Origin of the sequence: Bacillus sp. FJAT-29814, from assembly GCF_001510715.1 — a bacterium.
Taxonomy (GTDB): Bacteria; Bacillota; Bacilli; order Bacillales; family Cytobacillaceae; genus Neobacillus.
Window position 1 is genome coordinate 1 of the sequence record NZ_LMTJ01000018.1, and the last position, 46,699, is coordinate 46,699.

43 protein-coding genes and 8 pseudogenes are annotated in these 46,699 nt (G+C 37.6%); 17 read left to right on the top strand and 34 right to left on the bottom strand.

Features of this window, described 5'->3' with window-relative positions:
* Positions 1-197: 197 nt before the first annotated feature.
* The gene (locus tag AR334_RS28000; RefSeq protein ID WP_216638046.1) at positions 198-485 is read right to left on the bottom strand and encodes a hypothetical protein; all 288 of its coding nucleotides are present in this window, start codon (positions 483-485) and stop codon (positions 198-200) included.
* A gap of 55 nt (positions 486-540) precedes the next feature.
* A pseudogene (locus tag AR334_RS28005) lies at positions 541-1,101 on the bottom strand (hypothetical protein); the annotation flags it as partial.
* Between the two features lie 311 nt (positions 1,102-1,412).
* On the opposite strand from AR334_RS28005, the gene AR334_RS28010 reads away from it, so the two are divergent.
* On the top strand, positions 1,413-1,607 hold the full coding sequence (locus AR334_RS28010) for a hypothetical protein (RefSeq protein WP_066321941.1): 195 nt from the start codon (positions 1,413-1,415) through the stop codon (positions 1,605-1,607).
* Positions 1,608-1,825: 218 nt separating this feature from the next.
* Entirely contained in the window at positions 1,826-2,395 is a 570-nt protein-coding gene (locus AR334_RS28015) for a YitT family protein (protein ID WP_253701384.1), read from the top strand.
* 108 nt (positions 2,396-2,503) lie between these two features.
* Here the strand turns inward: AR334_RS28015 and AR334_RS29235 are convergent.
* The 8 genes and pseudogenes from AR334_RS29235 to AR334_RS28050 all read right to left on the bottom strand — a co-directional run.
* Positions 2,504-2,638 (bottom strand): annotated as a pseudogene (locus AR334_RS29235) (DUF1657 domain-containing protein); the annotation flags it as partial.
* A 932-nt stretch (positions 2,639-3,570) separates the two neighbouring features.
* Positions 3,571-4,431: a DUF421 domain-containing protein gene (locus tag AR334_RS28020; protein WP_066321943.1), complete on the bottom strand. Its 861-nt coding sequence runs from the start codon at positions 4,429-4,431 to the stop codon at positions 3,571-3,573.
* Positions 4,432-4,460: 29 nt separating this feature from the next.
* Entirely contained in the window at positions 4,461-4,667 is a 207-nt protein-coding gene (locus tag AR334_RS28025) for a DUF1657 domain-containing protein (protein WP_066321945.1), read from the bottom strand.
* A 12-nt stretch (positions 4,668-4,679) separates the two neighbouring features.
* On the bottom strand, positions 4,680-5,030 hold the full coding sequence (gene spoVAE, locus AR334_RS28030; RefSeq protein WP_066321951.1) for a stage V sporulation protein AE: 351 nt from the start codon (positions 5,028-5,030) through the stop codon (positions 4,680-4,682).
* A gap of 1 nt (position 5,031) precedes the next feature.
* Positions 5,032-6,045 (bottom strand): stage V sporulation protein AD, encoded by a 1,014-nt coding sequence (gene spoVAD, locus AR334_RS28035; protein ID WP_066322165.1) that lies wholly within the window; start codon positions 6,043-6,045, stop codon positions 5,032-5,034.
* Entirely contained in the window at positions 6,045-6,524 is a 480-nt protein-coding gene (spoVAC, locus tag AR334_RS28040) for a stage V sporulation protein AC (protein ID WP_066321952.1), read from the bottom strand. The genes spoVAD and spoVAC overlap by 1 nt, the downstream gene beginning before the upstream one ends.
* Positions 6,525-6,541: 17 nt before the next feature.
* The gene (locus tag AR334_RS28045; RefSeq protein WP_066321960.1) at positions 6,542-7,015 is read right to left on the bottom strand and encodes a YhcN/YlaJ family sporulation lipoprotein; all 474 of its coding nucleotides are present in this window, start codon (positions 7,013-7,015) and stop codon (positions 6,542-6,544) included.
* Between the two features lie 78 nt (positions 7,016-7,093).
* Positions 7,094-7,300: a DUF1657 domain-containing protein gene (locus tag AR334_RS28050; RefSeq protein ID WP_066321969.1), complete on the bottom strand. Its 207-nt coding sequence runs from the start codon at positions 7,298-7,300 to the stop codon at positions 7,094-7,096.
* A gap of 582 nt (positions 7,301-7,882) precedes the next feature.
* Between AR334_RS28050 and AR334_RS29240 the strand changes: the two genes are divergently transcribed.
* The 3 genes from AR334_RS29240 to AR334_RS28060 all read left to right on the top strand — a co-directional run bounded on the left by AR334_RS29240 (position 7,883) and on the right by AR334_RS28060 (position 11,531).
* Positions 7,883-8,203, top strand: a complete 321-nt coding sequence (locus AR334_RS29240) for a hypothetical protein (protein ID WP_253701385.1) — start codon at positions 7,883-7,885, stop codon at positions 8,201-8,203.
* 425 nt (positions 8,204-8,628) lie between these two features.
* Positions 8,629-9,051, top strand: a complete 423-nt coding sequence (locus tag AR334_RS28055; RefSeq protein ID WP_066321982.1) for a hypothetical protein — start codon at positions 8,629-8,631, stop codon at positions 9,049-9,051.
* 47 nt (positions 9,052-9,098) lie between these two features.
* The gene (locus AR334_RS28060; protein WP_066321990.1) at positions 9,099-11,531 is read left to right on the top strand and encodes a molybdopterin-dependent oxidoreductase; all 2,433 of its coding nucleotides are present in this window, start codon (positions 9,099-9,101) and stop codon (positions 11,529-11,531) included.
* Between the two features lie 93 nt (positions 11,532-11,624).
* Here the strand turns inward: AR334_RS28060 and AR334_RS28065 are convergent, their stop codons facing one another.
* Positions 11,625-13,130 (bottom strand): phospholipase D-like domain-containing protein, encoded by a 1,506-nt coding sequence (locus AR334_RS28065; RefSeq protein WP_066321996.1) that lies wholly within the window; start codon positions 13,128-13,130, stop codon positions 11,625-11,627.
* A 303-nt stretch (positions 13,131-13,433) separates the two neighbouring features.
* Here AR334_RS28065 and AR334_RS28070 point away from each other — a divergent pair, with 303 nt between their 5' ends.
* Positions 13,434-13,892 carry a CBO0543 family protein gene (locus AR334_RS28070; RefSeq protein WP_253701386.1) on the top strand — a complete coding sequence of 153 codons (459 nt, stop codon included), beginning with the start codon at positions 13,434-13,436 and terminating at the stop codon, positions 13,890-13,892.
* A 131-nt stretch (positions 13,893-14,023) separates the two neighbouring features.
* Here AR334_RS28070 and AR334_RS28075 read toward each other — a convergent pair whose 3' ends face one another.
* The 6 genes and pseudogenes from AR334_RS28075 to AR334_RS28090 form a co-directional block, all read right to left on the bottom strand.
* Positions 14,024-14,464 carry a cell wall hydrolase gene (locus AR334_RS28075; protein WP_066322001.1) on the bottom strand — a complete coding sequence of 147 codons (441 nt, stop codon included), beginning with the start codon at positions 14,462-14,464 and terminating at the stop codon, positions 14,024-14,026.
* A gap of 254 nt (positions 14,465-14,718) precedes the next feature.
* Positions 14,719-14,913, bottom strand: a pseudogene (locus tag AR334_RS30495) (DinB family protein); the annotation flags it as partial.
* Positions 14,914-15,582: 669 nt separating this feature from the next.
* Positions 15,583-15,996, bottom strand: a complete 414-nt coding sequence (locus AR334_RS30500) for an alpha/beta fold hydrolase (RefSeq protein WP_066322008.1) — start codon at positions 15,994-15,996, stop codon at positions 15,583-15,585.
* A 124-nt stretch (positions 15,997-16,120) separates the two neighbouring features.
* Positions 16,121-16,258: an alpha/beta fold hydrolase gene (locus tag AR334_RS30505; protein WP_253701387.1), complete on the bottom strand. Its 138-nt coding sequence runs from the start codon at positions 16,256-16,258 to the stop codon at positions 16,121-16,123.
* A gap of 500 nt (positions 16,259-16,758) precedes the next feature.
* Positions 16,759-17,682, bottom strand: coding sequence for an alpha/beta fold hydrolase (locus AR334_RS28085; RefSeq protein WP_367576381.1), 924 nt, complete (start codon positions 17,680-17,682; stop codon positions 16,759-16,761).
* Positions 17,683-17,979: 297 nt separating this feature from the next.
* Positions 17,980-18,948: a carbon-nitrogen hydrolase family protein gene (locus AR334_RS28090; protein ID WP_216638047.1), complete on the bottom strand. Its 969-nt coding sequence runs from the start codon at positions 18,946-18,948 to the stop codon at positions 17,980-17,982.
* A 254-nt stretch (positions 18,949-19,202) separates the two neighbouring features.
* Between AR334_RS28090 and AR334_RS28095 the strand changes: the two are divergent.
* Positions 19,203-19,937, top strand: a pseudogene (locus tag AR334_RS28095) (acetamidase/formamidase family protein); the annotation flags it as partial.
* A 236-nt stretch (positions 19,938-20,173) separates the two neighbouring features.
* Here AR334_RS28095 and AR334_RS30510 read toward each other — a convergent pair.
* From AR334_RS30510 to AR334_RS28110, 4 genes and pseudogenes are all read right to left on the bottom strand, one after another.
* Positions 20,174-20,638, bottom strand: coding sequence for a dipeptidase (locus tag AR334_RS30510; protein WP_253701388.1), 465 nt, complete (start codon positions 20,636-20,638; stop codon positions 20,174-20,176).
* Positions 20,625-21,209 carry a dipeptidase gene (locus AR334_RS30515; RefSeq protein WP_253701389.1) on the bottom strand — a complete coding sequence of 195 codons (585 nt, stop codon included), beginning with the start codon at positions 21,207-21,209 and terminating at the stop codon, positions 20,625-20,627. Before AR334_RS30515 ends, AR334_RS30510 begins: the two co-directional genes overlap by 14 nt.
* 155 nt (positions 21,210-21,364) lie before the next feature.
* Complete coding sequence (locus tag AR334_RS28105; RefSeq protein ID WP_066322036.1) at positions 21,365-22,945, bottom strand: hydantoinase/oxoprolinase family protein; 1,581 nt, start codon at positions 22,943-22,945, stop codon at positions 21,365-21,367.
* A pseudogene (locus AR334_RS28110) lies at positions 22,942-23,757 on the bottom strand (DUF917 domain-containing protein); the annotation flags it as partial. The gene AR334_RS28105 and the pseudogene AR334_RS28110, both read right to left, overlap by 4 nt.
* 418 nt (positions 23,758-24,175) lie before the next feature.
* Here AR334_RS28110 and AR334_RS28115 point away from each other — a divergent pair.
* From AR334_RS28115 to AR334_RS28125, 3 genes are read left to right on the top strand one after another with little or no spacing between them, the layout of a single operon-like run.
* On the top strand, positions 24,176-25,660 hold the full coding sequence (locus AR334_RS28115; protein WP_066322039.1) for a spore germination protein: 1,485 nt from the start codon (positions 24,176-24,178) through the stop codon (positions 25,658-25,660).
* Positions 25,661-25,668: 8 nt separating this feature from the next.
* Positions 25,669-26,754, top strand: a complete 1,086-nt coding sequence (locus AR334_RS28120; RefSeq protein ID WP_066322041.1) for a GerAB/ArcD/ProY family transporter — start codon at positions 25,669-25,671, stop codon at positions 26,752-26,754.
* 13 nt (positions 26,755-26,767) lie between these two features.
* The gene (locus AR334_RS28125; RefSeq protein ID WP_066322043.1) at positions 26,768-27,898 is read left to right on the top strand and encodes a Ger(x)C family spore germination protein; all 1,131 of its coding nucleotides are present in this window, start codon (positions 26,768-26,770) and stop codon (positions 27,896-27,898) included.
* A 531-nt stretch (positions 27,899-28,429) separates the two neighbouring features.
* On the opposite strand, the pseudogene AR334_RS28130 reads toward AR334_RS28125, so the two are convergent.
* From AR334_RS28130 to AR334_RS28145, 4 genes and pseudogenes are all read right to left on the bottom strand, one after another.
* A pseudogene (locus tag AR334_RS28130) lies at positions 28,430-28,903 on the bottom strand (IS3 family transposase); the annotation flags it as partial.
* A 379-nt stretch (positions 28,904-29,282) separates the two neighbouring features.
* Positions 29,283-29,642 (bottom strand): IS3 family transposase, encoded by a 360-nt coding sequence (locus tag AR334_RS28135; protein WP_082693145.1) that lies wholly within the window; start codon positions 29,640-29,642, stop codon positions 29,283-29,285.
* Positions 29,643-29,689: 47 nt separating this feature from the next.
* On the bottom strand, positions 29,690-29,977 hold the full coding sequence (locus AR334_RS28140; RefSeq protein ID WP_066322048.1) for a transposase: 288 nt from the start codon (positions 29,975-29,977) through the stop codon (positions 29,690-29,692).
* Positions 29,978-30,696: 719 nt separating this feature from the next.
* Positions 30,697-31,146: a GyrI-like domain-containing protein gene (locus AR334_RS28145; RefSeq protein ID WP_066322057.1), complete on the bottom strand. Its 450-nt coding sequence runs from the start codon at positions 31,144-31,146 to the stop codon at positions 30,697-30,699.
* Positions 31,147-31,471: 325 nt separating this feature from the next.
* On the opposite strand from AR334_RS28145, the gene AR334_RS28150 reads away from it, so the two are divergent.
* Both AR334_RS28150 and AR334_RS28155 read left to right on the top strand, forming a co-directional pair.
* Complete coding sequence (locus AR334_RS28150; RefSeq protein ID WP_066322062.1) at positions 31,472-32,098, top strand: recombinase family protein; 627 nt, start codon at positions 31,472-31,474, stop codon at positions 32,096-32,098.
* A gap of 2 nt (positions 32,099-32,100) precedes the next feature.
* A pseudogene (locus AR334_RS28155) lies at positions 32,101-35,148 on the top strand (Tn3 family transposase).
* 69 nt (positions 35,149-35,217) lie between these two features.
* Here the strand turns inward: AR334_RS28155 and AR334_RS28160 are convergent.
* From AR334_RS28160 to AR334_RS28195, 8 genes and pseudogenes are all read right to left on the bottom strand, one after another.
* A pseudogene (locus tag AR334_RS28160) lies at positions 35,218-35,514 on the bottom strand (DUF917 family protein); the annotation flags it as partial.
* Positions 35,515-35,558: 44 nt separating this feature from the next.
* On the bottom strand, positions 35,559-36,902 hold the full coding sequence (locus AR334_RS28165; protein ID WP_066322078.1) for a cytosine permease: 1,344 nt from the start codon (positions 36,900-36,902) through the stop codon (positions 35,559-35,561).
* 173 nt (positions 36,903-37,075) lie between these two features.
* The gene (locus tag AR334_RS28170) at positions 37,076-37,801 is read right to left on the bottom strand and encodes an aspartate/glutamate racemase family protein (protein ID WP_066322079.1); all 726 of its coding nucleotides are present in this window, start codon (positions 37,799-37,801) and stop codon (positions 37,076-37,078) included.
* Positions 37,802-38,130: 329 nt separating this feature from the next.
* Complete coding sequence (locus AR334_RS28175) at positions 38,131-38,526, bottom strand: hypothetical protein (RefSeq protein ID WP_172799317.1); 396 nt, start codon at positions 38,524-38,526, stop codon at positions 38,131-38,133.
* Between the two features lie 114 nt (positions 38,527-38,640).
* A complete protein-coding gene (locus AR334_RS28180; RefSeq protein ID WP_066322087.1) occupies positions 38,641-39,687 on the bottom strand; it encodes a hydantoinase/oxoprolinase N-terminal domain-containing protein in 1,047 nt (348 codons plus the stop codon).
* Positions 39,671-40,786 (bottom strand): DUF917 domain-containing protein, encoded by a 1,116-nt coding sequence (locus AR334_RS28185; protein ID WP_066322092.1) that lies wholly within the window; start codon positions 40,784-40,786, stop codon positions 39,671-39,673. Before AR334_RS28185 ends, AR334_RS28180 begins: the two co-directional genes overlap by 17 nt.
* Positions 40,787-40,852: 66 nt before the next feature.
* Entirely contained in the window at positions 40,853-41,071 is a 219-nt protein-coding gene (locus AR334_RS28190) for a helix-turn-helix domain-containing protein (RefSeq protein ID WP_066322098.1), read from the bottom strand.
* A gap of 25 nt (positions 41,072-41,096) precedes the next feature.
* Complete coding sequence (locus tag AR334_RS28195) at positions 41,097-42,530, bottom strand: sigma-54-dependent Fis family transcriptional regulator (RefSeq protein WP_066322105.1); 1,434 nt, start codon at positions 42,528-42,530, stop codon at positions 41,097-41,099.
* Between the two features lie 608 nt (positions 42,531-43,138).
* On the opposite strand from AR334_RS28195, the gene AR334_RS30520 reads away from it, so the two are divergent.
* A complete protein-coding gene (locus AR334_RS30520) occupies positions 43,139-43,369 on the top strand; it encodes a hypothetical protein (protein WP_253701390.1) in 231 nt (76 codons plus the stop codon).
* Positions 43,359-44,141: a DUF1828 domain-containing protein gene (locus AR334_RS28200; RefSeq protein ID WP_253701391.1), complete on the top strand. Its 783-nt coding sequence runs from the start codon at positions 43,359-43,361 to the stop codon at positions 44,139-44,141. Before AR334_RS30520 ends, AR334_RS28200 begins: the two co-directional genes overlap by 11 nt.
* Positions 44,142-44,424: 283 nt before the next feature.
* On the opposite strand, the gene AR334_RS28205 is transcribed toward AR334_RS28200, so the two are convergent.
* On the bottom strand, positions 44,425-44,877 hold the full coding sequence (locus AR334_RS28205) for a CBO0543 family protein (protein ID WP_066322114.1): 453 nt from the start codon (positions 44,875-44,877) through the stop codon (positions 44,425-44,427).
* A 326-nt stretch (positions 44,878-45,203) separates the two neighbouring features.
* Between AR334_RS28205 and AR334_RS28210 the strand changes: the two genes are divergently transcribed.
* The 3 genes from AR334_RS28210 to AR334_RS28220 all read left to right on the top strand — a co-directional run.
* Complete coding sequence (locus AR334_RS28210) at positions 45,204-45,449, top strand: spore gernimation protein GerQ (protein WP_066322116.1); 246 nt, start codon at positions 45,204-45,206, stop codon at positions 45,447-45,449.
* Positions 45,450-45,465: 16 nt separating this feature from the next.
* Complete coding sequence (locus tag AR334_RS28215; protein ID WP_066322136.1) at positions 45,466-45,834, top strand: spore coat protein; 369 nt, start codon at positions 45,466-45,468, stop codon at positions 45,832-45,834.
* A gap of 18 nt (positions 45,835-45,852) precedes the next feature.
* A partial coding sequence (locus AR334_RS28220; RefSeq protein WP_066322138.1) for an alcohol dehydrogenase catalytic domain-containing protein occupies positions 45,853-46,699 on the top strand: 847 nt, incomplete at its 3' end.

Below are 46,699 nucleotides of genomic sequence, written 5' to 3' on the forward strand. Positions count from 1 at the left end.
CTTTAGCCCTCCAAGACTCGCTACGAGCGAATGGCTAGTTCTTACTCGACGGGAATCCCACCCGCTATATGATACGACCTAGGCTCGGCCGCACACCTGCTTCGTTAGTTCAATAAAAAATGGCCACCGTAATGGCAGCCGGATCTTAAAGTAATACCGGTGATGAAAAAGGACTGCCGGAAACAACCCATTTGTTGTTAAATATTAATTAGGAGATCCCCCACTGAGGATTCCACGGCATCCGTTAAAGTGTACTTTGTAGTAAACCCTAACTTTTTTATTTTGTTATCATCCCAGATTCTATTTACTGTGAAATTTTTTACCATAATGGATCGTTCAGTTATCGGTAATTGGACAATTTTTGCGTCCTTACCAGATACTCGCTCGATTTCTTTCATTAAATCGTACCAAGTTGTATCAAACCCTTTAAGTAAATAAACCCCATTATCGTCTTTTGCTTTTTTATATGTTCCTAGCCATTCCATCGCCCTTCCAATATCCCTTGTATCAATTAAAGAAACCTTTGTGTCACCGTTTCCCATCACCGTGCCGATTGAGAATGCTGTCCTGAGGTGTAATATTATAAGCGTTTGATACCCCCCCAAGCGAGTCGGCAATCACATGTCCTTGATTTAAATCTGAACGTTCAGTCCCAGGAACCCTTGCTTCATCAGAATAGTATCTCCCAGAAGATGTAACAGGTTCCGTATTATCATTTTGGAGTGTGATATTTTTTGCCTCAACACGAATTAATTGTCCGTATTCATTTGTAAAAGCCCAATATTCCCTGTCGCCAAACCCGATATCCACTCTGACATTCGGCTTTCTAGAACCTGACATATCGCCGCCGTCTACTTCAATTAGCGCATATTTACTGTAGTCAAAGTCACCGTTAACACTTGCGACCGTCGGTGTACTAGTGGCAGGAACATCTTCGCTTTCACTAGTCGTTTTTTCGGCTTCAACGTTTTTGTTTACTTCTTGCGTTTTATTTTCTTTGATGTCTGTATTATTTTGTTGTGAACAACCAGTAAATACAATAAGTAGTGAAAGGAGTAATAAAATTATTCCCCACGATTTTTGATACCATTTTTGTTGCATAGTGCACCTCTTTTATATAAGTCAATTACTATAATTTTACTATATTAATCTGGGTTATAATAAAAATATTTATAGATTTTTCTTATATATAATATTACGTGTAATATAATTGTAAGACATTGCTTCGTTTTAATCATTGGAAATTTATTGTCATTTATGGAATTTACCGTTATACAGATATCAGTAGAAATAAAAACAGACCATCTTATTGATGGTCGCTCTCTTTGATAACTGTTTCTACCACCCCTAATGAATAAAAAACATTTAATAACCCATACTAAATGGAATAACTTCGAAAGGCTGTGGTTTTATTGAATCAAGAAACAAAAGTAGCTAATGAACTTCAAAAAAGGTTTACATGGAACCCAGTTCCTGTATCAGTTCAAGAAGATATAAATGAGATTTGCGACAGTTTAATGAATGGAACTGTAACACTTCATGATTTGGAAAATCGAGATCCCTTTATGGTAGAAATCATTCATAAAGCAATGAATCAAGCAGGATAAGAAGCCAAATGAAATTTCGGTAAATGAACCGGTGAGCCGTGAACCTCTCCAATAAATTGAAAGAGCTTCTCGTTTCATCGGCCATCCTCTCCACGAAGGCTGGTTCCTAAGCATTTTATAAATTAATTTAATATCATAAAATTTACCTGTGCCATTCTTACCTCATTCTTAACCTTAAATTCCCGACATATTATTAGATTAAAATGAGATGAGACAAGGTGATTGTTATTTTTCAGAAATTAATTGCTACTCTTATTGGAAGTCTGTTATTAGGAGTTGGTGTGAATGGGTTCCTAGTTCCTCATCATTTAATAGACGGTGGAATTGTTGGAATCGCACTATTACTCCATTATTTTTTTAAATTTCCAACTGGTATTATAATGGTGGGGTTGAGTATCCCTATTTGTATATTTTCCTCATTAAATAAAAAAGAGTATTTTTTTAGTAGTTTGCAAGGCTTATTGGTTTCGTCCTTATTTATTGATTTACTTGCTCCTATTCGTTTTCAATTTTTTATTCCCCAACTTGCAAGTGCACTAATTGGAGGTGCAATAATTGGAGTTGGAGTTGGTCTAATGCTGCGATATAAAACAAGCACTGGAGGAACTGACTTACTAGCTGAAATTATTTCCGAAACTTTTTCGTTAAATATTGCACTTGTAATTATACTGATAGATGGAATTATTGTGTTGGCAGGTCTGGCTTTATTAAAATTAGATGCCTTCCTTTATTCATGTATAGCTATTATCGCTGTGGGTTTCATAACATCCTTAATTAAAGGAAAATAATCTTTTATGGGACCAAAAGCTAACCTTTATTAAATTCCCTCCATGTTTTACCAGTAATGAAATGCTTAAAAAAGGTTGGTCTCTCAACCAACCTTTTCGCCATACTCATTATTGTTGTTTGTATTGAGGTTCTTCTTGTTCAATTTGTTGAACACGTGGTTCTACATTATTGCTAACGGATTGGGTTTGTTTAGCGGCATCTTGGTAGAGCTGTTTGGCTTGTTGATTGTTTGTACCAAGAGAAACAAAATCGTCCAGGACGAATGCCTAGTCGATTTTGTTTGTTCCTCTGTTATTTAAAGCAAGTCTTTTTCATGGCCATCGAAATTAGAAAAAACTCTGCGCTTTATATAGGTAAATGTCTAGACCTTGATCATTAAGGGAGCATAGTATAGCTTTGAATATTTAGAAAGTTAAAATCATAAAGGGAGTTGTTTTTTACTATGAATAGGGAAATTTGCACCTCTTGTGAAAACTATTTTTGGATAAATCAACTATCACTGTTACCTAATGATTGGCTTCGTACTGACCAGCGTAAATATTATTGCCCTAGATGCTATCCTGAAATCTTAGAAGAACAAACTAAACTTCTTTTTTATGAATTTTAGTTCGTTTAGTCCTAGGACTGTAACAAGTTATGCAAAGTTTTTAAGATGAACCATCGTCAAGGAAAGCGATCCCATTCGCTTAGTTCGGGATCATTGGCTTTGTTTTTGACCGCGTCTCGAGAAAGCGGTTTCTTTTTGAACGAAATTTTCAATTAAACATATAAAAAGGCAAAAATGATATAGAATAGTGTCTATTCCACTTTATTCTATATCATTTTTACTTTTAATCGTTTTTTGTTATTTTAGTTATCCTCAGTAAGTCTAGGATTAACAATCAAGGAAGTAATCATTCCAATAATACAAATTATCATGCAGGAAAAAAGGAATGCTTTTTATCCTACATATTAAACGCTGCTGTTACAATTAGATATCAATTAAGAAAATAAAAAATGTTCGTTTATGGAACCATGCAAATATAAATAAAGGAAGACTCAAAAGAAACAAACCTAATCCTGTTGGAAAGCGATAATCATAATGCAGGATAAGGGCAATACTTAATAAAGTTATTAACCCATATATGTTGTTCATTTTTTTGGAAATTTGAAAAATCAATGTATTTTTATAATTTCAAGCTTTTAAAATAGGGGTCACTTTATCAATAGCTTCTTGTAATTTTTGACTGTTTAACTTATACATTTGTTTGGCCTCCTTTGATTCAGTTCCAAGAGCAAACAACTCTAAGTCAGCTTGGCATTTTTTTAGAGTTGAAAGAATTAAAGGTCTTTCTTGGGGGGACGCAACTTGCAACTTATCATCGAAAAGGTCAACCATTAACTCTCCAAAAGAATTAATTTGTCCAAGAAATACATTTTCAACCGTAACCCCTAATTTATCTAACTCTGTATGTAACCATGCGCGACTTCTTCCAATTGTAGCTAGTGGTTCATCCATGATCACACCATCCATAATGACAGTTTGAGGCTCTTTGACGGAAGGGACTGATAAGTTTAAGGCTTTTGCTGTTAAAGGTTGGTTCTCCTTTTTTAACATAACGGATAAATCTCCTGTTGCCTCTAATACAGCGAATTCGACATCAGCTACCTGATAGACATCCTTCTTACGAAGTAATGCTAATAATTCATCTATCGTGTATCTTTCTTTTTTTAAATTATCTTCCATGATTTTTCCATCTTTGATAAATACAGTTGCTTTCCCTTCTATAAAATTACGAAAACCTTTGCTTTTTAAGGAAATTAAACCAGCGAAAAAGGGGATAGCAGCAAAGATGACAATTCCAATGACACCGTGAAAAATACTCCGTTCAAGTCCCATAGCTACTTCTGCACCAATACTTCCAATTGAAATACCGGTGACATATTCGAAGAAAGATAGTTCAGAAATTTGCTTTTTCCCTAACCACTTTGTAATGATAAATAAAACCACAACAAATAATGCTGACCGTAAAGCTATATCTAACCATTCAGGCACTGCTTGATACCCCCTGTAAATATAATTTGCTAAAAACCTTTGTACTGAAATTCCTCATGCTCAATTTCGCCTATTCGTTTTTTTAAATCCGTTACTACCTCATGTAAAATCATCATAGTTTCATGTAGTGTACGTTTCGATTCAAAATCCAGAGTTCGTAATGCTAAACTTGAAAGACTGGCTTCTACACCTTTAAGGCTGGCAAGTGACTGTTTTACATCTGATGCGATTGTCATTTAATATTCTCCTTATCCTTTTGGTTTAAATATCAAGGCACCTATAAAACCGAAGATAATAGAAGCAGAAATACCCGCACTCGTGACTTCAAAAATACCTGTAATAAGTCCAACTAGTCCATGTTGTTCAGCTTCTTGCATGGCCCCATGTACAAGTGAATTTCCAAAACTTGTAATAGGCACTGTAGCTCCCGCCCCGGCAAAATCAATTAAGGGCTCATATAATCCAATCCCATCTAAAAGGGCACCAATCACTACAAGGGTACTTAACGTGTGCCCTGGTGTAAGTTTAAACACATCAAACATAATTTGACCAATGACACAAATGATACCGCCTATGACAAAAGCCCAAAAATAGATCATCTTATTGTTCACCTCCATATTCAATTGAAACCGCATGAGCAATGCAGGGAATGGTTTCGTTTTGCTGAAAGGATAACGGTGAAAGCAAAGCACCTGTAGCCACGATTAACATTCGTTTAAATTCACCTTTTTTCATCCGGTTTAACAGATGGCCATATACCACTGTTGCTGAACAGCCTGCACCACTTGCCCCAGCTAAAACAGGTTGTCCCTCCCGATAAATCATAAGACCACAATCTTGGTATCGTTCTTCACTAATAGGAGTTCCGTGCTTTTTAAATAGGTCCATTGAAACTTCCTGTCCAATCTGGCCCAGGTCCCCGGTTACAATTAAATCGTAATAAGATGGCTCAACATTTCGTTCCTTTAAATGGGCTTCAATGGTATCAACCGCAGCTGGCGCCATAGCTCCTCCCATATTAAATGGATCTGTCAAACCCATATCAATCACACGGCCAATGGTGGCAGAGGTGACACACGGTCCTTCCCCAGAATCACTTAAAAGAGCCGCACCAGCCCCAGTGACGGTCCATTGTGCAGTAGGGGGTTTTTGACCGCCGTATTCAGTTGGATAACGAAATTGTTTTTCAACAGCTGCATCATGGCTGGATGCTCCTGTTAACAAATATTTCGCTCCTTTTGTATTTACAATATAAGCACCTAGAGCCAGTCCTTCCATCGAGGTAGAGCAAGCACCGAATAAACCAAAATACGGGGCTCCAATTGTTCGACTAGCGAAACTTGTTGGGGTGATCTGATTGATTAGGTCCCCAGCTAGGATAAATTGAACTTGATCCTTTTGGATGCCCCCTTTTTCCATGGCTTTTTTACAGGCCTCTTCAAAAAGGATTTTATGCGCCTTTTCATAGGAATCCTGTCCAAGCCATAAATCAGCATGAAGGAGATCGAAATCTTCTGCGATTGCTCCGTTTGCTTCAAATGGTCCACCAACTGTTCCAGTAGAAAGTATGACGGGTTTTTGTTCGAAGATCCATGTACGATGACCTGCGAGTATCATAAACCACCCCACCTAATTAGAATTGTCTTTACTAATGCAATAACAAACGCAGAAAAAACACCAAATAATATAACAGCCCCAGCTAATTTAAACATATTACCTCCGACTCCTAATACAAACCCTTCGGTTCGATGTTCAATAGCAGCTGAAATGACAGCATTGCCAAAACCGGTAACTGGAACTGCTGAACCAGCTCCTCCAAATTGAGCAATTCGGTCATAAACCCCAAAACCGGTAAGAAGCATAGCAATAAAAATTAATGTACCCACAGTTGGATTTCCAGCCGTTTGGTCTGTAAAATCAAAATAATAAATAAAGAAGTCTTGAATAACCTGGCCAATAAGACAAATCAGACCACCTGTTATAAAGGCCTTTATACAATTTTTAAAAACGGGTCTGTCGATTTCTCGATTTTTTTGCAATTTTTGATATTCTTGTTGCACCGGGGTTAGTTGTTTCTTTTGATTATTTGACATAGCTTGCCCCTTTCTCTTTAAGTTTTCTCTTTCATTAGATTTTTAATTTTATTTAAATCTTTTTTTAAGCTCTTCTTATCTGTGTTGCCTTTTTGAAGTTTCTGTTCTAATTGTTCCAATTCCCAAATCATTTTTTTATCTGTGGAAACAATTATTTCATGGTTTGGGTACATTTTTTCCAAGTCGGATTTTATTGACTTCTCAATTTTCTTTAATCGAAAGCGATCAAAATTATCAACTTTTATTGCTGCAAAAAGCTCTTTTTCTGTATTCACAGCCTTTACATCTGAAATTTCTTCTTTGGCAATAATTTTTTCTTTAGCCCTATTGGCAACTGATTGATCGATGGGTTTAGTCGTATGTACCAGTGAAACACCTAAATCATTGTTATCCTTCTCTAATTGATTTTGATTATTGTTACATCCTGTTCCAAACCCAATCACGGCTAAAATGGAAAGAAAAATTTTCATTTTGGTTTTTTTGTCTTTCATGAAACCATCTCCGTTTTTCCCATTATTTAAGGCGCGTAAAAAAGGTTGGCCTCCCAACCAACCTTTTTTTCTTACTCATTATTGTTGTTTGTATTGAGGTTCTTCTTGTTCGATTTGTTGAATTCGTGGTTCTAGGGTGTCAATAACAGATTGGGTTTGTTTAGCAGCATCTTGGTAAAGTTGCTTTGCCTGTTGATTATCTGTACCTAGAGCAAATGTTTCGAAACTTGCTTGTGCACTTTTTAATCCTGCTAATGTCTGTTTTACTTGAGTAATCACTGTCATGATGAAATCCTCCTTGAATTTTTTTACCTTTTTAGATTGTCAAATCAGAATTTTCTTCTTTGGCAAATTCTTTTTGGGAATATAGACCTAAAATTACTTTTGGCGAATAGCACGATTTTTTCTGTAGTAACCTCGTTTCCAGATCCCCATCAGTTCTTCTATTTGGTGACGATTATAGGATTGCGATGAATCATCTTTTTGGGTAATGTGTCTCATCTCAAATTTTTTTCACCGTTCCCTTTAGTGAACATCATTAAACATAGATGTTGCCTCTGCTTTGCTTTAATTTGGTTAGTAATCAATTTGATTTGCCATGCCATTCCTCCCGTTTATGATTTAGTACAAAAGTATTATTCTTCGAATAAAATGTTTTATTCTCAATTCTAAAAATTTTCCTATCCCCGGTATCAACCTCAGTATTTATTTATAATTCATTATAGGTATACAACGTTTTAATTTCCTTCTGCCTTCATAGTTCTTTTTTACCGTGTATCTCTTTCATTTTAAATTAGGGATATTAACCCAAGAATAAAAATAGGTAAATGCATATTCTGGATTAAAAATGAAATGAAGGTGCTTTTCATGAATCCAGAACCGCAATATGATTACAATTTATCTCAGGAAAATAATCAGGTTGAAAATTTAGACCAAAGGATTTGGGGTATAAGGCCATTTTTCTTTAGACCCTTTATTAGACCTTTCCCCTTTAGGCCCTTTTTTAGGCCATTCCCCTTTAGACCCTTCTTTTGGGGACCATATTGGGCTAACCCATTTCTAAGCGGATTATTAGGCGGTTTATTAGGTGGCATGTTAACGGGTTTGTTATTACGACCATATGGTTTTTGGTATGCTTATGCTTATCCTTATTTTTATTATCCGTATTATCCCTATATCTTTTTTTAGCATGATGTAAATGACCCAGATAATAATGATGAATAAAATTAAACACCGTTTGTTCCCCAAACGGTGTTTCTGTATCAAGGCTCGATGATGAATTTTTTAAAATTACATAAGTCTATTTTTGATGGGTATTTTAAAATTATTTGGTTATATTTCGGAGGAGTTTTATGAGGAAAAAAAAGTTCGCTAAACTAATAGTGTTGTTAAGCCCTTAGATTTAAATGATCTAAGGGTTTTTCGTATCCATTAAAAGGGATACATCAAATTTTTACGGCTACACCGACTAAAAAAAATTACCTAACTTCTCACATTTAATGGAGGAAAGTGGTTCCATCTAAAGTATATTCCTCAAATGATTGGGAAATTTAGTAAAGAATGTGAGCGCTGCCCGCGAGCATTGCAATTATTTATGAAAGAGAGGAAATTTATTGTTACAACTGAAGGAGTTATATTCAGATCTTCAAAACCAAACTGAAAAAGCAATAAAGGAAATTGAAAATTCTGATCACCCGATTGCGATTTTGCTTCAAACTATTTTGAGAGAGCAACTGGAAATGATTAAAAAATTAATGCAAGAGCTTTCAAATGATGGGGCCGAACTAAAGAACATGTCAGAATTTCTGTCTATTATTTATCATGATAATGAAATAGCCCACCCTACATTTCGAGCATGGAAAAGAGCAGTTGAATGGATGAATCTTCCGTACCTGGAATCAGCAAGAAATTTGGAGCCGTTATTCCAGGAGATAAAGACCAACCTTGAACACTCAGCTGCCGAATTGGAAAGGATTTATGGGGCTAAGCAAACAAAATATATCATTCCATCTTTTTACATATCTGCCCTTCGCTAACAGCATAATCTTTTTTCTCAAAACTACTATCCAAGGGAGGAAGTTCAATGTCCTGGGAAACGGAAAGAACCGATATAAATGTGTACAGCCAGGGAGATATTGATAAGTGGGTGTACAGTACCTGTAATATATGCTCAATCGGCTGCGGCTGCTATATAGCCGTGAAAGATGAGAAGATAGTCGGAATCAAGGGAAACAGTGCCCACCCCATTAACAGAGGCAGACTTGGCCCCAAAGGGGAAAATCAGTGGTATGCCAATAACAGCCCTGATCGCCTGTTAACTCCCATGATCCGTGATTCTTCCGGAAAGTTGGTTCCTGCAACATGGGATGAGGCGATGAATTTAATGGTAAAAAAAGCGACCGATTCTCTAAAACAGAGAGGGTCAAATAGCATAGCCATTTATTCAACCGGACAAGGTCTCTTAGAGGATTACTATACAATCGCAAAGATCGGCAGGGCCGGCTTGCAAACTCATTTACTAGATGCCAATACTCGGCTTTGTACAGCTACCACCGAATTCTGCTTACTACAATCGTTTGGTGCAGATGGCAGCCCAACTTCCCTTGATGATGTAGACGAAACTGAAACGCTCATGTTGTTTGGACACAATGTAGCTGAAACGGGTACCGTGATGTTTGAACGGATAATGAGCCGTAAGAAAAAAACAGGAAAACCGTTCATTATCACTGTTGACCCTAGAAGAACACTGACAGCAAAGGCCGCGGACATCCATCTTCAGCTTTATCCTGGAACAAATGTGGCACTTTTAAACGGAATCCTTCATCTGATTTTAAGAAATGGCTGGATTGATCAAAACTTTATTGATCATCATACAATTGGGTTTCAAGAAATGAAGGAATCCGTAACGAATTGGACCCCGGAGAAAACGTCTGAAGTAACGGGAGTACCTATCGACTTACTCCTGCTTGTGGCAGCACAGCTGGGGAAAACTCCATCACTAATCACCACCACTCTGCAAGGAATCTATCAAAGCGCTGATGCGACAACAGCTTGTGTCGCCATCAATAATTTGCATTTGATTAGAGGGTTAATTGGCAAGCCAGGCTGCGGACCACTCCATATGGCAGGACAGCCAAGCTCATCCTCCAACCGGACAGCAGGCGGAGTGGGAACTTTTCCAGCTCAGCGGAACTCGGCCAATCCGTCACATATACAAGAGATGGCAAGGCTATGGAATGTAGATGAAGCAAAACTTCCAGTGGGACCGGAAAAGGGTATTGAGGAACAAATTGATATGATGGAAATGGGCCAAATCGGCTTCTTTTGGAATATCGGGACCAATCCCATGGTTTCTCTTCCGAATAGACGGCGGGCTAAAGCTGCATTTGATAAAACATTCGTTGTAGTTCAGGATCCCTTTTTAACTGAGACAGCGACCGTCGCGGATGTTGTGCTGCCAACTGCTTTATGGGGGGAAAAAGAGGGAGTTATGGAGAATACAGATCGAACGGTAAATTTATTAAGAAAAGCCGTAAACCCTCCGGAAGGAGTAAGAACTGATTTTGAAATTTTGTTAGATTTTGCAAAACGGATGGGCTTAAAGGATCGTGATGGAAATCCGTTAATTGCTTACACAACACCAGAAGAATGCTTTGAAGAGTGGAAAAATGTCTCTCGTGGCCGTCCTTGTGAAATGACCGGGATCACTTACGATAAGTTAGAACAGCATAATGGCCTTCGCTGGCCGGTAAATGAAGAGCATCCTGAAGGTACAACCAGACTATATACTGATTTTAAATTTCCTACAGAAACAGAATATACCCAGAGTTTTACGAAACATCCATTTACCGGACGGCCTTTAACAAAAAAAGAATATCAAAGGAAAAATCCAAATGGCCGGGCAATCCTTTATCCAATCACCTATTTGCCACCTGCTGAACAGCCAACAAAAGAGTATCCAATGTGGCTGACAACAGGACGACTTGTTTGGCATTGGCATACTAGGACAAAGACGGCTCGATCACCTCTTTTGCATGTAGCTGCTCCCCGGGGATATGCGGAAATCAATGAGGCAGATGCAAAGTTACTTTCTCTTCTTCCCGGAGAACTTATACGTATCTCGTCCCCACGTGGATGGATTGAAGTTCCTGCTAGAATTGGCAATGTGGTACAAAAAGGACTAGTATTTGTTCCCTTTCATTTTGGCAGTTGGGAAAGACGGGAAGCCGCAAATGAGTTAACAGCGGATTTTACCGATCCACTATCCAAACAGCCAACATTTAAGCAATCAGCATGTAAAATCGAAAAGTTGCGTACCCAGCATACCGTAACTGAAAAAGATACTTTACAATCGCTGGCTAATCAATATGGCATATCCGTTGAACATCTACAGAAAGCCAACGCATTCATTTCACCCTACGATATTCAAATTGGAAAGATCCTTGAGATACCGGCATCAACCATTAATGTACCAATACCACCGTATTTACCAGAGTTAAAGAATGGCTCGTTTTAAACATAATTGTTCAAATAGGCCCTCAGTTTTAGATTACCTGAGGGCTTTTTTGAAAGTGTTTTATAGTAGAAAACCTTCTTCAGATGTTGATGGCTATAGCAACGGAAAAAGGAGACGGGCACCCCGCTGCATTAAACGCTGTGAAGGATAGCGCTGCTTTATATCCTCCATTTTCAAAGGGACAGAATCATTTAAATCCTGTTCAAATTGCTGTGTAAGTTCTTTTGCCACGTCTTTACTGTAAAAAAATTCACTCACTTCGTAATTTAAGCGAAAACTTCTCATATCGTAGTTTGCTGCTCCTACTTCCGCAATTTCCCCATCGATAACCATTGTCTTCGCGTGGAGCATTCCTTTGTTATATAAGTAGATATGAACCCCCGCTTCCAACAACTCCCCATAATAAGTAAAGCTTGCACGGTCTACGATTTTTTGATCGACTTCCCGGGGAACCAGCAATCTTACACGTACTTCACGTGCCACTGCCGTCTTTAGTCCCATAATGATATCTTGATCTGGCACAAAGTAGGGTGTAGTGATATCAATGGTTTTTGTGGCTTGTGTTATTCCAATAAAGTAGGCTTCCCTAATAAAAGGCGTAGGAATCCCAGGATTACCTTCAACTGTTTGTACATAGGCTTGGTTCATTTTCTCACTGCCCGGATCTTTATGCGCGTGTGCTTCTTGAATAGTTGCCAACTCGTTGCTCCATTCTGCCATCATGGTAAATGGTTTTGGTAAGCTGGTTGTAGCAGGGATTGGGGAACCATCTTTTCCTGGCTTTGTTTTGCTTCTGAATACTGACTTTATTTGTTCTGGCGAAGCGATATTCCAATGGTGTTCGAAGATATTTTTCAAATCAGATGATGCTTCACCAGCTATTCTTACATGAGTATCACGCCAGAACCCTGCATTTGGCTTTAATCCCGCATATTCATCCCCAATATTAATCCCGCCGGTAAAAGCTTCCCTACCGTCGATTAGGGCGATCTTGCAATGATCTCGATTATTCAGGGCTAAAAATATCCAAGGGGGACGTAAAGGAAAAATGGTCCTGAACTCGATCCCCGCATCCATCATCCGGGAAATCTCAGTTCTGGATAATTTCCGGCTCCCCCAACCGTCCCTAATAAAGCGGATGTGCACACCGTCCATTGATCGTTCGATCAGCAGGTCCGTCATACGCCTTCCAATTTGGTCGGCTTTATATATGTAATATTCCAGGTCAATCGTTTTTTTGGCGTTCTTTATAGATTCCATAAGTCTTTCATACGTTTTCATTCCATTTATTAGCACTTGTATTTGACCAGACCTTAATCCTCCCACGCTCATGTGGTTCAATGCTTGTGCGATTACTTTTGCTGAGTGGCTATACGAATCAGGCAATTTTTCTGATTTGTTAGAAGTAGAGGCCGGCTTTTGACCACCATTCATACGTATGGGATTAGATGTAATCAGATAGAGCCCAAAACCAATCACAGGGAATATTAAACTAATGGCTATCCAATTTAACGCGACTGCTGGTCGCCGAACCTCACGAATAGCCATAATGATCATAAAACCAGTATTTAATAAGTATAGTCCAAAAATCCATACCAATAGAAAAGCCCCTTCCTTTTTTCTCTTTTAAAATGTACAAATGCTAACCTGTTTATAAGTATCTTGAAAAAAAATTTAGCGGCATAAGAAAAAAGTTGTAATGGGTCGCCAGATCCGTGAGAAAATAGCAAAGTCCCACTTAAGGAATACATTATCCCCAAAAGGCTAAAAAATTTAGTAATATTAATATTCTCTATTGAGGTGATTATAGTAAGCACTCGCCATGAAAATGTTGAGAAAGTCCGATTGTTGGAAGACAAATTATTTGAGATGGATGCGACGGGGTGGTTGGAGTATGAATTTTTGACATGGGAATGGTGGCTGTTGTTGTCCTTCTTCATTTCACCTTGGATTTTGTGGTTATACACAAAGAAACGAGAATGGCTAGTAGAATCCATACTGTTTGGAGTTATTGTCATGGTGATCACAATTTTATTGGACACAATAGGGTTGCAATTTTCATTTTGGGAATATCCTATTGAATTTCTGCCCGTAATTCCAAGTGCATTTCCGTTTGATGTTTCGTTGGTACCTGTTGCCTATATGTTGCTTTTCCAATATAACCGAACATGGAAATCATTTATTTCAGCCCAAATTGTCATGGCTTTTGTATATGCTTTTATCGGGGAACCCTTATGCAATTGGATTAACCTTGTTTGTTATATTAAATGGAATTACATGTATTCCTTCTTATATTACATTCTTATTGGACTTGGAATTAGAGCACTTATTTTAAAATGGGTTTCTGTTTCTAAGTCGTGAAAAAAAAGGTGCCAGGCACCTTTTTTCGTCATAAAATATCAGCAACTAATTTTACAATCAAAAAAAACGGGCCGAAGCAACCGAGATTTTTCGGATTTGTCGACAGACTAAAGCTTACTCAAAGAGTAAGCTTAACCTCTATAAACATCATCACATGTTCCAGGTTTTGGTTCATAAAAACAATGTTCTTTAAATTGACCAGAATGAGGTTGACCATACCATGTTGGAGGGCATGGAGCATGAGGATTAAAATACCAAAGAGCATATTTTGCTGGGTGTTCTCTCCAATAATCCAAATTTTTTTGTGCCAATCTTCTTTCAGAAGTTCTTGCTCTTTGATAAAATACATTCCCTTTTTGAACTGCTTCAAAGGAAAAATTTCCTCCTTGCACTTGAAAAATAACTTGGTTAACGGTTCTTAAACCTTTAAAGTCTAAACATTCTGCTACAACTCGATTCACAATTACATTTCCAACATATAACATTCCCTGTTTTCCTTCTCCTTCGGCTTCTGCTCTCATCATCCTTGCCATTAAGGCAACATCTGAACTTCGGTAATTTACTCTTGGCATTTTTCTACCCCCAAATATAGTATGAAAAAAAGCCTACATTCATGTCATTGTTTATAGTATGAAAAAAAGCCTACATTCATGTCATTGTTCATATTATTAAGAATGCTTAGTTTTTACCTTAGTTTTCCTCACATTGAATAATTCCTTCCAAAGATGTTTAGGCAAACGGACCCGATTGCGGGTATTGAAAAATTCAAAAAACTCTAAAAACAGCTTCTTAGTTTCTTACTAACTAATCATTAATTGAACAGAGATTAATCCCATATTTTAGGACGGTCGATTCCCATTGTTCTCATGTAATCTAACAATTGCCCAGTGTGAACAGATTCGTGATAATCGATACGCAAAAACATATCCCCAAGTGTTCTTACATATCCTACGTCAGAAAGGTCGATTACTGCATTTTCTAAATCGTATATACTAATTGACCTTATGTATTTCATAAATTCTTCAGGGTTGATTTTCATGTAACGGATACAGGAGAGAAATTCTTTCATGATTTTGATATTGACCTTGCTGCTTTAAGAAATAAACGCCGATATTTTGCCCGAAAGTGTCTTGATTGGAGTGAAAGGCGCTACCACCTTGCAGGGTCTTTAGGAAATGCTGTGCTAATGCGGTTGTTAGATCTACGTTGGATTGAAAAGCTCCCCGAGAGGGCTATAAAGGTTACAAATACTGGTAGAGTTGGATTATATGAACCCTTAGGGATTACGACTGAGCAAGTGTAAAATAGGACAAATGAAGCGGCTGGGACAAAACCCCCTCTAGAACCAAAAGAGCCTGTGAAATTTTACGATGGGTAAATTTCACAGGCTTTTTTTTATCCGCGATCTCACGTTTTTCATTTATAGAAGCTAGTTATGTCCCAGCCCTAAAAAACCTCATTTACTTATGGTAAGGTTCCACTATTAATGCTAATCCATAACCCCTACACTCTATTTGTCGTAATTTTTTGATTTATTGATGCACTTGCATTCAAATGTTTGTATAATTCTTCTGTAACGAGGAGAGGATTATCGATCATACAGAAATGTCCGGCTTGAGGAATAATGGTGAATGTGGAATTTGGAACTGTTTCATTTAACCTGTAGCCTCAATAAGCCGGTAAGAAGGGATCATGCTGTCCCCATATTGAATGACGCTTTTACTTTTATGTTAGGCAGTTCGGGAACGATATCTTGTGTTTGGTGATGTTCTAGAGCAAACGAAGCTGTTTGTAACTCTTCCGCTCCACCAGAATGATTATACGGAGCAACCAAAGCCGAAATGAGTTCTGGGGTTATCAGTTCTTGATGGTAAGTACCTGTCCTTAAAAATCTTTCGATGTAAGTTGGAGAAGGTTCGAACTCAGGTGCTGTAGGGTAACGGAGAGCCATCACTTTTCCAAGTGGCCAATTGCTAAAAGTAACTCCATCCGTTACAACAAAGCTGGCCACCCGTTCTGGATATTTGACAGCTAAGATTTGAGCGATTCCTCCCCCAAGGTCATGGCCCACAAAATGGGCTTTTTGTATTCCAAAAATAATCAAGCAGTCCTATCATATATTCAGCTTGATGAGGCAAAGAGAGTTTTTCATATTCCGCACGTGGAACACGGTCTGAAAGTCCGTAGCCTAAAAGATCGGGAGCAATCACTCTACACTGAGTAGCTAACTATTGAATAATTGGCATCCAAATAAAGGAATTAGTTGGGATCCCATGCATTAACACTACTGTTTCGTTTCCGGCTCCAGCCACTCTACAGAATAATTGATACTCACCAATTTGGATGTTGCCTTGATTCATTTGCACAATTACCACTTCTTTCTTGTAAAATTTCAGCATTTAGTAATTTTAGCAATATGAACCTGGTTTATACACGAAGCTACCAGTTTTTCCGGTAAAGATATAGATATTCTATACATTTTTCTTCGAAAAGGGCTGGAGCCGCCGCCCCACATACATTCTCAAGAAGATGAGACCTTCTATGTACAGAAGAAGAAGTATCGTATTTTATTGAGGACCAGGTCATTCACGCCACACCTGGAACCTATGTCTATGCACCGCGCGGGATTCAACATACTTATGCATTAAAGACTGAAGAGGCCAAAGTATTAGTTTCCACTTATCCGGCTGGATTCGACAAGTTTGTAAGGGAATTGAGTGTTCCCGTTCCTGAACAACTACCGCCAATCCCTGATGGTCCTCCAAACGCTGAATAAGTAGAAAAATTGATTACGATTGCCGCGAAGCATGGAATAGAAATAATAATCTAGCTTTCTAATCAGTGGTTGTTTCTGAGTAATAAGGTGTTAATTTTTATGAGTCCTTAAGAATTGTGAAAGGACTTTTTTTTCAAAAATCAGCAATCCATTTTGGATTGCAACAGTACTTGGTATTTTATATCTCGAACCTGAAAACATAACAGGGATCACCCCGAACCGTCGGAAGTGATCCCTTTCTACTCGTGTTCCTGAATCCCCATCACAAATTGGTGAATAAGCTGATTTAATTCCTGGTGATTTGGTTGGAATTTGGTGCTTTTCTTCCAAAAATGTTAATTCATTTCGCGGCAGCTTTTCGTGGAGAAGCTGTGCATAATAATGGAAGGCTTTATCCTTCCTCCCATAAATCAGGTAAACCGGCAAGCTAATAGTATGTAATTGGTCCGTACAATTATATTGCAAACTATAATGATAATACTGGGAAATATTTCGTGCATCCCCCTTAACGGCATCCCGAAACATCTTAGTAATTGTTTTAAATGTATTTGAATTGCCCCATGAAATGGCCAATCCTAGCAGATGTTTCGCTTTAGCTTTAGATAGCAGCCTAGCGATAGCAATCCTTTTTTCATTATAAAAATCACGAACCTCGGACATTCCACTGATAATCACCCCGCCTAGAGCCCTATTTTTATGAGACAGCAAAAATTCCAACACTACCGAACCACCCGTCGAATATCCGCAGATTACCGCCTTTCCAATACTAAGATGGTCCATGAGCTTCGCGATATCGTTGGCAATCATCCGATAGGTAATCGGCTCTTTTGAAAAACCACTCCGTCCATGTCCTCTTAAATCAAAAGTAATTACCTTGTATTGTAATGACAAGCCTTCGAGTTGGTAAGTGAAATTGGCACTGGTTAGTAACGGGGGGTGAACAAAAATGAGGGGTGTCCCCTCACCTTTAATAGTATAGAATAGCCCGCTCCCGATTTCAGCCATTACCGGCATGATGAACACCTCAATGATGATTGATATTAATACCTAACAAAAGCATGCTTATCATTCCCCCATCTACGATTCTTATTCGATTTAAACAATGGTGATTATTCAGTTTGCTATACAATTCTAAAAATGGGGCCTTTCCACCGGTAAGCTTAATACGGATAAATTGTTTCTGCTTATTTATATATCTGTTTTCTAATGAGCAGGATCATTGCTCGCAGAGTATGTTGGCATCCAGACTATTTTGGAACCCACATTTGTCGATGACTTATTGACAAACTCCGGGTCGGTCAGGCACCTGTACTATTGGTTGCCCTCGGAAGCGGTCTTACCGGATGTGACCATGTGTTTCGAATACCAGCGCTTCCCGTGAATCCTTTGATAGCTCCAGGCAAACGCAGGTAATGGCCCTCTCTTGTGGAGCCAAAAAGAATCGGGTACTTCCTGTTTCGGTGTCACCTTACCGGGTACCACCTCACCTACAACTATGCCGGGTCCCTCCAGCCGGTCACGGATGGCCAACACTTCCCCTTCAGCATTTACGATCATGGCCCCCGCCTCAAAGTAGCCTCTGTATTTTAGAGGCATCCATGGCATGGCACACTCTATATTTCCACAATGTGAAGCATGGATGACCGGAGCGCCAACAAATGTTGAAAATGACCGGACAGATTCCATCGCTGTCTGTGAATTTGCTATCTCCCATTTATTGGTTAATGATTTCGGTGACCAGGAAGGGACACTCCACCAGCAGCTTCCCCCTGCGACCAAGTCTACTTTTTCGCGAATCCTGCGTACTGTTTGGGTCCTCATAAATTCCCAGCACAGTGCAGAACCAACTGCCATGTCGCCTGCTTTTATGATTCCATCATCTGCACCCTCGACATAAAAGCAATTTTCCCACATGGTAGGCAAATCTTTGTCATGCCTGCCCAAAATCCCCTCCGGGGAAACTAGAAAAAACGCGTTGTGGACAAGTCCATCCTTGTCACGGCAAAGGAAAGACCCTCCGACCACCGCGTTATGCCGTTTTGCCAAATTTGTCATCAGGTTCATAGCGGCACCATCAGGGGGAAGTACCGTATTGGCAATTCGTTCGTCAAATCCCATCCCGCTTGAGAAGAACTCAGGAAGTAAAATCCACTTTACCCCTTTTTCCGCTGCTTCATTTGCTAGTTTTTCACATGCTTCTAGATTCGCTGTTACATCCCCAATTACTGGTTGCAATTGTACGGCTGCCACTTTTATACTTTCAGTCCTTCTTCCATCCAAAGTTATCACCTTCCTATCATACATTTCTGAAAATTATGTTAACTTATTCGTCTTTTTAAATCAAGCGAGGTTATGAAATATGTGCCTGTCATACCCCGTCATTTTTTGATATTTTCCCAACAAAATTCGGGTAAACATGTTCATTTTTTAAAAAGAATAATAATTCAAAAAAATTTAGTGTTTTTCAAAAATTAAGCACTTACATGATTTATAATGAAAGAGGTTACATATTTTAATTCTTTGGAGGGATTATGATGGTGGCGAAACAAACAGTATTTGTCAACGAATTTACTAACGGAATTTTGGATCCTGCCCAGGATATGCTTGGTCCTGTTAAAGATGGGGGTTACATTATTGCCAATACGGCGCCAGGTTGTTGGGGACCGATGATAACACCTTGCCTTCGCGGCGGCCATGAAGTGACCAAACCAGTGTATGTCGAAGGGGCAGAAGTTGGTGATGCAATCGCAATCAAGATTAACAGTATTCAAGTCACGTCAATCGTTACTGCTTCCGGAAATGATGCACCTGTTGAAGGAAGATTCATAGGCGACCCGTTTGTTGCGGTCAAATGTCCCGAGTGTGGAGAAATGCACCCTGAAACCATCATTGAAGGAACGGGGCCGGAAGCAATCCGATGTAAACAGTGCGGTGCAGATGTCACTCCATTTGTTTTTACAAACGGCTATACAATCGCGTTCGATTCTGATCGAAAAGTAGGGGTTACATTAAATAAACAAGCTGCTGAAAAGGTCGCAGCAGATGGAAAGAAATACATGTCAACTCCCGAGAACTCTGTTCAAAACCCAATTGTGATGTTTGCACCACATGATTTGGTTGGAACCGTTGCAAGACTTAGGCCATTTCTGGGGCAGCTCGGAACCACTCCCTCCAGATCATTTCCTGACTCACATAACGCTGGCGATTTTGGGCAATTTTTAATCAATGCTCCACATGAATACGGACTTTCTAAGGAACAATTGGAAGAGCTTTGAAGTCCCCATTAAAAATCAGAAACTATCGTTATTACCTATTTCCTATTTCTATACTACATACAATAATTTTGACTGAAAATAAATAAAGTTGCGAAAAAACTAAACTATATTGTTAACTTTCTACATTAAAGTGGTATCTGATGGCCGAGGTTCTGACATCACCTTACGTGAAAAACCATGGATATTTTAATGTGTATTAATATAATAATAAATTCAGTTAAGAAACCTACCTATCTAAAAATCCTTAAAAAATTGGTGCCCAATATTTTCTCCATCTCATCTTCTTTGTATCCTCTACTAATCAAGCCCTCTATAAACTCTGGAAGATTTTGATGACCCTTAATGACATCAAAAGGTTTCCGTTGCATACTCGTAAAAACTTCTGGTGACACATATATAAAGAATTCCTCACACAAATCCAATCCAATTCCCACATGGTCAATTCCAACTACCTCTACCAAATGATCTATATGATTTAATAATTGCTCTAAATGGCTATTTTCGTCTTCAATGCCTACGAGTATGCTTAGCGCATTAACCCCAATAACTCCCCCCTTTGATGCGATCGCTTTCATTTGTTCAATCGTTAAATTCCGCATGGTGCCGGCAATTACCCTTGAGTTCGAGTGAGAGGCTATGATTGGCTTCTTTGAAATTTCCATCACATCCCAAAAACCTTCATTAACCTTCATCATTTAGGTGTGTGACATCAATTGTCATTCCAAGTCTTTCAGCCTCTTCAATTACCTCAATGCCAAATGGGGTAATCCCCCCCTTTTTCCCTTCACGAATGGGGCTAATATGACTTCCATCACCGACATCGTTTCTTCTGCTCCAGACCAAACCAATGTTGCGCACCCCCAATTCATAGAATACTCTTAACAGACTTAAATCCTTCCCAATGGGTTCCGCTCCCTCAAGGGATAATAAAAATCCAATCTTTCCCGATTGCTGCGCTTGAATCATATCATCACTATTTTTGCAAATCATCAATGTATCGGACGATTCTTCCACTTCTGCATACAAAGAGCTGACCTGTTCAAGTGCTTTTTGTAAGGCAAGATGTGGTATAAAACTGTTATCTACAAAAAGGGCCGCAATAATGATATTGACTCCACCTTCAATGAAGCGGGGCAAGTAATCTGTTTCAATAACCTTCTTTCTCCCTTTTTCCCTTTGAATTGCAACATCCATCAACAAATCAAAATGGGCGTCAATAATTAATGCACGCTTTTTAAATTGATTTATGTAAAATTTCCCTTCCATAAACCCACATCCAATATTTAATAATTTTGAAAAAGAAGCTGTCTCAAAAGTTCTATAATATGATCTGTTGAAACAACCTAGTCTTTTCATTGTTAAAAATGGTGCCCCAAAGAATGGGGCACCTACCTATAGACTTCAAGAATGCGTCAAATGATTTAAACCGGTTCATTTACTTCAACTTGAGCTAAATCCCCGGCAGCTTTAACACGAATTCGAGTTGCATTTCCTGGAAGATAGGCGAGCGGTACATCTTCAATGTCGACGATGATGAGACTATCCGAATCTGCACCCGCATTTATGGCCTCCGACATCGCTTTTTCTTTGGCCTGCTCCAAAGCCTTCTCTCTTCCAATATCTTCTAAGGCATATACCTTTTCAATTTGTCCACTGACTTGAGCAATAGCCGATCCAATAGCATTTGCCACACCGAAATTATGTGGTCGAATAACTTCTGACGCTCCTTTAAGTTGATCTGGAAGCAGGATACTCCCACCGCCGACTAAGATGACCGGTACAGGGTCTGCACTAGTTTTCATCTTATCAATAGCCACTTCCACTAGTTCAACCATTCCTCGATAAACCTTTTTTAATAAATCTTGATCCAAATGACTTACTTTTGAAGGGTCTCCTAAGTCGACCATACCTAATGCAACCACAATATCAGTTGCAGTTAAGATTGTTCCTCCAAAGACCAATCCTTTTTGGGGCAGACGATAACCGACACTGTCAGGACCGATCGTAAACTCACCATCTTCTTTAATTCGAACAATCGTTCCGCCACCCAACCCGATGGAGACTAAATCAGGCATCCTAAAGTTTGTGCGAGCACCGCCAATTTCAACTGCAAGGGATGACTCACGAGGAAATGAGTTAATTAAAACGCCAATGTCGGTTGTCGTACCCCCTACGTCCACAACTAGTGCATCAGAATTACCACTTAAAAAGGATGCTCCTCGTAAACTATTTGTTGGACCACAGGCAATGGTTAATATAGGGTATTTCATTGCATAATCAACAGCCATTAATGTCCCATCGTTCTGACCGAAGAATACTCTTGCCTCAATTCCCTCATTTTTTAATGCATTGATAAATCCTTCAGCCGTCGCTTTTGCTACGTTCACTACAGCAGCATTTAAGATGGTTGCATTCTCCCTTTCTAGTAAACCGACACTGCCGATTTCTGATGATAAAGAAATATGGACTTGATTTCCTAAAACTTCCTGGATGATTTCTTTTGCGCGGTGTTCATGACTTGTTGAAACAGGCGAGAAGACGGAGGTAATCGCAACCGAATCTACAAAACCCTTAATTTCATTGGCAATTTGGTAGAGATGTTTTTCATCTAAATCCGAAATTTCTCTGCCATCAAATTCATGCCCGCCACGAATAATATAATTGTACTTACCAAGTAGTTGTCTTAAGTCCGCCGGAACACCCATTAAAGGTTTAATTGCTAAAGTAGCAGGTGCACCGATTCTTATAATCGCAATCGTATTTAGCCTTTTTCTTTCCACTATGGCATTTGTACAATGAGTAGTCCCTAACATGGCATATTTAATATGCTCCCTTGGGACACCTGAAGAACTAATTACTTTTTTCATAGCTTCATAGATCCCTGTACTTACATCTTCTGTAGTAGGAGATTTAGTTTCAGAAACCACCTGATTGTATCTGTCCAAGATAACGGCATCTGTATGCGTTCCTCCTACATCAATACCTATACGATAGATACTCATTTTGCACCTACTCCTTTCATCACAAGCTCTTCAACCGGAACATAGTCAAATTCATATTCAAAATATTTTGGTCCGCAGGTTGCAATCCCTTTTTCCGTTCTCCATTTAGGATGACAAGGGAGTCCAACAACGACACAACGAGCTCCATATCGTAATGCTTCTGTTGTAATTGGAATGCCGGTTTCGGCATCTAGAACCGCGATGAGGTCTGGAGTAACACAAAGCAAACGGTCTTTCGTTAACGCGAGTAAGTGTTCGTTTTGAAACCTTAACTCTAGATTTTCACCTTTATAATTTTGGATTCCTTCTATTACTGCTGTTCCTCGAGCAAAACCTGTTTCCGTTTTGCGGTTAACATCGACTACTTTACCCTGGAATAGTTCATAACCACCAGTTAACTTCAAAATTTCATGGATTGGGTCTTGATTATTCTGTTTGGCTAACCGAATAGTTTTACCAATATTTTCTTCCAGTTGTAAAATATTGTGAATAGCACTATCCTTAACATTTCTGCCTGTCATTGGATAGAGGGCAATCATCGCCGCTCCGCCTTTTTGGATAACTGCCGTTCTTGCTAGTCTTTCAGCCCACACATTATTGATTGCATTAAATAGTGAGATATTTCCCTTTTCATCCGCAACGATCATCGGTGTTGCTGAGATACCATCCAAATAGAAAGTGACCATCTGCAATTCCGGGAAAGCTCTTCCCATCCCGTCTGCATCCACTACTGGCAATCCTAACCTTGCTGCAAGAGCAAATGGGAGAAGAGAGTTAACCCCGCCTGCTTCAAGCGGCATGGTGGCAAAAATGTTGGGTGTTTTTGCCCATCCCCCCGAAAAGGTGGATTAAGGGATCTACCAAAAAATAAATCCCAGTTAAATAGAGAATGGGCGCTTCCTTATGCAAGTATAGCGCCCGATTGTAGAATATTGAATTATTCAATATGGAAACAAATTTCCCCATTATCCTTTCCAATATTTTAACTCTTAAAAAAACCTCATTTACCTTAAGATACGGTTCTCCGTGTTGTATCTAAATGAGGATTTATCACCCTCTTTGATTACGCAGCAACTTATCCTGTATCCACACAGTTTATTACATCTTTTATCTTTTACAATTCAATTCAAAAAAAGTCCATAAACTACTTTGTGGACTTTTTTTTATAAGCCATGGATAAAATGGTTTTCTTTTACAAATAATAAGAAAAAATTATTAAGGATTTTTCAAATGACAAACACACCAAATAACAATAACTGCCCAAATTATAAAAAAATTAAATATATCCTCAACCAATCACCAGATTTACTTTGCAGGACAATTGAGGTCGCTGGAGATTGTCTGGAAATTGTCTTTATGAAAAATTTAATTAAGGCTGAAACAGTTAATGAATATGTTATTAAATTCATTCAACAGCTACCCAAAAAAGATATAACCTATTCTTATTTAATAAAGAATATCCCGATTGACGAGGTAAAGATTGACTTTAAGGAACAAGAAATTATATCTTCACTTTTAAATGGATTCGTTTATATTTACTTATTAAAAGAAAATAAAGCCCTTTTAGTAAATTGTGCTAATCCAATTGAAAGATCCATCGAGAAAGCAGAAACTGAATCTTTGGTATACGGCCCTAAAATTTCGTTTACAGAATCATTGTCTTCTAATATAAAAATTATCAGACAAAATCTAAATAATTCTAATTTGTGTACAGATGAATTGGAAATAGGAGAACTTGTTAAAAAGAAATTAAGAATTATTTACATTAAAGATTTAACGGATGAAGACATACTAAAAACACTTAAGCAGAAGCTTGAAAATATTACAATTGATGATATAAGTGACAGTTCAGTTTTGGCACAGTGTCTTGAAGATAATCATTATTCTTTTTTTCCTCAGTTTATCATGACAGAGCTGCCCGATCGATTTCTCTATTCTATTTTAAATGGTCGGGTTGGTATCCTTTTAGATCGAAGCCCAGTGGCTATTATTGGGCCTGCTAATTTTTTTTCGTTTTTTGAATCAACAGAAGATATTTATTTACGCTGGTCTTTGAGTACTTTCATAAGATTTATACGGTTCTTGGCTATGGCTGGATCACTGCTCTTTACAGCATTCTATGTTGCAATCCTTACCTATCACTTTGAGCTTATACCATCTAAATTGATAATTGTCATTGGGCAATCACGTTCACAAGTTCCTTTTCCCCCTTTACTAGAAGCAATATTAATGGAATTATTAATTGAATTACTTAGAGAGGCAGGGGCACGTCTTCCATCAAAAGTAGGTCAAACTATGGGGATTGTTGGAGGGATTGTTATTGGTCAAGCAACTGTTGAGGCTGGCTTAACTAGCAATATTTTAATTATTATCGTGGCATTTAGTGCATTAGGGGCCTTTTTAGCTCCAATTTATGAGATGGGGACTGCTATAAGAATTGCCAGATTTCCTTTCATTATTCTAGCAGGTGTTTGGGGTTTGAATGGGATTATGATTGGTGTCTGTGTACTGGTTGTCCACTTGTTAAAGTTGACATCCTTAAATAGACCTTATCTTGCACCTCTATACCCGTTTAGGGTAAAGGATTTAAAATACTTTCTCATACGGCTTCCACACCATTTTTATAGGAAACGTCCTGTTGTCAATCGTCCATTAAACGTATCCCGGATAGGATGGAAATTTAAAAAAACAGAAAACGATTTAGATGAATTTTGAGGTGGATAATGAAATCAAATATTAGTTTTGTAAACGCCTATATTGCTTTCTTTATCATTCACACTTCACAAATCGAAATGGGCATACTTGGCGTCCCTAGAATTGTTTTTCTTGAAGCTAAGAAAGATGCCTGGATCAGTGTTCTACTATCTGGACTATTCATTAGTGTTATCATTTGGATGATAATTAACATCCTTGGTAAATATGAAAACTATAATCTTTATGAAATACACGAGAATTTATTTGGCCGCTTTATAGGCAGTATCATCAATACCTTTATGGTTATTTACTTTATTGCAGCACATTACTCTATCATCATCGCTTATGTTGAATTGTCCCTGACATGGGGATATGAAGGAGTTGATGAATGGGTAGGTGTTTTAGTGCTATTATTAGTAACCATTTATGCCGTATCTGGCGGATTCAGAGTAATTGCAGGGATATGTTTCATATCCTTCTTAATGACTATATGGCTGTTATTTGTTTTTTATCAACCACTTGAATTGATAAACTTCACTAGAATTTTGCCCGTCATGTCTGCAACCCCAGCACAAATAATGAAAGGAGTATTTAAAACCAGTTTTACAATGTTAGGTTTTGAAACTTTATTTTTTATTTTTCCATTTATAAAGGAGAAAAAAAAGCTGCTTTTTTTCAGTCAATTAGCAATCTGGTTTACTACACTTATTGTATTTATAACAACTGTTATTTCGATATTATTTTTTAGTCCAAAGGAATTAGAAATACATATTTGGCCTGTGGTCAGTATGATAAGCGCGGTCCATTTTCCATTTCTTGAGCGATTTGAATTTATTGCCGTTCCATTATGGATATTGGTTATTTTTCCAAATTTATGTTTATACCTGTTCATTTCTTCAAAAGGAGTAAAACAAATATTTCATTTAAAACAAAAACATGGTATATGGCTAATTTCAATAATCATTTTTATCACGAGTTTTTTTGTCACTAAAAGAGTCGACAATAACCTTTTTTTTAATCAAGTTGGTCATGTCGGCTTTTACCTATGGTTTATCTATCCAATCTTGTTATATTTCATTTCAATCATTAAATCTAAAATTTTTTCACATTCTTAACGGAGTTGAAAAGATGAAAAAATGGCTTATTCTATTTTGTTGTCTTCTCTGTACTGCATGCTCGCCCCCTGGAAAAATATTAGAAAGGCAAGGGATTTTAACTATTATTGGTTATGATTTACTTGATAAAGATACATATAAAGGCTCTATTAGCTTGTTGCAATTCGACCGTAAAGAAGAAAAAACAAGTGAAACCATTTCTGCCATCGGTAGTACAAGCAAACAAATAAGACAAAGGTTAGAACAACAAACAAGCCACGACATTACATCTGGACAATTGAGGACAATACTATTTGATAAAGATATAAGTGAAAAGATAGGAATTTCATCTTTTTTAGATACAATGCAACGAGACAGCAGCATTGGATCATTAATATTTTTGGCCATTACAAACAATACTGAAGAAGTCATTAAAAATAATCACTATGAAGAATACCCTGAGATGGGGTCATATATTTATCAACTATTGGAAAAGCAAGAAAGGAATGAAATGTTAATAAACTCCAACCTGCATGATTTTTTCTCCACTCTATATGAAATTGGCATCGATCCTACCTTGCCTATTATATCGAATAAGAATGGTGCAGCACCCTATATTGAAAAGGTGGCATTATTAAAGGATGATAAAATGGTCGGTTCTATTTCTTTGACAAAAACCTTTTTCATAAAATTATTCACCAATCGCAGGGCTTCTTTGGGAGATATAACATTAAACATTCCTATAGAGGTTTTAGAAAAAAAGGGAATACCACTAGTCGAAAAGCCAAAAGGAGATAAATTTAACATTACAATTCGCCCAATAAAGCACCGAGGAAAAGTTAAATTATCTAACGAAGATGACTTTTATCTAAACGCAACGATTAAGGTTTCAACTATAGAAGTACAGCCTGCAATTACTCTTAACAATAAGAAATCTATAAAAAAACTGGAGCAACTGCTTGGGGAAGAACTAAGCAAAGAATTGGGGGATTTTCTTGAGGAGTTAAGAAAATTAAATACTGATCCAATTGGCATTGGAAGAAAAATAAAAAGCATCAGAAAATATTCCAATTTAAGTGATAAAGATTTGCGGGAAAAGTATTCAAGTTTAAAGTTAAAATCAACTATTAAAGTTGAAATAAAACGAACAGGTGCTGTTGATTAGTAAAGATAGTAGAGAAAAAAACTCTACTATCTTATTCTTTCAAGTATATTACGTTCAAGAATATTAACGAAGAAGAACCTCATTTACTTATGATACGGTTCACCACTATAAATGCTGAACTACATCCTCATACGAATAGGTAAGGGTTTGACGTTATCGCTCCCTTTTCCCCTCGTTCACACCGTACATGAAACTTTCATCTCATACGGCGTTCCAACTAATCCAATTCATTCAGTTCTATGTACATGATGAAGCTCGTTTATTTCCAATCAGATTGTGTAATTATTGCATTGTCTTCGTAGTTTATTGACTTTATCTATTTGTTTATTGTTTAATTTTAAAACATTAACTATGTTTTTGATTTTATCAATATTTTTTAGATGTATAAGTCGGTGTACAGATTCATGTAGTACTATCAGTGATACTATGTCAAGAGTGTAGACACAGATTTTTTCTACCGCGCTTACGCTTGGTGCCCTTGATAAAAAATTTTAAATAAAGAGCGATTTAAACTTTTTTATCAAGGTAAAATCAGGCTGCAGAATGCCCATACATTCGTTCGAATTCGTTTGGTGTAAAGTATCCCAATGTTGAATGGATCCGCTTGGAATTGTAGAAGAACTCGATGTACTCAAACAATGATTTCTTAGCTTCCTCGCGCGTCCTGTACTTCGTTTGATAAACTAGCTCACGCTTAAGAATACCGTGAAAGGACTCGATACAAGCATTGTCGTAACAGTTCCCCTTGCGGCTCATGCTGCCTATCATTTTGTACTGTTTTAATAGTTTCTGATATTCAAGTGAGGCATATTGAACACCACGGTCCGAATGATGAATAACGCCTTCCCCTGGACGTTGGCGCTTGTAAGCCATTTTTAATGCGGTGATCACCAATTCCTTTGTCATGGTTTTGTCCATTGCCCATCCTACTATTTTACGAGAATATAATTCCATTACGCTCGCCAAATACAACCAGCCCTCATTGGTCGGAATATATGTGATATCCGTTTTATCCCGATGTCGTAATAAAGCCGATTATTCCGATAACCACGTTATTCCGATATTTTAACTCAATCTTGGGCTTTTTGCTTTTTTGTAAGCAAAAAAATCGGAATAACTTTTAACAAGGATTGGTTGATATCCTATTCTGAATTTGTAGTTAAACTTCAAAATCAGAAAGGAGAATTCAATGTGCAATCAAGAATATTGTCGAGGGAATCGAAGCTGACATGAAATTCTGCAAAGATTTCCGTAGTTCAGAAACTATCAAAGAGTACTATAAGGCATGCGCCGGAATCCAAACTTTCTACAAAAGTTATTCCGATGTTTTGTTTGAATTGATTAGGCTTTCAAGCATACCATTTTCAAGGGTCGGAATAACTTTTTAATCGGAATAATCCGTTACCCAAAGTTTGTTTGGTTTACTTGCTTTAAATCGCCGGTCTAGAACGTTTTCGCTAACCGGATGTTGATGCTTGGAATTGGTTGTAGCCTTGTATTTTTTGACAGTACAAGACTTCCAGTGGTTCTTCGTCATAATACGAGAAACCGTACGCTCACTAACCTTTACGCCCCGTTTTTTAAGGGTTTTAGCGATTTTAATACTGCCGTATCGCTGTTTGAATTCCAGGTGCTTCTTTAAGATCTCCTGAGACAATTTCTCATGCTGTTTCTGCCTTTCACTTATCGGTCGCTTTAACCATTTGAAGTAACCGCTTTTGGAAACTCCCAGGACTTTGCACATCTTCTCCACTCGGTATTGGGAGCAGTGTTCTTGGATGAACTCATATTTTACCGAGGGCTTTTCGCGAAGTAGTGCATCGCCTTTTTTAAGATTTCATTCTCCTCCTTGAGATCACGAATTTCTTTCTGAAGGGCCCTTAATTCAGCTGCTTCTGAAGAAAATGTTTGGACAGACTTAATTTCAGGTTGTTGACCATACATCTTCACCCAGCCATGTAAAGTATTAGTGTTCACGCCAACTTCCCTAGCCACTTGAGCAACAGGCTTATTGTTTTCGCTAATGTACTTTACGGTTTCAATTTTAAACGCATCTTCAAATTGCCTTCCTTTTGCCATACAGACACACCCCGTTATAGTTGATATATTTATTATAACAATCTGTGTCTACTATTTAGTCTAGCATCAGTGCCACCACTTTCACTGATACAAAGTTGAGTTATACGGTAGCTATTTTCACTATTGCTTTCCTCAACACCGTTTCAAAAGAAGTAAGTCCTCCACGTTATCAGCTTACAACGTTGAATTATATCTATTATAGAATGAACTTAGGTGCTTCCTGTAAGCCTGTTAGCCGTTCATATGCCTATAACATATCATGGACTTTCATAATTGCGAATCTTACTCGCCCACTGCCAACCTCACATTTAAGTGATATACACATTTCTATGTATTGCCAGTTTAGACCCGTACCTTCAGAAGTTTGTCAGCGTAACCCTTACTTGTAGGTTGTTTTGCATACTCACCATATTCATTCAACTCAAGCATCATGATTTACACCACCCCCTCGGGTAGGCTTTCGTCAGCTAAACTTCACTGTTACGGTAAATTCTTACGCCTTTTCATCGAGCTTTTAACACTATCATTCTTACTAAATCAAGTGCTAATCGACTAAGAGAGAACCCTTCAGAGCGTTACCTCTTCATTTGATTCTTCGATATAATCCTTCAATTCCAAAGGGAATTGCCTAACCTTTACTGGAGTAATGTGACCATCCTCCTTTTGAGCTAGGAACATTTCGCTCCACAATCTGGCCCGTTTGCGGAACAACTGTTGATTCAACTTTTTACCGGTACACATATTTCGCAATACGGGTTGCTAATCATATCACCAGTGTATCTTTCTAATATTGGTTTGTTATCAATTTGATATCCATTACTTTGTAATGATGGGAAAATGTCAGCATATGCTTTTTGAATATCTTCAGCTGTATGTCTTACATCGTAAATAACGTATTTTCCACCGTGGAGTTCATCTTCATTAATAGAATCATCCAATGGATAATCCTTCGAAATCACAATACAAGCATCGAACCTACAGTTTTCAGGCGGTGTTGTCTCGGGATTATCTTGTGGAATTGCAAATAGGATTGCCGATTCAAGGAGATTCCTATTCCTAGCCCATTGTTTTAACCCTTCCATTATTTCAATATTGTCAGGACCATAGGGGCCAACCCGTCGCATATAAGCAATACGATAGTTTGGCAGTGTTTCAACCTTAAATTTCATAACTCTTCTCCCTCTCTTTTATTATCATTGTTGGTTACATTTCGAATGTAGCATGCTTTAAAATTATTTACATTTTATTTTTTAAAATTTTTCCAATTTCTTAAAATAGCAATTATTCTTTTATAACCACTATTTAACAGCTCGATTCTTTTGCTCTTCTTAGTTTATAAAGGTGTACTTTTAAAACCTGTCTAATAAAGGGTGGTTTTTGCATTTATAAATCTATGAAAATAATTTTGTAAACGTTTATTAAAATCACCATACCTTTAGAAACTAAATATAGTAAAATAGTAGAAAAAAATAAATCTCCTGGAGGAAGTTCATTGTGAAAATCGGTTATGTTCGCGTTTCATCTACAGATCAGAATGAAGAACGTCAAATCAAAAAAATGTTAGCTTTAGGCATCGAAGAGCGAATGATCTTTGTTGATAAACAAAGTGGAAAAGATTTTAATCGCCCCAGCTACCAGACGATGAAACGTATCCTGCGAAAAGGGGATCTCCTTTATCTGGATGCCCTAGATCGATTGGGGAGGGATTACGAAGGGATTATCCACGAATGGAAACACATCACAAGGAACATTCAAGCGGATATTGTCGTGTTAGAAAACGAAACGTTGTTTGATAGTCGTAAATATAGAGAGATGGGAGATATCGGAAAGTTAATGGAAGATCAGTTTCTAAGCCTTCTCTCTTATGTGGCCGAACAAGAACGAAAGAAAATCAAACAGCGCCAAGCCGAAGGCATAGCGCTCGCCAAATCCCAAGGTAAACATTTGGGACGACCAAAGCTTAATTTACGGAGCCTTTCCCATGAACAGCACCAATTATTAGATTCTCACTATCCGAAGTGGAAAAATAAAGAAATCACGGGCGTTGAGTTCATGCGTTTACTTGGGTTGAAAAAGAACTCATTTTATAAAGTAGTCAGGGAATTTGAGATTGGAATATGAATATGGAGAATAATACAACTAACCAAAAACGGTTGAAGATTCTTAGTGAAGATGAAATAAAGATCATTTATGACAGACCAAGCTTCTCATACGAAGATCGCTGTTCTTATTTTTCTCTTTCACAGCCAGAGAAAGAGCTGCTGCACACATTGCGTTCTGTCAAGTCTAAGGCTTATTTCGTTTTACAACTGGGTTATTTCAAATCCAAACAACTATTTTTTACATTTGACCTCTTTGAGGTAGAAGAGGATCTTCAATATATTCTGAAGGAGCATTTCAACAACAGTAAAATTGATGACTTGAGTTCAATTGATAAGTCCACTAGGTTAAAACAACAACAATTGATTCTTAAATTATTTAACTACCAAAGTTGCGGTGTTGAAGAACGGCGTAAGATGGAAGAAAAGGCTCAAAGGGCTGCAGCGTTTTGTGGTAAGCCTATTTATATCTTTCGAGAAATCATGAATTATTTGTCTGAAAACTGCATTGTTGTTCCCGGCTATAGTTTTATGCAAGATATGACAGGACAGGCAATAACCCACGAGCAAAACCGATTAATCACATTGATGCAGGATTATCTTAAACAGGCTGATATTGGATCCTTAGATCGATTACTTGAGGACTCTTCAGGGCTGTATGAAATAACACTACTAAAACACGAACCGAAAGACTTTAGCGCCACTGAAATAAAGCTTGAAATGAATCGTGGTAAACAAATACAGCATTTATATTACCTTGCTCAAGAACTGTTACCAAAGTTAGGTATTTCTAACGAAAGCATCAAGTACTATGCTTCATTAGTCAGTTACTACTCTGTCTATAAGCTCAAACGGCTGAATGTATGGATTGTTTATGTCTATTTGTTATGTTTTGTATCCCATCGTTATCAACGAATGCATGACAACCTGATCAACACCCTAATATATAGCGTAAGGGGTTATGCAGATGAAGCTAAATTAGCAGCAAAAGAACGAGTTTACGAGTGCTATACAGAGAGTAATCAAGACATGAAAAAAGCAGGGGAACTGCTTAAAATATTCACTGATGATCATATTCCTGCCAATACTCCCTTTAAGGATATTCAAGACCGTGCATTTACTATTCTGGAACGCCAGTAACTGGAATCCGTAGCGAAACAGATCACTACAAATATAAAATATGATGAAACTGCCTTCCAATGGGAACATATTGATCAGCAGGCACGACGATTTAAACGTTATTTAAGACCTATATTTTTGCAGGTTGATTTCGTAGCTCCTTCACCGAATGATCTATTAATTAAAGCAGTGAATTTTATAAAGACTGCTTTTAATAAGAATAAAGCGTTAGGACAATATCAATCAGATGATTTGCCAAATGGTTTTATATCCGATGGTGTGAAGCGTTATATCTATGAACAAAAAACAATTTTAGCAGATCGCTATGAATTTTTAGTCTATCGCCTCCTACGCAACCGTTTGGAAGCAGGAGATATTTTTTGTCGTGATAGTATCCGATTTCGCAGTTTTGAGGATGACCTGATCAATGATCGTCAATGGGAACAGAAAGAAATGTTGATCGCTGATACTGGCCTGACGATTTTCAACCAACCCATTCATAGTCATTTAGTGGAGCTTGAGAAGCGATTAGAAGATCGAATTACTAAAGTTAACCAGAGTATTTCATCTGGGGAAAATGAGCATCTTCAAATCAAAAAACGGGGTTCACATACCCGATGGACATTACCTTATACTCGGGACACAGAATCTATTAATCACTCATTCTACGATACATTAAAGCAAATAGACATTAGGAGTGTCTTGCATTTTGTTCAACAGCACTGTCAATTCCTTGACTCATTTGAGCACATCTTGGGACGTTATGCCAAACAGAATAAAGACAATCGAATTCTTGTCGCCTGTCTGATTGCTTGGGGAACCAACATGGGGTTAGGGAGAATGGGGGAAATTTCTGATATTAGCTATCCGTTACTGGCTGCCACATCTGATAACTTTATCCGTCTGGAGACTTTAAAAGAAGCTAATGATTGTATTAGTAATGCAATAGCCAAACTCCCAATCTTTAAACATTATGACATTGGGGAGACGATTCATTCTAGTAGTGATGGACAGAAAGCTGAGACTCGAATCAATACCATTAATTCCCGTCATTCACCTAAATACTTTGGTCTTGGTAAAGGGATTGTTTCCTACACAATGGTAGCCAACCATATCCCTGTTAACGCCCGAATCATTGGGGCCAATGAGCATGAAAGTCATTATGTATTTGATATTTTATTTAACAACACAACTGATATTCAGCCTGATGTGCATTCCACGGATACACATGGAACCAACGAAGTGAATTTTGCTATTCTTCACTTTTTTGGCTATCAGTTTGCGCCATGCTACAAGGATATTCACGATAAGGTCAACAAATCTCTTTACGGATTCAAACATCCAAGCCAATATGGAGATAAACTGATCAAGCCAGTCCGAAAGATAAATACGAATCTTATTATAGAAGAGTGGGAAAATATTCAACGAATTATGCTATCCCTTGCAGTTAAAACAACCACACAAAGCATTATTATTGGTAAGCTAAGTGCTTATGCACGGAAGAACAAAACCAAACGTGCTTTATGGGAGTACGATAACATCATAAGAAGTCTATATATTTTGAATTATATTGATTCTCCACCTTTACGACGGAATGTGCAAAAGGCATTAAATCGGGGGGAAAGTTATCATAAATTACGCAAAGCAGTATCCTTTGCTAATTTTGGAAAATTACGTTTCAAAAATGAAAATGACCAACATATCTGGGGCGAATGCAGTCGATTACTCTCCAATTGCATTATTTATTATAATGCCAGTATTTTATCTAATATGTTGGCTTACAGAGAAACAAAGGGACTGGATTCGGATGTTATGAAGCAAATATCCCCAGTTGCGTGGCAACATATTAACTTCTATGGAAGGTACGAGTTTAATATTCAACAAGAGCCTGTTGATATGGATGCAATCATTCAAGAATTAGCACAATTAAACGTAATATCAGAAACAGAGTAAGCAATGTTTAAGGAGAACTTCCCTAATCTTTAAGTGAAGTTCTCCTTATTCCACCTTTTCGGGGGGATGGGCAAAAACACCCATGTTCTTTTCTAAATAGGATTCAAGGCTACTAAAGGCTTTTATGGCCTCATCACCGCTTGGTGTTTTTTCTACCAAAACCGTAGGTGCTCCCATCATACCTGAAGGGACAATCATAGCATCATCCGGTACCTCATCAACCGAAATAAGCTTGATTGGACCATATTCTTCTATGGCTTGTAAGGCCATCAACTTTCCAATGTACGGATCCCCTCCGCCTCCAGTACCTAGTAATGCCGCTCCTACAGCGATATCTTCGATTTCTTGCTTTCCAATTAGTCTCAAATCCATTCTCCTTTCAAATAACAATCTTTTATTTTGATAATCCTTTATCCTACAATCCCTTCTTGGGCATCTTCTTCAATCATTTTTACCCCAAGAAGTGGCTTTTCTACTCCATAATATAAAATGATATATAATAGAATAGAACCTACTATACTCGTAATGGCGGCCATAGGTAAAAGTCCAAATTGCGTTAATAATCCAATCGAAACAGCTGAAATTAGTCCAGCAAGTCCTTTTGTTTCAACCTTCTTACCGCCTTTTTCAATCACATAATAATGGCCTATTAAAACACCGGCCATTGGTACTAACCATGCTCCCAATGCACCAACAAATCCAAGTATGGCACCAATTGCTCCTGACCCAACAAATGCTAGAACAACTCCAATAATTGCTGGAACTAGTGTTCCTTGTTTTCTGGTTAATCGAGGGATTCTTTTATTTTTTTCATGCAAGGTGGTAAAAATAGTCGATAAAGCTAAACCGCTTGAAAATGCATTCACATCGTTTGTAGTCCATTGGGCAAGGAATAGTCCGATGACAGCAAAAATACTAAATGCCACCCCAAATTGTGAAAATACAGTCCAATAGGATCCGCCTTCAGCCGCACCAACGACTACGCCCCAAATAGGGATGAAAGTTGAAGCTATATAGCCAATTACCATGGCCTTGATTAAACCACTTCTGCTACTAATAAATCTTGAAACATCAGGCATAAATGCTGAAAACCCTGCGTATAATGCAACTCCTAAAAACATAACAGATGTAAAGCTTACTTCATCGTTCTGAATCGTCATAATGGCAGGAAGTCCACCAGGATACTTATTAACCGAAAAGATAAAGGATAAGATCAATACAGCTGAAAAAATAGGAACGGATATCCAGCTAATTAGCTTCATTTGGCTAATTCCTCGATAGGATGTAAACATCATCAGTGAACACAGTGCCGCAGCCACTAAACCTCTTTTTAAATCGAATCCCTCATTAAAGGAAATGCCTAATATAGACATTCCAATTCTGGCAATCGCATCTGCTTGCACCCCAATAAATGCGCCTGCAATTAGAAACACAATAAATACGGGTACAATTTTTCCATATTTAGAAAAAGGTCGATCACATAACACCGGGGTCGCTAATCCCTCACGTCTCCCAATCTCCCCTACCAAATAGCCAAATATCATACAAATCACATACCCCAAGAAAAAGGCTAGTGACGCTTTCCATGGGGTTAGTTTTGTTCCAACATCTACCCCAACCCCTATTGCACCTAGTGAGGTCCACATGCCAAGAAATAACATAAGAAAACTAATCCAGTGCTGTTTTGCGCTCTCTGCTACTTTTTTGTAAACATCATCATCCATATAGGCTGTATCTTTTGCGTTTTCATTCATCCCCAATTTCCACCTTTCACACATAGTTTAAAAACAAATTTTCTAGCAAGGATTTTGCTTAGATCCAAAGATAAACTGGAAAAGCAAAATCCTTGTTGAAGATTAAAAATCTTCAGTAATTTTCCTACATGTTTTCCCTTGGTGGTTTTTTAATGCTGTTAAAAAAGAGCTTATTAAACACTTTTTACTCTTTGTTTTGATGGCGGAGTCATATATGTCAATCGGCTTTGTTTTACTCCCATCGCAATTAAACTTTCAAGCATTCGTGTCGCTGCAAACGCAGGATCGATCACCGGAACATCGTAGCCGTTTTCTTTTAGGCGCGTTTGAAGCTCCGCTGCTACACCCATAAAACCAGTACAACCTAATACTAGCGCATGAGCGTTATCTAGTTCGATAGCTTTGATCATTTCTTCATATAATGCTTTTTTCAACTTATCCTTTTCATGAATTTCTAAAACAGGAATGTTTACGTACCTGATAGAAGCTAGATTTCCATTTACCCCTAATGTTTTACTTATGTTTTCAATCATCGGTACAACGTTCGGTAATACTGTTACAACGGAAAAGGATTTTGCTAAGGAGCTGGCAAATAACATAGAGGATTCACATGCACCAACGACTGGAATATCCAAAACTTCTCGTGCAGGCTTCACTCCAGGATCTCCGAAGCAATCACTAATGATTCCCCCATATCCCTCTTCTTCTGCCTCGATTGCTTTTTCTAAAAAATTTGGAATACACAGCGCTTCATCATATTCGCATTCTACAGATGCAGGACCATAATCCAGGATGACAACGCCGACTTCTGTTGTATCGGAAGCATAATGTTTAATTTCTCGCTTAATTTCTTCATTAAAAACATCCGAAGTAATTGGCATAATAACTTTGATTTTCATTTACAAGCACTCCTTTTTATTAAATAGATTGGTAAAGAGATTGTTTGAAATAGTGAAATAGAAATCACAATTAATTCCTTTGACTCACCTCCAAAATGATTAGTAGAACTTTCTTTCGCATTAATACCTTGCAAGAACTGTGCCAAAATAGAAAAAAACCTCTCAATCTTGAGAGGTAAGGGAAAAGACTAAACAAACTATTAGGTATAATCAGAATTTTGCGATAATGATAATCTTGAAATTCTAAGAAAAATATACTATATTATATATTTTCTCTTATTTCCTCATTTTTTCTCATCTTTTCTCATTTTCTTTGTTGAGGAACCTTTTTATAAACTCAATTCACCAATTGCTTTGGTTCTAACCCTAAGAACTTCTCCCTGTATATAGTCGAACGGAAATTCTTCAACATAAGCTATTTGAACACTTTCAGGTTTTCCACCTTTTCTGATTACCGCATCTCTAACAGTATCAACAGCCCTGCTGACCACTTCTTCCTTCGTCAGCTCATTCAGCCAGTACACCTTGTCTATCTGTTCACTAATAGGGGCAAAGCAAGCGCCGATTGCATTACAAATATGAAATCCCGATGGTTTCCTGATCTTTTTATATTTACTAAATAGGCTGTCATGCAATAACGGACTCCCACCACCTACCAACACGATTGGCAATTCTTCGTCATTAACAATCAACCGTTCAATCGTGCTTTTTATCTCGTTCATCACATAACTGATAACTTGTCGACATGCCTTCTCCGTAAGGGAATCAAGAAGGTTGTTCTGCTTAGCATCATGCAAGAACGCGAACGGAAACACTTTTAAAAAACTATCAGTTACGGTCTACTTCTTTCCTCCCCATGCAATACCCTCTTTTCGAATATCACTAGCAACTGTGTTTCCAATCTCGACCATACCTTCTTTCAAAGAAATAATACTCCCTCCACCAAAAGGTAATGAAGTAACCGCAGGCATTGGGATGTGTATGCCTGTACCAAACAAGCTAGAAGAATTGACTACCTCTTTGAGATTACTTCCTTTGACCATGCCAACATCAATAGTACTTCCACCGACATCAACTGCTATAAATTCAGTATATCCACTTATGACTGCAGCTCCGCGCATACTGTTGGCCACACCCGATCCAATCGTTAAAATAGGATAATGAATGGCTTCCTCAATGGACATTAGCGCCCCATTGTTTTGAATGAGCCAATATGGACATTGAAATGAATGCTGATGAAATATGGTTGACAAGCCTTCGAGGGCAGTCCTGATGACTTTGGAGATGATTGCATTCAATAGGGCAGAATTTTCTCTCTCAATATACCCAATACTGCCCAGCTTGTGCGAAACTGTGACTGGGAGAGTTGGAAATTCTTCCTGAATTCGTCCTTTTAATAGCATTTCTTCTTGTTCATACAATGGAGAATACGCTCCTACTATACATACGGAGTCGATCTCACCAAGTTCAATGGCAGTAAAAAGCTCATCCAAATCAGTAGCCAAGCCCTCTGTTTCCTTTCTTCCCCTATATCCGTTTCTACTTTTTAGATAATAAATACTATGAATGTAGCTTTTAAGTGAGGCTGGCCAGTCTAATCCTGGTTCTAGAGTTATGTCTTGTTTTGTCAATCTTATTAAGGCTGTACGGGCCAATTCCTTTTTTTTGGAATAAATTGCATTAAGAACATGTGTTGTTCCAATAAAGACCCCTTTTACTTGGTCTGGTAAAATTCCCGATTCGTTAAGAACACTGCTAATTGCAACACTCATACCTGTGAGTATATCTTCAGTAGTAAGGTGCTTGGCGGCTGCGAGTAACTGTCCTTTTTCAGACACGAGTACGACATCAGTGTTAGTACCTCCTACATCAATCCCTAGCCTCAAAATCCTCTTCTCCTTCCACCCACTGCACCTGCCGATAGTCAGTATTTATACCAAACCTCCTAGGTCCAACAAGTTCAAGCATATCTTTCGTTCGAAGAATAGAAGGAGCAGTTATTGCAATAACAATCACAACATCCCCTTCTTGTAGTTCTGCTGCTAGCTTTGGCAAGAATGTATGGGAATCCAGCAGCAAAATCAGGTCCGGTGTGGTACAAACATATTCACCTTGATAAATGATAGATAAAAATTCATTTTGAAAGCTAATTTGAATTGATTTGCCATCGTGAGAGTACTTTCCGTTAATACCGCATGCTCCGACAAGCGTACCATGATTAAACCACCGCTTAATGAACGATACATATCCAATAGTGATAAGCTTAAGCTCACCGTATACTGAATTGGAAATAATTCGTTTCATATGTAGAAGCCTTTGGTCTGTTGAACCATATAATATCGTCTTGCCAAGCTCTAAAGCCAGCTTTAACGTTCCAGGTATTATGCCAGCTAATAATTGGCCGCCAGTCATACCGTAACAGGCAAGATGGACGTAGCCGCTGTTTCGCATGACGATTTCCTTAATCGTTGTGATCGTTTCAGACGGAGTTATCCATTCAACGAGTGACATACATTCCTCTCCTGTTTGTGCAGCAATTGGAAGCAATGGAATGTTATTAAGGAAATAGGTTGTCATGTCTATTTCTGGAAATGCTCTTCCCATTCCATCCCCATCAATAACCGGAAGATTGGTTTGTAACGCAATCATAAGTGGATACAACGCGTTCAATCCACCTATTTCAAGCGGGATAAGCGCAGCTGCTTTCATTCCAGACACCTGCTCATAAATGGAAAGAACCTTAACTCCTTTCCTTCCTTCTGGCAAATCCTCACTGAATAAGAGAGGCGAACCTGCCACCGCTATAGGGACAACCCACTCATTTGCGACTTCATTTATCGTCTTGACTGTGATGGTTTCGTCTTCTTTCATTATAGAGCGCAATAAATATTCCATTGTTTTCGGATCACCACCTCCACCACAGGAAAGCATTTTAGCTCCGATTGAAATGAATGGGACGTCTGCTTTTTGGATGGACCAAGACATTTTACATCTCCTTTCTTATTACGTCTTATTATCATATGTCGGCGTTTTCACACCAATTTTATCTCGTCACTTTATTCTTAATTGATTTAATTTTCTGTATAATGTTGGCAAACTTATCCCTAATTTATTGGCTACCTTCTTCTTTCCGTTCGTATCTCTCCCTAATTTATCTAGAAGTTCAAGTATATGATCTTTTTCTACTCGGTTATTTCGCTTTGAAATACTATTACTCTTCGAAAGTTCAGAGGGATGATCCACAAGAAAATTTTTGGGTAAACTTTTCATCGTAACAATTTCTCCTATTTCAAGCTCAAAAAAAATGCTGGACAACGTTTTGAATTTCGCGGATATTTCCAGGCCACTGATGGTTCAATAATGTTCTATAAACGTCAGCAGATAGTCTTTTTGGCGGGCGGTTTAGTTCCATCGAAAACTTTTTCATAAAATGTTCGATTAAAATGGGAATATCATCTTTTCTATCTCTAAGCGATGGTAGAAATAGCGGAATAACATTTAATCTGTAAAATAAATCTTCACGGAAATTGCCCTCACGTACCAGTTGTTCTAGATTTTGATGGGTTGCAGTGATGATTCGTACATCGACATTTTTGGAATTACTGTCCCCTACCCTTTCAATTTTTCGTTCCTGAACAACTCGCAGCAGCTTCGCCTGGAGATGAAGTGACATATCACCTATTTCATCAAGAAAAATAGTTCCGCCATTAGCTAGTTCAAATCTTCCTGGTTTATCGGTTACAGCCCCAGTAAATGAGCCCTTTACATGTCCAAACAATTCGCTTTCAAGTAAGTTTTCTGGTATTGCTGCACAATTAAGAGCCACAAACGGTTTATCCGAACGTGAACTTTCTTTATGGATCGATTGAGCAAAAATCTCCTTACCTGTTCCACTCTCTCCTCTTAACAATATGGTCACATCACTGGTTGATACTCTTTTAGCGATAGTAATAACTTCTTGAAGCTTCGCACTCGTCCCTTTAATATCTTCGAAACAACACATTATCTTTTTCTCCATTTTTTTAGGCGATGGCTTTACCAGTTCAAGTTTAATCAGATAAGATTGAACTTGTTCTTTGTTGAAGATTGGTTTTACATGGGCAATAAATTCTTGCTTGTTCAAAATGGACTTATGCATTTCTAACCGGTGGATAACCATATTTTTTGACTCTTTAATATCAAACCAGCTTTTCTCAGAAATGATACTAGTAACCTCTTCCCCGATAAGAATATGTTTTCTAGCATTCAGCTTTTCAGCTAATCTATGATTTATTTCTTCTATTCTACCATCATATGAAATCATCAAGAACAGATCGTCAGTCATTGAAAAAAGTTCCAGTACTTCTCTTTTTAAAAGATCATTTTCTTTTTCTAGTTTTTCTGCAATGGATTCACAGGACAATAGATGACATCCAACTTCCGCTAAATTTCCAAGCATTTCTCTATTTTGAACGAACCATTCTTTGTTGCCATCTTTAGGTTGTAGGATTCCAATCGCTTCTACTCTACCAGTTTCTTTTATCGGAACTAGCAGTATAGAGTCGCCCTTATAATATAAACATTCCTCCTGAAATACAGATATTCCAGTTTGAATGACTTGGTTAATAGATGGGACTTTATGAACTATATGTTCAAAATCATCACTGGTAAGAATGCTAAATTGAATTGAAAATCTCTTAAACAAATTTACTACCTTATCTGCGTGTTTATAGAAAGCAATGTCCTGCATGGTATCACACCCTATTTTTACTTCTATTTTTTTTACGAGTTACTAAATGGTTTAAATACTTGACAAATAGGTCAATGTCATCGTTCTGGACAAATACTTGTAGAAACTAACTTCATATAAAAACCCGATACAATGGATGAATGTAATCAACTTTATATTAACAAAAAATCCCTTGGCGGGTGGAATTTTTGTTAAAGTATTGATAATTCGGTACTTTTGTTTGTTTTGAGGCATTAATATATTTTCATACTCACTTAAGGTGGTTAGTTTGTCGTAACTTCATTTAAAAGTTAATGATTAGGTTTACTATAGAATAACTAGACATCATTCTACAATTAATTTGAACCCCTATTGCTATAATTTATACAAGGGTAAGGAGTGATTACATGTTAACTCAAGAAGAAGCAAATATCCTAATTTCATCGTTAAAAAATTATTATATGAGAAGGATGTTTTGAATTTTCCCGAGGCTGGTGGAAAACTGTTATTAAAGTGCAAAGATGGCAATAATAATAATAATTATATAATTGATGTTACACGAGGAAGAATCAAGCCATCAAAAGGTACCTATCAAACAAGACATAATAAGGCCACGGGATTAATTCGAGTTGACATTGACGGTCCTCCACATGATAACCCCCGATGGTGAGGAAGTACCATGTCCACATATCCACATATTCCGTGAAGGTTATGATGATAAGTGGGCTTATCCACTGGAACGTGAAATATCGACAGATCCAGGAGATTTGGTTCAGATTTTAATCGATTATTTTGAATATAATAATATTAGCAACAGGAATGAAATCAATATACAAGGTAATTTACGTGATGGCGGCTAAAGACGACCTTAAGAAAGCTTATATTGAGTGGTTAAATTCGAAACTAGCCTATAAAGACCTGGAAGCTGGTGCTATTGAGATTACCACTCCTTTTCTTGATAGGCATAATGATCGTTTGCAAATCTATGCAATTCCCAATAACGGTGAGATTAAATTAACCGATGATGGGTATATTTTATCAGACTTGCAGGCAAGCGGTTTTGAATTTTCCAATTCAAAAAGAAGGAAGCAAATCTTTAATACAATTGTAAAAGGTTATGGGGTATCCTTTAATTCTGATTATAATGAACTTTATATTACAACAGATTTTAAAGATTTTCCTAGAAAAAAACATTCATTAATTCAAGCAATGATAACTGTGAATGATATGTTTATGACAACTAAGACTACAGTATCGAGTTTATTCACAGAAGATGTTGGTAATTTTCTTGAATCTCATAACATCCGTTATTCAGAGAATATTTTTCTCAGTGGTAAGAGTGGTTATAACCATAATTTTAACTTTCTAATTCCTCATTTCAAAAATACACCTGAGAGAGTTGTTCATACTATGAATGTACCATCTAAAGGGACTTTATCGAATATAATTTTTGCATGGAGCGACACAAGGTTTAATAAGAATTTACAAAACTATAAATCCGACTTATATGTATTTATTAATGATCAAGAAAAAGAGATAGACCCTAACATAATTAATGCTCTTAAAAATGAGAATATTAATCCAATTCCATGGAGTAATCGTAACACAGTGGTCGATATATTGAGTGCTTAAAGATATTAGAGAAATTTATTCTCCAAAAACAGAGATAAACAAATTCTTTCAAGCATATTTTAAAACTGTCAGTGTTATAAAGAGAACCTGTCACTCTCCGAATAATGTCGACAAAAAATCAAGAAATTTGGGTAGTGACACTTGCCTCTAACCCCAAAAAAGAGAACCTATTGAATGACCATTATTGTAAAGGCTCGTAGTCGACTATGAGCCTTTTTGGTTGCATTTTTATTGCATGCTTCACGGGATTTCCTTTTTTTCCTTAGAAGAAAATGCGACTTTATTACTGAGTTTCTCTTCTATCCGCCGTGTAGTCTAATACGAAATAAAGGATGTACATTGAAATAAAATAAACCACCGCCGAATAGATTATATTCCATTTACCATAATGTAAAACTCTAATATAAACTGCATACAATTCAAGTAATACAAGAATGCAGGTCCATCCCAATATATATATAAATTTCTTAATGGCATTAGATTTCAGGGGAAAATAATTAAAAAAAATAACCAGTACAGCAACCTCACCTAGGGCAACAGCTAGGTACGACCACTCTATTTGTTCTTTATCAAAATACCAGTAAAGTTTGTACTTTAAATCAAGATACAAATCAGTTACAAAATTCATTAACAATGCAAACTGTATTGTAGCTAGTAACTCGTGCCTAGTCCTTTTTCTGGGCATTTTGAGGGCAACTAAAAGAACTAATATAACTGTCCCAATAAATAGCTTCACCAAGAGGAACACCTCGTTTTAAAAAAACAACAATATCAACCATATTATCATTATTTATTCGATGAATTATTCTTCTTTAACCTGCCCTTTCGTATTATAAGTTCAACCAGATATTTCTGGTTGAACATTTTTTAGCTACAAGAAAAACAAGACCGCCGCAGCGATCATCCTCAGCCATCACAAAATAATGAATTTCCCCCACTTTATGAATACTCCAACCATTTAAGATAATTTACCAAATATAAAAAAAACCCTAAAGAATGTATCCCTCCTATTTTTGGAACAATACATTTGATTGTATTAACGAATAAGGAGGTTAATTAGAAATGGATAATCAAAAATTAGCCGATCATGAATCATTGGATTTACATGAAGTTATAAATTTCAAAACCCTTTGCTTAGCGAAATCAAAACTAATGCAAGGCTTGGTATTTGATCATGATTTGAGAGCATTAATGCAAAAAGATGTTGAACAATCCATGCAAGCGCTTGGAGAATTACAGACAATTTATCAACGTGCACCTTTTCAAGCACCTGTTCCTCAAAACCGGCCAACACCAATAATAAATTGAAAGGAAGGCTATTTCATTGAACAATGACTATTTAGACCCTATAAACTCGCTACACGTACCAGAGCTAGCAGATACCACATTTGCGATGGATTTACTTCTTCGTGCCAAAGAAGGTGTGCGCAATATTGCTGTCGCTTTAACAGAGTCCGCGTCACCAGATGTTAGAACTGTCTTACGAAACCAGTTAATGCAAGGGATTGCCATGCACCAAGAAATTACAGAATTAATGATTAGTAAAAAATGGTTCCATCCATACGAATTAAGTGAACAATATCAATTAGACCAACTCTCTGCCAACAATACTTTGATGATTGGCAAAATGAATCTATTTCCTGTTGAGACCAATAGAAAAGGTATGTTTGACCGGACACCTGATGAACACTGACACTGGAGGCTGTAACCAATGAAGGCGGTAACGTATCAAGGTATTAAAAATGTTGTAGTCAAAGAAGTTCCAGATCCAAAGATTGAAAAACCAGATGACATGATTATTAAAGTAACGAGTACAGCTATATGTGGGTCTGATTTACATTTAATTCATGGCATGATTCCTAACCTGCAAGAAAACTATGTTATTGGCCATGAACCAATGGGAATCGTCGAAGAAGTTGGTCCAGGTGTGACTAAGCTAAAAAAGGGAGATCGAGTCATTATCCCCTTTAATATAGCATGCGGTGAATGCCATTACTGTAAAAACCATTTGGAAAGCCAATGTGATAATTCAAATGATAATGGTGATATGGGTGCCTATTTCGGATATTCTGGTACGACGGGTGGCTATCCAGGTGGGCAAGCTGAATATTTAAGAGTGCCGTTTGCGAACTTTACTCATTTCAAAATTCCAGAGACTTGTGAAGAACCAGATGAAAAATTAGCAGTTATTGCCGATGCGATGACTACTGGTTTTTGGAGTGTTGACAATGCAGGTGTAAAGGATGAAGATACCGTTATTGTTCTTGGCTGTGGTCCGGTTGGTCTTTTTGCTCAAAAATTCTGTTGGTTAAAAGGGGCAAAGCGAGTCATAGCCGTTGATTATGTCAATTATCGCCTGCATCACGCCAAGCGCACCAACAAAGTAGAAATTGTTAACTTTGAGGACCATGAGAATGTAGGTAGTTACCTGAAGGAAATCACCAAAGGCGGCGCTGATGTTGTCATTGATGCAGTTGGTATGGACGGTAAAATGACTGATATGGAGTTCCTTGCAAGCGGAATGAAGCTTCAAGGCGGAGCATTAAGTGCGTTTATCA

Excerpts from the sequence above, each read along its gene's own strand:
- AR334_RS28000 (WP_216638046.1), bottom strand. The coding sequence starts at position 485 with ATGGAATGGCTAGGAACATATAAAAAAGCAAAAGACGATAATGGGGTT.
- AR334_RS28025 (WP_066321945.1), bottom strand. The coding sequence starts at position 4,667 with ATGACAATCGCATCAGATGTAAAACAGTCACTTGCCAGCCTTAAAGGT.
- spoVAE (WP_066321951.1), bottom strand. The coding sequence starts at position 5,030 with ATGATCTATTTTTGGGCTTTTGTCATAGGCGGTATCATTTGTGTCATT.
- spoVAC (WP_066321952.1), bottom strand. The coding sequence starts at position 6,524 with ATGTCAAATAATCAAAAGAAACAACTAACCCCGGTGCAACAAGAATAT.
- AR334_RS28045 (WP_066321960.1), bottom strand. The coding sequence starts at position 7,015 with ATGAAAGACAAAAAAACCAAAATGAAAATTTTTCTTTCCATTTTAGCC.
- AR334_RS28050 (WP_066321969.1), bottom strand. The coding sequence starts at position 7,300 with ATGACAGTGATTACTCAAGTAAAACAGACATTAGCAGGATTAAAAAGT.
- AR334_RS29240 (WP_253701385.1), top strand. The coding sequence starts at position 7,883 with ATGAATCCAGAACCGCAATATGATTACAATTTATCTCAGGAAAATAAT.
- AR334_RS28060 (WP_066321990.1), top strand. The coding sequence starts at position 9,099 with ATGTCCTGGGAAACGGAAAGAACCGATATAAATGTGTACAGCCAGGGA.
- AR334_RS28075 (WP_066322001.1), bottom strand. The coding sequence starts at position 14,464 with ATGCCAAGAGTAAATTACCGAAGTTCAGATGTTGCCTTAATGGCAAGG.
- AR334_RS28085 (WP_367576381.1), bottom strand. The coding sequence starts at position 17,682 with ATGCCGGTAATGGCTGAAATCGGGAGCGGGCTATTCTATACTATTAAA.
- AR334_RS30510 (WP_253701388.1), bottom strand. The coding sequence starts at position 20,638 with ATGATGAAGGTTAATGAAGGTTTTTGGGATGTGATGGAAATTTCAAAG.
- AR334_RS30515 (WP_253701389.1), bottom strand. The coding sequence starts at position 21,209 with ATGGAAGGGAAATTTTACATAAATCAATTTAAAAAGCGTGCATTAATT.
- AR334_RS28105 (WP_066322036.1), bottom strand. The coding sequence starts at position 22,945 with ATGAGTATCTATCGTATAGGTATTGATGTAGGAGGAACGCATACAGAT.
- AR334_RS28115 (WP_066322039.1), top strand. The coding sequence starts at position 24,176 with ATGACAAACACACCAAATAACAATAACTGCCCAAATTATAAAAAAATT.
- AR334_RS28120 (WP_066322041.1), top strand. The coding sequence starts at position 25,669 with ATGAAATCAAATATTAGTTTTGTAAACGCCTATATTGCTTTCTTTATC.
- AR334_RS28125 (WP_066322043.1), top strand. The coding sequence starts at position 26,768 with ATGAAAAAATGGCTTATTCTATTTTGTTGTCTTCTCTGTACTGCATGC.
- AR334_RS28135 (WP_082693145.1), bottom strand. The coding sequence starts at position 29,642 with ATGTGCAAAGTCCTGGGAGTTTCCAAAAGCGGTTACTTCAAATGGTTA.
- AR334_RS28140 (WP_066322048.1), bottom strand. The coding sequence starts at position 29,977 with ATGGCAAAAGGAAGGCAATTTGAAGATGCGTTTAAAATTGAAACCGTA.
- AR334_RS28145 (WP_066322057.1), bottom strand. The coding sequence starts at position 31,146 with ATGAAATTTAAGGTTGAAACACTGCCAAACTATCGTATTGCTTATATG.
- AR334_RS28165 (WP_066322078.1), bottom strand. The coding sequence starts at position 36,902 with ATGAATGAAAACGCAAAAGATACAGCCTATATGGATGATGATGTTTAC.
- AR334_RS28170 (WP_066322079.1), bottom strand. The coding sequence starts at position 37,801 with ATGAAAATCAAAGTTATTATGCCAATTACTTCGGATGTTTTTAATGAA.
- AR334_RS28185 (WP_066322092.1), bottom strand. The coding sequence starts at position 40,786 with ATGTCTTGGTCCATCCAAAAAGCAGACGTCCCATTCATTTCAATCGGA.
- AR334_RS28190 (WP_066322098.1), bottom strand. The coding sequence starts at position 41,071 with ATGAAAAGTTTACCCAAAAATTTTCTTGTGGATCATCCCTCTGAACTT.
- AR334_RS28195 (WP_066322105.1), bottom strand. The coding sequence starts at position 42,530 with ATGCAGGACATTGCTTTCTATAAACACGCAGATAAGGTAGTAAATTTG.
- AR334_RS28200 (WP_253701391.1), top strand. The coding sequence starts at position 43,359 with ATGGCGGCTAAAGACGACCTTAAGAAAGCTTATATTGAGTGGTTAAAT.
- AR334_RS28210 (WP_066322116.1), top strand. The coding sequence starts at position 45,204 with ATGGATAATCAAAAATTAGCCGATCATGAATCATTGGATTTACATGAA.